The organism is Acidovorax sp. GW821-FHT10E03 (assembly GCF_059415205.1).
This window is the reverse complement of the sequence record NZ_JBWKMU010000014.1, coordinates 155,923-212,378: the sequence shown is the minus strand read 5'-3', so window position 1 is coordinate 212,378 and position 56,456 is coordinate 155,923. Positions and strand designations below refer to the sequence as shown.

Here is a 56,456-nt window from a genome sequence, read left to right as displayed (position 1 = left end):
CCAGGCACCGTGACCGGTCTTCTGACCGGCATCTTTGAATTCGTCGCTGAAGTGCCGGTGTTCAGGTGCCAGCGCGCCAAGCTCTGGAGAGCCCGTTTTTCGTCCTGATCAAGGCAAGGCCCCTTGGGTTGGCTGGCGCCAAGCGTGCCCCATCCGTCAAGGCCTGCCACGGTCAACGCGATGCCGGGATGTCATCGATTGCTATATTTACGATAGCTGCCAGCGCTTGATGAACAGGCGCAGAAGTTCAAAAACATGTTCGATTGCCGGCCTCCATCGGAGGCAGCACATCGACCAGCAGTAACCCCCCCTGGTTTCACACTGGAAGCACCCCAGCGAAACCACCGAAAACCAGAAGGGGATGAGGAAGGCAAGCCATGCGACAGCCTCGCAGGCAATTGTCCCCGACACGCTTTATGGAAACACGCACACGCCCAATGACTGACTTTTGGCCCGGTACATGGCGGTGTCTGCAGCGCGCAGGTAGTCGTCGACCGTCGCCAGCGTGGATGCGCTGCTGGCCAATCCGATACTCGCACCACTGATCACGGTGTGCCTGCCAATCACGTAAGGCACTTCCAGGGCGGCGGCAATCTGCTCCGCGCGTTGGCTGGCTTCAGCGGGATCAATGGACTCCAGCAGCACATTGAACTCGTCGCCACCCATGCGGGCGACCAGATCCCCCGTCCGCACGCAGGATTCGAGCCGCCGTGCCACCTGTTGCAATAGCTGGTCGCCCACGTGGTGCCCGTAGCTGTCATTGACGGCCTTGAAACTGTTGAGATCCAGCAGCAGCACGGCGAACATCGTGGCTCCATCGCGTGTCGGCATGCCACCACCGTTCGCCACCTCGTTTTGGTGCAGCGCGATGAGATGAGCGAGGCGATCGCGGAACAATGGCCGGCCGGGCAAGTTGGTCAGCGCATCGTAGGAACTGCCACGTTCGGCCAGATCGCTCAAGGAGCCCGCCATGCGCACCGCAACGCCGTCTTCGAACTCGGCGAGCCCGCGCCAATTGACCCACACCAGCCGCCCCGCCCCGTGGAACGCGCGGAAATCCACCGAAAAGTTCGGGCTGTTCCCCGATAGGTGCCTGCGGTAGGCCTCCTGCACGCGCCCGCGATCCTCGGGATCGATGAGCTGCTCAAGAAAGCGCCAGCCTCCGCTATGCACAATATCGGCGCTACCCAGCCCGACGATCTGGAGAAAACGCCCGGACACATGCAGGGCATCCGTTCGCAAGTCCCAATACCAGATGCCGTCATTGGATCCGCGCGTCGCCAGCGAATAGCGGTTTTCGGAGCGCAACAACTCGAGTTCGGTGTTCTTCTGCTGGGTGACGTCGATCATCAGGCCGATCATGCGGTTCGGCCGCCCCGGCTCGACCACTGCACGGCACAGATCGCGCACCCATACCACCTTGCCAGACTTGGCAATCAGCCGGTAGCTCATCTCGTAGGCATGGCTGTGCGTGGCGCTATAGGCGGCATCGTCGATCACCAAGGCCGCCTCCAGATCATCGGGATGCACATGCGCCCGCCAGAAGCCGGGGTCGGCCCGCCACTCCTCCACGGAGTAGCCGAACAACCGTTCGACCTGCGGGCTCAGAAAGGTATTGCCCACGCCGATTTCAGCTTCCCAAACCACGCCATCAATGGTTTCCAGCAAGCGCAGAAAGCGCTGGCGAATTTCCACCAGCACCTGCTCGGTGACCTCGGTGATCTCGATCAGGACACCCTGGCGGCTGACTACCCGATCCGCCGCATCCGTCTCCGGGTGGAGCTGCAGACGCACCCAGCGATAGTCCGCATCGGCAAAGCGCAAGCGGAACACCGGCATGCCCGAGCGCATGGTGCCGATGTCGTCGGGATGCACGAATTCAAGCAAAGACCTGCCAAGCGCCGCCGCCACCGAATGGCCGGTGAGCTTGTGCCACGCCGGATTCAGATAAGTGATCTCCCACAGCGCATCGGTTTGCACCACCGCCTCGGGTAACAGTTGCAGCAGCTTTGCGGACGGCGTGGGAGTGGTGGGCATGCAGGGCTGTTGCAAAAAGGGGGGCAAATACATCCAACGGATAGCAAAATCAACCACGTAAGATCAAGTATGGCACGGGTTTATGGCACTTGCGGCCCCGTTGTTTCGGTGGTTTGGTGCAGCGATAGGGTGCAAGCCAGCAACGCCCTCCCCCTGCGGGCGCTCGTGCACATCACGACGGCATCGCCCGTCAGAACGCCACGTTCACGCCCACCGTCAGATTGCGCCTTACCAACGGCACGGCAGTCTTGACAAAGGATGTAGGTGCGTAGGCCAGCCAACCCGTCCGGTTGTCGGCCTTGAGGGTGCGACTGCCACGGCGCACCGCTGCTGAACTGGCTGTGGGCGGTCGGACACCTTGTACAGCAGCGGCTTGTGCAGCGCTCAGGCCCTGCAGCGTCATCTGCTGGACCATCTTCAGGCGACGGGCAAACGTAGGTCGGGCGCGCTTATGGGTGTTCATTCGGTTGGGTGTCCTGAGTCGATTGGGTGTTTGGCGACTTCCAGTCTCTCAAACCCAATCCGGATGAACACCGGATACAACCTATTGAATCCTCACATCTAGCCAGGGCGGCCATGTGGTTCTTCAAACCGAGGCAGCTGCCGCAGTTCTTCGACCCGCATTCCCTGTTTGCTCATCACGCGCGGCACCAAGAACGCTCTCCACCGCTGCTCAAATGCGTCCACCTGCTGCTGGTAGCGCGTGTGGCTGTCCACATCTGTGCCGGCGAGCCGTTCGCCATATAGCGCCAGCGCCAGGCCGGGTGACAGCCATGACCATGCCGACACCTGTTGGGCTTGCCGTACACGGCTTTGGCGGAACTGTTCCACCAAGGGCTGCAGCGTTTCGTCCTGGTCCAGCACGCGCACTACAAAGCTGGCGGGCCATGCAGCGGGCTGTTGCGCGGGGATGTGCGGGTGTTCGTCGTACCAGGCTTCGGCCAGCGCCTGCTCGTTGTCCTCGGCCTGGTGCTGTGCGTCGCGCAGGGCCACCACGGCTGACAGGCGCGATGGCAGGGGCGCGGCTTTTTGCGCCAGCAACACCAGACCCGCGGGCACGGCAAACGTCAACGCCAGCCACAGCCCCAGCGCAGCCAGTATGCTGGTGGCGCCGCTGATGGGCAGGCACGACAAGATGCCGCCCAGTGCCACCCACAACGCGCAGAACGCGCCCAGCGCGGCAGCCCACTGCAAGGCGACCGCAGCGGTGGCACCAGGGTCCAGCAGCAGCGCCGGCATGGTGGCTGCCACCGCAACCATCCACAGCGCCAGCAGCCTCCAGCCCAGAGCGGCGAGCAGGATGGGGCCGATGCCGTAGTGCGACTGCACCCGCAGCAGGCCCAGCCGGCCCTGCTCACGCTCTTCCTGCAGCAGCCCGGCGCACAGCACCAGGGCCACCAGCGGCAGCAGCAGCGCCACCATGGCTGGCAGGCCGGGCAAACCGGTGTCCGTGAGCAAAGGGTTGCGCAGCGGACCCGGGTCGCGCGAATCGACATGCCGGGTGTCGAGCGACGCCTTGGTGCGCGACGGCAAGACCTGCAGCCGCTGCACGCCCAGCGCCAGGCCTGCCTCTACCGGCATGCGGGTGACGCCCAGATCGCTGCGGCCCAGCTGGTAGGTGGCGGTGGCACTGGCCGCGCTGGGTGCGGGGCTGGCCTGCAGGCGCAGTTGCTGGGCGTGCAGTTTGTCGGCGAATGCGGTTTCGTCCTGCGCTGCGGCTTGGCGCCAGGCTCGGGCGTCCAGGCCCGCCACGGTGGCAGAGGCCAACAGCACCAGCAAAAGCGCAGCCAGCGCCCACCACGCCACGGGTTGGCGGTACAAGCGCAGGCCCTCGGCCTGCCAATGGATGAGGCGTGGATATGGCATGCGACGGGTTGTGGTTGTAGTGGTGACAAGGGCCGTCAAGGGTTCAGCCTCCTGGCGCCCAGGCAGAGTGCCGTCAGGGCCGCCAGCAGCCAGGCCGCCAGGGCAGCCCAGTCAGCGGCGCTGTGGCGCAGCGCAAAGCCGATGCCGGGTGGTGTGTAAGTCCACTCCGGAATCGCCTGCCACAGCGCGTTGCCTGCGTAGCGGCTCTCGAACGAAGTGACCCCCTGGGTAGCTTGCAGGTCCCATTCGTCCACCAGGGTGGTGAAGCGCTCGCGGTATTGCTCGGCGGCTTCTTCAAAGTGCTGCTGGTGGGCCAGGTCGGTGCCCGCCAGTGCGCTGGTCACGGCCCGCATCGGGGCGTAGGGCGATACGGCGGTCAGCCATCGCAGCAGGTATTGCTGCTGTGCCTGCGTGTCCCACAACTGGCCGAAATGGAGTGCGTACACCTTGGTGGCATACGCATCCCTGAACAGGCGGCGCTTGGCATTGGCGCCAAAGGGCAGGTCTTCCAGGCGCGCCACGCCGTTGTCGGCCAGCAGTTGTGCGTCAAACGCCTTCATGCGCTGGGCGGCGCTGCCCTCCCCCGGCAGGCCCTGGTCAATGTCGCGCTGGATACCGGCCCAGAACGCCTCGCCCGTGGGCAGTGGCGCCAGCGCCTCGACCGTGGACGCCGCCAGGCGCGGCACGATGAACACCCAGCCCACCCACAGCGCCAGCAACACCAGCAGCGCGCCGCGCGAAGTGCGACACCTGGACGACACCCCGACCGTGACGGCCGCCCAGGTGGCGTAGTACGCACCGAGCGCCGCCAACAGCATTGCGGCCTCAGCCGCACCCTGCCGTGCAGCCAGCAGCCAGCCTGCAACCAGCGCAGCGGGTGCCAGCACCAGGGCCACGCTGGCACACAGCCCCAGCCACTTGCCCAGTACCAGCGGCACGCCGCGCATTCCACACGCATGCAGCATGCGCAGGGTGCCCTGCTCCCGTTCTTGCGTGACAGAGCCATGGCCCAGCACGGCGAGCAGCAATGGCACCAGCGCCAGCAGCACAAACGCCGGGGTGAAGTCGCCCAGGCCCATGGACGGGGCGGCGTCAGCGGCGGGTGCGTGCAGCGCCATGTTGCGCTTGTGCGGCTCCAGCCACAGCGCCTGACCGGTGCGCGCATGGATGCCAGGGTCTACGCTGGCCAGTGGCAGTTGAGGCTTGAACGCATACAGCCCGAAGTGCGCTGCACGGTGGGGGTTGCGGTCGCCCTGGTGATCCCACTGCGCACGCGCGGCGGCCTCGACCTGATGGCGCTCCTGTTCTGCCACCTGGCGCTGGTGCACGGCCGACACCAGCACGGCCGCCAACAGCAGTACCAGCACCAGCCCGAGTCCCGACAAGCGCCCGTCGCGCAGCAACGCGCGCATCTCCTTGGCGGCGATGGATGCGATCATGGTGCGGTGTCCTCCACCACGCCGCGCGCATGCTGCAGGTAGATGCGCTCCAGCTCGTTGTGGGCGATGTCGTGCGCGGCAAACTCCGCCACCAGGCGCCCTTCGCGAAGGATGCCGATGCGGTCAGCCACCTGAATGGCATTGAACAGGTCGTGTGTGGCCATCAGCACGGCCATACCGCCCTGTTTGGCCTGGAGCACGCTTTGCGCAAACTCGTTGGCAGCAGCAGGGTCCAGCCCGGAGGTGGGCTCGTCCAGCAGCATGGCACGGGCACGGCGCGCTTTGGCAATCGCCAGGCCTACCTTTTGCCGCATGCCCTTGGAATACCCGCCAACCCGGCGGCCCTGTGCATCGGGTGCCAGGCCCGACGCTGTGAGCAGGTCGTGCGCTTGCGCGCTGTCGAGTGCAATGTCTGACAGCTTGCAGAAGTAGCGCAGGTTCTCCACCCCCGACAGGTAGGGGTACAGCGCCACGTTCTCGGGCAGATACGCCAGGTGAGCGCGTGCCTGCTGCGGCTGCAGCGAGGCGTCCACCCCGTTGACCAGTGCCTGGCCCGACGCGGCGGGAACAAAACCCAGCAGCGCGTTCAGCGTGGTGGTTTTGCCCGCGCCGTTGCCGCCCAGCAGCGCATACACGCTGCCCGCCGTGACCGCTAGGTTGAGCGCCTGCAGCGAGACCTGGTCGCCCCGTCGGATGGTGAGGGCGCGGGTCTCAAGAATGGCCGCGGCTTCCATCAGAAGAAGTAGCGCAGTGTGGCGCCAAACGTGCTGCGGGGAAGGGGCGACATCATCAGCCCTGCGGCACTGCCGTAGGCGATTTCGGTGCCGTAGCGGTGGGGCTGGAAGGTGGCGTACAGCGACAGCTGCGTCTGCTTCCAGTCGTACGTGGCGCGCAGGTCATAGCGCGTGTACAGAGGCATGGTGCGCTCTTGCGTGGCGGGCGTGCCCACGTAGTACGGCATGTCCGCGATCAGGTAGGCATCTGCATTGAGTGTGAGCTGGCCTTCGCCCAGCCGCAGCTTGTGCTGGGCCCCGGCCTTGAGTTGCGTGGCAGGCACCGTGAGCTTTGCACCGGTATTGGGTGCCGGGTTGTCCACCTTGGCCTCCAGGATCTTGCCGATGCTGGCGTACACGCTGGTGGCGCTGCTGGCGCGCCAGCGGGCTTCCAGCTCCAGCCCTTTGCGCGTGGTCTCGCCCACCGATTTGAAAGAGCCATCGGCCTGACCCACGATTTCGTCGGAATTCTGAATGGCATACCCCACGCCCGACACTGTCCAGCCGCTGGCAGGCGATGCGGTGAAGCCCAAGTCGAACGAACGCACCTTGCTAGGCGCGATCTGGCTGATGACACCGCCTGTCGCACCCAGCGGGCCGGTGGCGCCGCTGCTGCTGATCTGCTCGGCCGAAGGCGACCGCATGCCTTCGGCCACGTTGGCAAACAACTCCACCTGCGGTGTGAGCGACCACGACGCGCCCAGCTTGGGCGTGAACACGCCCTTGTCGTAGCCGGTGCTGGCCGCGGGCAGCTTGAGGTTGGCGATGTCGTAGTCAAACCGGTCGTAGCGCGCACCGGCGCTCAGTTTGAGGGTATCGGTCACGCGCCACTGGCCCTGCGCAAACAGCCCGTAGGTCAGCAGGTCCAGGTCTTGCGCATTGACGTAGCTGGCCGATGGTGCGCGGTTGACGTAGATCTGGCGGTAGGCGTCGCCACGGTCCTTGCGCAGCTCGGCGCCGAAGGCAATGGCGGCGTTGCCAAACGTGGTGTTGTGCAGCACGCGCGCGCCAAAGATGTCCCGGTCGTCCACGCCCACCGTATGGTGGGTGGCGTTGGCCGTGATGCCGCGTTTGCGATTAAGGCTTTCCGCATAGGCCGTGGCATACCATCCCGCCTCACCTTCGGCCGGGGCGCGGTTGAACACCAGGCTGGTACGCCGCGCATTCCCGAAGCCGGCGTTGTTTGATTGGGTGGAGCGTGGGTCCAGCCCAGCTTCCAGCGCGGGCAGCAGCAGATACCCAGGCGCATCAAAGTCGGCCACGTAGCGCATCACGCGCAGGCTGTATCGGGCGCCTTGGTGCTGGGTAGACAGCTTCCAGAACAACGTGTCGCGGTCGGTGCGGGACGCATAGCGGTAGCCATCGTTGTGGTACACATCGGCCATCCACAGCGAGTCGATGGTGGAAAAGCTGGTGGGAATGGTGCTGGACAGCACCAGGGTACTGCGGCGCAGGCCATGGCGCTCGGCGCTGATACTGACGCTAGACGGCGTGGCACTGCCGCCGTTGCGGGTGCGGATGTCAACAGCGCCTGCGCGGTTCTGGTCGCCATACAAGGCAGAGATAGGACCTTTGATGACGTCCACGCCGTCGATCAGGTCGGCGTGGAGCCATTCCAGAAACACCGGGCCGTGCCCTGCCCCACCCTGGCTGGACGGAATGTTCTGCGGCACACCGTCAACATACACGGCGGTATCGGCGCCGTGCGTGCCCTGGGTGGCAAACCCGCGCATGCGAAATCCGTTGCCGGTTTCGCCCTGGTCGATGTTGTTGGCCAGCACGCCGGGCACGCGGCGAAAGATGTTGGAAATATCGCGGCCAACATTGGTGTTGGCAATGTCGTCCTGGTTGAGTTGCTGCACCGTTGCGGGGAGTGCGCCTGGCTGGAGCGTGACGGCAGCGCGTTCGCCGGGCGTGCGCGTGGCGGGGGCGGTCGTGCCCAGCACGTCCACTGCCGCAAGAGCGCGTGCGGGCTGGGTGATTGCTTCTGATGCGGAAGCTGCGGCAGGTTCCTGTGATGTCTGTGCATGGGCCCACGGCACCAGTGCCGCCGCCAGTGCGGCAGCAGTGAGCTTGGCAACGGGCTTGCGGTTGAGCGCAGCACGGCTGCGCGATGGAGAAGGGGAAAAACGGGTTGGGTTCATGGCGGGTTTCGTCAACGGACGATTTGGGGTACGGGCACGAGTACGAGCGCGCGCACGCGCTGCCCAACCGCTGAGGGATCGGCGGCAGTCAGAGTGCGCTTGGAAGTACGTGAGCGAGTGAGTGAATGGGGCTGGGCAGGCCGCGCAATGCGGCCAGCTTTTAGAAAGCCACCTTCACCCCTACCGTCACGTTGCGCCCCATCAGCGGCGCTGCGTTTTTGATGAAGCTGGTGTGTGCATACGCCAGGCGGTCCGTCAGGTTGTTCGCCTTCAGATACACCTGCCACGGCGTGCCGCTGCTGAACTGGCCGTTGTAGCTCACCCCGAGGTTCAGCATGCCGTAGCCCGGCGTCGTGGTTTCGAACTCCGCCACGCGGTTCTGGCGGGCCACCTGCACCCATTCGACCAGGCCTTCCCAGGCGTTCCAGTGGGCGTCCAGGCGGATGCCCGCGCGCGTGGCGGGGATGCGGGGCAGCAGGCCGCCGCCGTCGTTGAGCCGGGCGCGCACGGTGTCGCCGAACAGGGTGATACCCAGGTTGCGGTTCAGGCGCTGGCGCACCTGGCCTTCGATGCCGGTGAAGGTGGCGTCGGCCTGGCTGTACTGCAGCAGTTGCAGCCCGTCCATCGCATCGAGCGTGCGGCCGTAGATGTAGTTGTTGATGCGGTTGCGGAAGATGCTCACGCCAAAGGTGGTGTCGCCGCTGGTCTTCCTCAGGCTCACATCGATGTTCTGCGAGATCTCGGAGCGCAGGTCGGCGTTGCCGCGCTCATACGTGCTGGTGGCCATGTGCAGGCCCTGGGCGTACAGTTCTTCGGCCGACGGCGCGCGGCTGGCGCGGGTGAACGAGGTGCCTACCTGGTAGCCGGGCGTGAATTTCCACACCGCGCCCAGCGATGCCGACGTGCCGTTGTGGCTGCGCTCGATGCCGCTGGCCTGGGCCTCGGCGGTCTGGCGGTCGTGGCGCAGGGCGGCTTCGAAGCGCCAGTCTCCCACGCGGTATTCCTCCAGCGCGAAGAAACCCAGCTTGCGGGTGACCGTGGGCTGCACATAGGCCTCTTCGCCCTCGGCGCTGAACTTGCGCTGCGAGGTCTGCAGGCCGACCACGCCCTTGAACCCGGCCAATGGCTCGTGCTGCAGTTCGATGCGGGTGTCGTAGGCCTTGTTCTTGAAGGTGGTGCTGATGGCGCCGTCCTCGACCTCGTCGTGCACATAGTCGGTGACGCCGGCGCGCAGGCGCAGGGCCGAGAAGCCGGCGAAGGGGTTGCGCAGCTCGCCCCGGATGTCGAAGCGCTCGCTGCGCAGGTCCACCACGGGCACGTCGCCATGCTCTTCGGCGCCGTGGTCGTGGCCGTCTTCCCCTTCACCCGCGTGGGCGCCGCAGTGCAGGTGGTCGCCATGGGTGTGGCAGCCCTCGAAGCTGTGGTTGTGGCCCGGCAGGCCGTACTTGGCGCTCTGGCGCGTGTAGGCGGCGCCCAGGTAGCCCTGCTCACCCACCCACGACAGGCCGACGCTGCCGGTGTTCGTGCGGTTGAAGCTGCCCAGCACCTTGCGGGCGGGCTCGCCCTCGGGGGCCCAGCCCTTGCCCACGCGGTAGTCGCCCGCGTCGCGCGCCACGCCTTCCACGTGCACGGCCAGGTTGCCCGCGCCGCCGGTCAGCGAGAAGGCCCCCGCCCCTTCGCCCGCGCCGGTGTTGGCGCGCAGCTCGGCGCTGCCTTCGTAGCCCTTTTGCGGGATGGCGGTGGGGATCTTGCCGTCCAGCACGTTGACCACGCCGCCGACGGCGCCGTTGCCGTAGACCAGGGCCGAGGGGCCGCGCAGCACCTCGATCTGCGTGGCGAGCAAGGGCTCGGAGACCACGGCGTGGTCGGGGCTGATGGTGGAGGCGTCGTGCAGCTCGGCGCCGTCGCTCAGCACCTTGACGCGCGGGCCGTCCATGCCGCGGATGATGGGGCGGCTGGCACCGGCGCCGAAGTGGCTGCTGGTGATGCCGGGTTCGCTGTTGAGCGTCTCGCCCAGCGTGGCCTCGCGGCGGCGCACGAGCTCGTCGCCCTCCAGCACGGTGACGGGCGTGGTCATGTCGCTGGCGCCCAGTTGCAGGCCGCTGGCCGACACGGTGACGGACGGCAGGCTGGGCGCTGCCTCGGTGGCGGGCGCGGCCTGCGCGTGGGCGCTGCCCGCGCCCGACAGCGCCAGCATGGCGGCCAGGGCCACGGGGTGGAGGGCTGGACGGGCGCGCCGCGCTGGCGCGCAAGGGGCAAAGGAGGTGTGGATCATGGTGATGCTTGCAACAGGGGGCGCGCCGCGCCGGCCAGGCGTGCAGCGCGCGGCTTCACGCCACGGGGCGGGAAGCCATGAATAAAAAATGCCTCCAGCGCTTGATGGTCAAGCGCTGGCAGCTATGAAATCAGGAGTTCTGATGTAAACGAAGCACGGGGTGCGCCGTGGGGGAACCTGCTCCGGCGGCGTTCGCGGCCCTGCGGCAGAGGCGGGGGCGGCCGGCGCGTGGAAAAGGCCCGGGGCGTGGTGCTTCAGGCCCGGCCGGGCGGGCCGCGCGCCTGGAACAGCGCGACATGCGCAATGGCGACGCGCCCCGCGGGGTCGGTGGACGGTGCCTGCGCGGGCACCGCATGGGGCAGCGCCAGGGGGGCGCTGTGCAGGGCATCGCCCAGCGCGAGCTGGTCGAGCACGAGGCAATCGACGGGAGCGTGGTGGCCTAGGAGCAGCGGCAGCAGCAGGCCGTGGCCGTGCCCGTCGCCGCTCGCCGAAGCGGCGGCCCCTGGTGCAATGGACGCCGCGGATGCGGCGGAAGACAGCGCCTGCCCCGCATGCACCCGGTCCAGCGCGCCGCCGTGCACCACCTGGTGCAGGCGCCCGAGCGTGGGCACGGCCACCAGGGCCAGCAGCAGCCAGGCCAGCGCCAGCCGCACCACCTGCGACGGCAGGCGGTGGCTCCCCCGCCCTTGCCCGCGCGCACCCTGCCCCGCGCCGCGCAGGGCATGCGGCCGCGTGGCTGGTCGGGGGCGGAAGGTGGAGGTCACGGTAAAAAAAATAGGGGGCGGGGGCGGCGCGGACAGGCAAAGCGCCGGCAACCTGCGATTATTTCACCGGCACGGCCTCGACCACGCGGTAGTACAGGCCGTACTGGTCGTTGTGGAGCACGGTGAACCTGCCTTCGACCACCACGGGCTCCAGCGAATAGCGCACGGGCGTCTTGGCCTTGACCTCGACCATGCTCTCGGGCCCGCCGGGCAGGCAGAACGAGCAGGTCAGCGGCACCGAGGTGAGCAGGAAGTGCGTCTGCGTGGCCTTGGCGTCCAGCGGCATCATGAAGCCCTGGATGCGCTGCGTGGTCTTGTCCATGCCCTTTTGCGCGTCGTTGAACACGGGCAGGATGCCGTCCTTGGTCGTTTTCTTGGTCAGGTCGGTCAGCACCGACCAGGGGATCACGTCATTGCGCTGCGGCAGCGGCGCGATGGGACTGTTCGGGCTGTGGTAGCCCGCACCGGAGCCCGACGGCACACCCGCCACCGGCGCACCCCCAGCCCCCGCCGGCAAGGGCGAACTGAGCGCAGGCGCCGCGGAAGGCTGGCCCTGTGCCAGGGCGGTGCCGGAGATGCCGACACCCAACGCCAGCGCCAAAGGCAGAGCGACAGAGCGCCCGGGCACAAACCGAGGCAACAAACGATGGTGCATAAAAATCCCCTTCCGTGAACGCCCCGTGCGCACAGGGCCAACTGTTCCATGACCGCATCAACGCCGTCGAGGAACCACTTGACTCCACCCGACCTTATTTGCGGCTGCGCCCGACAAAACCGGCGCGCCCCCATGCCAGTGCCCCCGTGGGACCGGCTCCGCAGGGCCACCGGGGCGTCCCCCCTCAGGGGGGAAGGCGCGCAGCGCCTCAGGGGGGAGCTTTAGTGCATGTGGCGCATGCCGCAGTATTTGCCAATGCCCAGACCCTTGCACGCGGCCTGGAGTTCCTTCTGGCAGGTGTCGTGGCCCTTGCCGGCCTCCAGGCACTTGGCGGCGGCCTCGTGCGCGGCGGCCATGGCGCGGTGGCGCTCGGCATCGGCCTTGGTTTCCTTGTCGGAATGCGCGCCCTGGGCATGCGCCAGCGCGCCCGCCAGCAGCAGGGGCGCCAGGGCCAGGGCGGTGAAGAGCTTCTTCATGGTGAACCTTTCGAATCGGTGGGTCGGAAATGGAAATTCAGGGTTCGCTCAGCAGGTCCGCGACCTCGGTGCGGTAGGCCTGCATCGCTGGCAGCAACGCCGCCAGGGCCGCCACGCCGGCGGCCAGCAGCGGCACGCCGGCCTCCGCGGGCAGCCACACCAGGCCGCTGACGGGCAGCAGGCCTTGTGCCTGCAGTGCCCAGCCCAGCGCGTGGGCCAGGCCGTGGCCCAGCAGCAGGCCCAGGGCGCAGGCCATGGCGGCCAGCCACAGGGCCTCCCACAGCACCAGCCCGGCCACGCGGCCCGGCGGCGCGCCCAGCATGCGCAGCATGGCCAGGTCGGCGCGGCGTTCGCGCACCGCGTTCCACAGCGCGATGAACACGCTGAGGGCCGCCACGGCCAGCAGCACGCCGCCAAAGGCGCGCAGCACATCGGCGCCCACGCCCAGCAGGCGCAGCAGGCGCGTGACCTCGATGGCGGGCGCGGCCGCCTGCATGTCCGTGTCGGCATTGATCCGGCGCGGCAGCGTGACGGCGGCGAGCGGGGTGCGGTAGCGCACCAGGGCCACGGTGACCTCGCGGTCGTCCTTCAGCAGTTCCAGGTCCTCGTCATCGGTGGCCATGGCGCTCTCGTGCACCATCCAGACGGATTCGGTGCTGGTGAGGATGAGCCGGTCGAGCACGCAGCCGCAAGGCGCCAGCACGCCGCTCACGCGGTAGGGGTGGTCGCCGTGCGCGTGCCCGCCCCCGCCCAGCCCGTGGCTGCCCACAAAGGTGGCGCCCACCAGCGGCGCACCGCCATGGCCGGCCCTGACAATGCCGCGCGCCACGGTGGCGCCCAGCACCGCATCCATGGGCTGGCGCCACAGCGCGCCTTCGGCCAGCGCGGCCTCGTAGTGCGCCACGTAGTCGGGCGTGGTGCCCACGATGCGAAAGCCCTGGTAGCTGTCGCCCAGGCTGAGCGGGATGACCTGCGCCACCAGCGGGTTCTTCTGCAGCGCCTGCACCTCCTGCAGCGGAATGTTGCCCGTGGGCACGTCGATGTGGAACACCCCCGCCAGGATGAGCTGCAGCGGGCTGCCCTTGGCGCCCACCACGAGGTCGATGCCCGCGAGGTCGCGCTCGAACGCCTTGTCCAGCTGCGTGGCCACCAGCAGCACCAGCGTGATGGCCGCCAGGCCCAGCGTGAGCACCAGCAGGTTGAGCACGGCCGCCAGGGGGCGCGACCACAGGTAGCGCCAGGACAGGCGGGCCAGCTTGATTGCTACTGAATTCATAGCTTTTCGCGCTTGTCCTGCAAGCGCCCGGGGCCAATTTCGTTCAAGTCCAGCATCTGCGCGCTGGCCAGGGCCTGCACCACGCGCTGGTCGTGCGTGGCAATCACCAGGCTGGCATCGCAGGCGGCGGCGCTTTGCCGCAGCAAGTCCAGCGCATCGGCGGCGGCCTCGTCGTCCAGGCTGGCCGTGGGCTCGTCGGCCAGCAGCAGCTCGGGCGACAGCAGCACGGCCCGCGCCAGCGCGACGCGCTGCGCCTGCCCGCCCGAGAGCTGGTGCGGCCGGCGCGTGGCGAGTTCGGCCACGCCCACCTGCGCCAAGGCACGGGTGATGGCGGCATCGTCGCGCGGCAGCCCGGCGGCAAAGTAGACCAGCGCCAGGTTGTCGGCCACCGTGAGCGCGCTGGAGAGGTACAGCTTCTGCGGCAAAAAGCCGATGCTGCGCGCGCGCCAGGCGTCAATCTCGGCGCCCCGCTGCGTGCCCAGCTGGGTGCCCGCCACGAACAGATCGCCGCCGCTGGCACCCCGCAGGCCGGCGATGAGCGACAGCCAGGTGGACTTGCCGGTGCCCGAGCGCCCCCGCAGCAGCAGCGTGCCGCCCTGGCGCAGATCCACATCGGGGAAGCGCAGCGGCGCGTCGCCGCCGGGGTAGGCATAGGAAAGGCCCCGGGTGCGGATCATGCGGCGGCGCCCTCGGCAGGGTGCGCGCAGCCCGCGCAGCGGCCGCGCACCGCGATGTCCACCGCCAGGCTCTCATGCCCCGCCGTGGCCAGTGCCTGCAGCACCTGCCTGAGCGCGGTCCGCACCTTGGCCGAGCCCTGCGACAGGCGGAACTGGCGGTGGCAGTCATCGCATTCAAAGCGCGGCGCCGCGCCGTCGTCGCCCTGCGGCGCGAGCGCGTAGCGCGTGACGCGGGCGGCATCCACCTGCTTGTGCAGCAGGCCCGCGGCGGCAAACCGGTCGAGCATGCGGTAGACGGTGACCTTGTTGACGGGGGCGCCAGCGCCGGCCAGCGCGGCTTCCACCTCTGCCTCGGACAACGCAGCCTCGGGGCGCGCCGCGTACAGCGCCGCCAGTGCCCGCGTGGCACGGGTGGCGCGCATGCCGGCGGGCAAGGTCCAGGTGGCGGCGGGCAATGTGGCGGGGGAGCGGCGGGGTGTGGGCATGGCGGGTGCTGGGGGCGGCGGCGCCTGTAACGCAATCAGCTTGCATTATGCAGGCAGCCGGCACCCCGCGGCGGCAATCACCGCCCGTGGGCACGGGCCATCCCGCCCCTTCAGAGCCTTCTGGCCGCCGCGCCAGCACCGTCCCGGGGCGCGAGGCCTCAGGACCAGAGGCGGTAAAGCCAGTAGCTTTCGTCCTCGGCCTGCACGCGCCGGGCCAGCTCGGAGGGGCTTTGTCCCGTGACGCGCTGCGTCTCGCGGCACAGGTGGGCCTGGTCGGCATAGCCCGCGCCCAGCGCCACGTCGTGCCAGCGTGGCGCGTGCCCCGACTGTTCGCTCTCCAGCCGGGCCCGCGTGAGCGCGGTTTCCGCCCGCGACAGCCAGCCAAGGCGCCGCAGCGACTGGCCGGCCCAGGTCCGCACGTGGCGCTCCAGGCTGCGCAGGCTGCCCCCCAGGCCTCGGGCGGCAGCGTGGGCCTGCAATTCGCGCATCCAGCGCACGGCCGCGGCGGCGCCCGCCGCAGGGGCCTCGGCATGCGCAGGCTCCTGGCTGGCCACGAAGTCCTCCAGCAGCGCCATCCGCTGCGCATCGCTGGCGGCCGCGCGCACGCCGTCGCACAGCGCGAGCCAGGCGGGCGGCAGAACGTCCTGCACGGGCAGCAGTCCGTCCACCAGGGTGCTGATGTCCAGGCCCGTGAGCCGGTGGAATGCCTGCGGATGGAAGACCACGCCAAAGGTGCGCACCGGGCCGGGGTTGCGGGTCACCAGCGGCCGGGTCTGGGGCCCCAGCAGCAGCGTGGCCGGCAGCGCCCGCACCGCCTGCTGGCCGGGGCCAAGCTGTTCGGAGCTGCCCTCCAGGTACCAGGCGATGCCGCAGTACACCGAGGCCGGATAGCGGTTGAGCTGCGGGCCTTGCGCCGTGCCGTGCGCACGGCGCGTGGTGTCCTTGGTGATGTACGCGCGGATGCACCCCGCCAGCGGCGCAGGCGGCAGGACCACGGTGGCAAAAGGGAGCTGGAACCGGATTCGCACAGGCACGCATCGTAAACAGGTCCGCCCCGGATCCCAACGCTGGACCAACAGACGCCAGGCCTGCGGCACGCCGCGCCTGGCGAAAACGTTCAAGACGGCACCGCCGGTGCGCGCCAGAATCACCCGCACCATGACACCCACGACCCGCTCCGCCGCACCTGTCCCCTCCACCCCGCAGCAGCCGCTGCTGGCATCGGCCCGGCCCAGCCATACCGCCCTGCTGTGCGGCATCGCGCGCGCCCGGCACCAGTTGATCGAGGGCGGCGAGATCTTCGCCGACCCGCTGGCGCTGGACATCCTGGGCCCCGCCGGGGCCGCGCAGGTGCGGCAGGCGCTTGAGGGCGATGGCCCGCAAGGCCTTGCGAGGGACGCGGGGAGCTTTTCGCAGGCCATGCGCGGCGCGCTGGCGGTGCGCAGCCGCATTGCCGAGGACACGCTGCGCGAGGCCGTGGCCGCCGGGGCCACCCAGTACGTGGTGCTGGGCGCGGGCCTGGACACCTTTGCCTTGCGCGGTGAATGGCCGCGCGGCCTGGCGTGCGTGTTCGAGGTGGACCACCCGTCCACCCAGGCATGGAAGCGGGGCCTGGCCGCTTCGGCGGGCTTGTGCATGCCCCCGGGGGCTGCCTATGTGCCGGTGGACTTCGAGCGCCAGGATTTCATGGAGCAGCTGGTGGCCCAGGGCCTGGACGCGGGCCAGCGCACGGTGTTCTCCTGGCTGGGCGTGACGATGTACCTCGCCCCCTCGGCCGTGCAGGCCACGCTCGCGCGCATCGGTGCCGGGGCGGCGCCGGGGAGCGTGCTGGTGTTTGACTACGTGCGCCGCCCGGGGGCGCTGCAATGGGGCCGCAAGCTGGCGCTGGGCCTGATGGCGCGGCGTTTCGGCCGCATGGGCGAGCCCTGGCGGTGTTTCCTGCGCGATGCCGAGCTGCGGGCCCTGCTGGCGGGCCATGGCTTCGAGCCCCCCGAGTTCATTACGCCCGCCATGATCCGCAGCACGCTGCTGGCCCACCGGCCCAGCACGCCGCGCCAGCGGGTGCTGGGCGGGCTGCTGGGTGGCGTCGTGCGGGTGCGTGTGGGTGCGCGGGCCCCCGCGGCGGCCCGGTGACCACCGCCGCGGCCTGCGTCACGGCCGCGCCGTCACGCCGGCTTGAGATAGCGGGCGAAGGTCTTGCGGAACTTGTCCACCTTGGGGCCCACCACGAAGGCGCAGTAGCCCTGGTTCGGGTTGTTCGCGAAGTAGTCCTGGTGGTAGGCCTCGGCCGCGCTGTAGTTGGCCAGCGGCTTCACCTCGGTGGTGATGGGCGCGCCGAACAGCTTGTCCTGCGACATCTGGCGGATCATGTCGTGGGCGATGTCGCCGTGCTCGGGGGTTTCGTAATAGATACCGCTGCGGTACTGCGTGCCCACGTCGTTGCCCTGGCGGTTGAGGGTGGTCGGGTCATGGGTGTGGAAGAAGATCTCCAGGATCTCCTGCAGGCTGATCTCGTCGGCATCGAACGTCAGGCGCACCACCTCGGCATGCCCGGTGTCGCCCCGGCAGATCTGCTCGTAGCTGGGGTTCAGCGTGTGGCCGTTGGTATAGCCGCTCTCCACGTCGGTGATGCCCCGCACGCGGTCGAAGACGGCCTCGGTGCACCAGAAGCAGCCGCCGCCCAGAGTGATGGTTTGCAAGGTCATGGTGGTCCTTTGGTTGTGCTTTGCGATTATGAATTGACGCTCCGGCAGGTGCTTGCTACATTACTAACCGGTCAGTCATTAACAGAATTTCCCTTGTCCCCCACGCCCAACCCCTCTTCCGCCCCCCCGGGCACCAAGCGCGAGCGCCGCAAGGAAGCCCGTCCTGGCGAGCTGCTGGAAGCGGCGCTGGACCTTTTTGTCGAGAAGGGCTTCGCCGCGACCCGTGTGGATGAGGTGGCGGCGCGTGCCGGGGTTTCCAAGGGCACGCTGTTCCTGTATTTCCCCAGCAAGGAAGAACTCTTCAAGGCCGTGGTGCGGCACAACATCGCCGGCCGCTTCGAGGAGTGGACGCAGGAGCTGGAGACCTTCGAAGGCACCACCGCCGAGCTGCTGCGCTATTGCTACGAGGTGTGGTGGGAGCGCATCGGCTCCACCAAGGCCTCGGGCATCACCAAGCTGATGTTCAGCGAAGCCCAGAACTTCCCCGAGATCATGCAGTTCTACCAGCAGGAAGTGATCCAGCCGGGCCAGGGGCTGATCCGCCGCATCATCCAGCGCGGCATCGAGCGCGGCGAGTTCCGGCCGATGGCGCTCGACTACATCGTGCACGTGGTGCTGGCCCCCATGATCTTCCTGATGATGTGGAAACACTCGCTGGCGGTCTGCATCCCCGACGGCCTGGGCCTGCAGCCCGAGCTGTTCATCCAGGCGCAGATCGACAACGTGCTGCATGGGCTGCTCGTGCGGCCCGATGCCCCCCCGTGCGCCCCTCCCTCCTCCTCCCCTTCTTCTTCTCCGCCCGTGCGCGGCGCCTGACCATGAAACGCTGGATTCCCTGGGTGGCGGCAGCCATCGTCGTTGTGTTGCTGGGCGGCGGCGCGTGGCGCGCCATGGCGGCCCGCCAGGCGCAGCAGAAGGCGCTGAGCGAGGCCAGCGCCCAGAAGGCGCAGGCGCCGCTGCAGCTGGCCGCGGACGAGATCGTCACCGTGCGGCGCCAGAGCCTCACGCTGGAAGTGCCGGTGTCGGGTTCGCTGCGGGCGGTCGAGTCGGCCATGGTCAAGGCCCGCGTGGGCGGGGAACTGCAGGGCCTCATCCTGCGCGAGGGCGACAGCGTCAGGGCCGGCCAGGAAATCGCCCGCATCGACCCCACCGAAGCCCGCGCACGGCTGCGCCAGGCGCAGCAGCAGGCCGATGCCGCCAAGTCCCAGGTGGACATCAACCAGCGGCAATACGCCAACAACCGCGCGCTGGTGGACCAGGGTTTCATTTCGCCCACGGCGCTGGTCACCTCGCAGGCCAGCCTGGAGGCGGCGCAGTCGAGCCACCAGGCCGCCGTCTCGGCCGCCGACGTGGCGCGCAAGGCGCTCGACGACACCGTGCTCAAGAGCCCGATCACCGGGCTGGTGGCCCAGCGCCTGGCCCAGCCCGGCGAGCGCGTGGCCGTGGACGCCCGCATCATCGAGGTGGTGGACCTCTCCCGCCTGGAGCTGGAGGCGCTGCTGAGCCCCGCCGATTCGCTGGCCGTGCGCGTGGGCCAGAAGGCCCTGCTCACCATGGAAGGCTCGGCCGTGCCCGTGCCCGCCACCGTGGCGCGCATCAACCCCAGCGCACAGGCCGGCAGCCGCACGGTGCCCGTCTACCTGCGGGTGGAGCAGGCCCGGGGCGAAACGCCGCTGCGCCAGGGCCTGTTCGTGCAGGGCACGCTCGACACCGGCCGCACCGAGGTGCTGGCCGTGCCGCTGGATGCCGTGCGCACCGACAAGCCCGCGCCCTACCTGCAGACGCTCAAGGACGGCCGCGTGGCCTACGTGGAGGTCAAGACCGGTGCGCGGTCGGTGCTGAGCGGCCAGACCTGGGTCGCCATCGAGGGCGTGGCCGAAGGCACGCCCGTGATCGCCGGCCGCATTGGACAGCTGCGCGAGGGCACCGCCGTGGCGGCTGCCGCGCCCGCCGCCCCGGCCTCCGTGCCCCGCACCGCCCCCTGACCGCGCCGCACCGCCATGTGGTTCACCAAAGTCAGCCTCAAGAACCCCGTGTTCGCCACCATGGTGATGCTCGCCATCGTGGTGCTGGGCCTGTTCTCGTACCAGCGCCTGAAGGTCGATCAATTCCCCAACATCGACTTCCCGGTGGTGGTGGTCACCGTGGACTATCCCGGTGCGTCGCCGGAAATCGTCGAAAGCGAAGTCACCAAGAAGATCGAGGAAGGCGTCAACTCGATCGCCGGCATCAACGCCCTCACCTCGCGCAGCTATGAGGGCACGGCCGTCGTCATCATCGAGTTCCAGCTGCACATCGACGGCCGCAAGGCCGCCGAGGACGTGCGCGAGAAGGTGGCCACCGTGCGCCCCCTGCTGCGCACCGAGGTCAAGGAGCCGCGCGTGCTGCGCTTCGATCCCGCCAGCCGGGCCGTGTGGTCGCTGGCCGTGCTGCCGGACGACACGGCGGGCGCCACGGCCCGCAGTGCCGTGGAGCTGACCACCTGGGCCGAGCAGACGCTGAAGAAGCGCCTGGAGAACGTGCGCGGCGTGGGCGCCGTGAACCTGGTGGGCGCCACCAAGCGCGAGATCAACATCTACCTGAACCCGCAGGCGCTCGAAGCCTTCGGCGTGACGCCCGACCAGGTGGCCAGCGCCGTGCGCAACGAGAACCAGGACCTGCCCGTGGGCTCCATCCGGTCCCTCGCGCAGGAGCGCGTGGTGCAGATCGACGCACGCATGCAGCGCCCCGAGGACTTCGGCAGGATCATCGTCGCCCGCAAGAACGGTGCGCCCGTCCGCCTGGACCAGGTGGCCCGCGTGAACGACGGCGCGCAGGAAGTCGAAAGCCTGGCCCTGTACAACGGCCAGCGCACGCTGCTGCTGTCGGTGCAGAAGTCGCAGGGCGAGAACACCATCGAGGTAGTGGACGGCCTGACCGCCGCCGTGGCCGAACTCAAGAGCCAGTTGCCGCCCGGCGTGCGGCTGGAGACCATCGGCGACAGCGCCCGCCCCATCCGCGTGGCGGTGAACAACGTGCGCCAGACGCTGATCGAGGGCGCCATCCTCACGGTGCTCATCGTCTTCCTGTTCCTGAACTCCTGGCGCTCCACGGTGATCACGGGCCTCACCTTGCCCATCGCGCTGATCGGCACGTTCCTGTTCATGAACATGTTCGGCTTCACCATCAACATGATCACGCTGATGGCGCTGAGCCTGTGCGTGGGCCTGCTGATCGACGATGCCATCGTGGTGCGCGAGAACATCGTGCGCCACGTGCAGATGGGCAAGGGCGCTTACGACGCGGCGATGGACGGCACGCAGGAGATCGGCCTGGCGGTGCTGGCCACCACGCTGTCCATCGTGGCGGTGTTCATGCCCATCGGCTTCATGGGCGGCATCATCGGCAAGTTCTTTCACGAGTTCGGCATCACCATCGTCGCGGCGGTGATGATCTCGATGTTCGTGAGCTTCACGCTCGACCCCATGCTGTCGAGCATCTGGCACGACCCGAGCATCCACGCCCACGGGCAGCGCACCGAGCCGGTCACGTTCTACGACAAGACCATCGGCCGCGTCACGGGCTGGTTCGACCGGGCCACCGATGCGCTGGCCGAAGGCTACCAGCGCATCCTGCGCTGGTCGCTGGTGCACAAGCTGGCCACCATGGGCATTGCGCTGGCCATCTTCGTGCTGAGCATCTTCATGGTGCCGCTGCTGGGCACCGAGTTCGTGCCCAAGGCCGACTTCTCCGAAACCACCGTCAATTTCTACACGCCGGTGGGCTCCTCGCTGGAAGCGACCGAGGCCAAGGCCCGGCAGGTGGAAGGCATCCTGCGCGAGATGCCGGAAGTGCGTTACACCCTGGCCACCATCAACACCGGCAGCGCGCAAGGCAAGATCTACGCCAATCTGTACGTGCGCCTGGTGGACCGCAAGGACCGCAGCCGCAGCGTGGACCAGATGTCGGACGTGCTGCGCGAGCGCCTGAAGCAGGTGCCCGGCATCACGGTGACCCACGTAGGCCTGCTCGATGCCGTGGGCGGCCAGAAGCAGGTGGAGTTCTCGCTGCAGGGCCCCGACCTGCAGGAGCTGGAGCGCCTGACCAGGATCGTCACGGACAAGATCCGCGACATCCCGGGCCTGGTGGACCTGGACACCAGCGCCAAGCCCGACAAGCCGGTGATCGCCCTCGATGTGCGCCGCGAGGCCGCCTCCGACCTCGGCCTGGCCGTGGCCCCCATGGCCGCCTCGCTGCGCACGCTGGTGGCGGGCACCACCGTGGGCAACTGGCGCGCGCCGGACGACCAGACGTATGACGTGAATGTGCGCCTGGCCCCCGAGGCCCGCACCGCCCCCGCAGACCTGGAGCGCCTGCCCTTCGCGCTGACGGCCGCCGACGGAACCACGCGCATCGTGCGCCTGAACCAGGTGGCCCGCGTGACCGAATCCACCGGCGCCAACCAGATCAACCGGCGCGACCTGACCCGCGAGGTGGCCGTGAACGCCAACGTGGCCCAGCGCTCGGCCGGCGAGGTGTCCAACGACATCAAGAAGGCGCTCGAGAGCGTGAGCTTCCCGCCCGGCTACCGCTACCAGTTCGGCGGCTCCACCAAGAACATGGCCGAGTCCTTCGGCTATGCCATCTCGGCCCTGGCCATGGCCATCATCTTCATCTACATGATCCTGGCGAGCCAGTTCAAGAGCTTTTTGCAGCCGCTGGCGCTCATGACCTCGCTGCCGCTCACGCTCATCGGCGTGGTGCTGGCGCTCCTGATGTTCCGCTCCACGCTGTCGATGTTCTCCATCATCGGCGTGGTGATGCTGATGGGCCTCGTGACCAAGAACGCCATCCTGCTGGTGGACTTCGCGATCCGCGCCCGCGAGGAACACGTGAACGACGAAGGCCGCACCGTGCCCGGCCTGCCCCGCGCCGACGCCCTGCTGCTGGCCGCGCGCGTGCGGCTGCGCCCCATCCTCATGACCACGCTGGCCATGATCTTCGGCATGGTGCCGCTCGCGTTCGCGCTGTCCGAGGGTTCCGAGCAGCGCGCGCCCATGGGCCAGGCGGTGATCGGGGGGGTGATCACCTCCTCGCTGCTCACGCTGGTGGTGGTGCCGGTGGTGTATTGCTACATGGACGATCTGGCGCAATGGGCCCTTCGCCGCATGGGCCGCGGCCGCCCCCTGGCCGGGGCCTCTAAAATCGAGGGTTTGTCCTGACCCACGCCTCCCCTGGAGAAATCCCATGAACATGCCTCTGAACACGTCCGCCAATACCAGCGACCCCGTCGCCCAGGCCCGCTACAACATGATCGAGCAGCAGATCCGCCCCTGGAACGTGCTGGACGCCGACGTGCTGGACCTGCTGGCGATCGTTCGCCGCGAAGATTTCGTGCCTCCGGCCTACCGCAACATGGCGTTCATGGACATTGAAGTGCCCCTGCTCGGCAACGACGCCGAAGAGGCCGTGCGCCTGGGCCACAGCATGCTGCAGCCGCGCGTCGAGGCGCGCATCCTGCAGGACCTGCAAATCAAGCCCACCGACCGCGTGCTGGAGATCGGCGCGGGCTCCGGCTACATGGCCGCCCTGCTCGCCCACCGCGCCGAGCGCGTGGTGTCCCTCGAGATCAACCCCGAGCTGGCCGAGATGGCCCGCGAGAACCTGCGCGACGCGGGCATCCAGAACGCCGACGTGCGCCAGGGCGACGGCGCCCGCGATGCCATCCCCGATGGCCCGTTCGACGTGATCGTGCTCAGCGGCTCGGTCGCCGAAGTCCCCACGGCCCTGCTGTCGCACCTGCGCGATGGCGGCCGCCTGGGCGCCATCGTCGGCGGCGAACCCGTCATGCGCTTCACCGTGACCCGCCGCGCCGGCGACCGTTTCGAGACGGTGTCGCCCTGGGACACCATCGCGCCGCGCCTCGTGAACTTCCCCGAGCCGTCCGGCTTCACGTTCTGACCCCGGCTCCCCGAGCCTTGCATCCTGAGTCCCCTTCGGAGTCCTGCATGATCGATCACGTCCGTCCCGCCCAGCTGTCCGCTTGGTTCGCCGCCGCCCCCGAAGGCGGCCAGCCCCTGGTGCTGGACGTGCGCGAGCCCTGGGAGCTGCAGACCGCCAGCGTGCGTGCGGACGGCTTCGAGCTGGCCGCCATCCCCATGGGCGAGCTGTCCGGGCGCCTGGCCGAGCTGAACCCCGCCCGCCCCATCGCCTGCCTGTGCCACCACGGCGCCCGCAGCCTGCGCGTGGCGGCCTTCCTGCAGCACCACGGTTTTGAGCAGGTGGCCAACATCACCGGCGGCATCGACGCCTGGTCGCAGGAAAGCGACCCCGCCGTGCCCCGCTATTGACGACGGCGGCGGCCGGACCGCCCGCAGCCACCGCGCCTGTTTTGCCCCATTTTCGACACGCAGACTCTTTTCCGAAGGACCTCCATGACACCGCTACGGCCCCTCTCCCTGTCCCTTCTGTCCCTGGCGCTCGGCGCGGCACTGTGTGCCCCGGCGCAAGCCCAGAGCCTGCTGGAACTGGTGGAATCGGCCCGCACCTATGACACGGCGTGGCAATCGGCCCGCGCCCAGCTCGATGCGGCGGCCCGCCGCGCCGACCAGGCCCGCGCGGGCCTGCTGCCCAGCGCCGGGCTCACGGCCGGGCTCAGCCGCGCCAATGTGGAGCTGAGCCGCCCGCCGGTGGAAAACACCGGCACCACGCAGACGCTGGGCATGCAGGCCTCGCAGCCGCTGTACCGCCCCGCCAACCGCATCACCCTCGAACAGGGCCAGCGTGGCGTGGATGTCGCCCAGGCGCAGCTGGATGCGGCCACGCAGGACCTGCTGGTGCGTGTGAGCCAGGCTTACTTTGACGTGCTCGCGGCGCAGGACACCCTGGCCTTCGTGCAGGCGCAGAAAGCCGCCGTGTCCGAACAGCTGGCGTCGGCCAAGCGCAACTTCGAGGTGGGCACCACCACCGTCACCGACTCGCGCGAAGCCCAGGCCCGCTACGACCTGGTGGTGGCGCAGGAAATCGCCGCCGAAAACGACCTGCGGGTGAAGCGCCTGGCGCTGGACCAGCTCGTGGGCATCACAGGCACCACCCCCAAGCCCCTGGCGCTGCCCGTGCCGCTGCCCTCCGTGCAGCCCGACAACGTGACCACCTGGGTGGATACCGCGCGCGACCAGCAGCCCGGCGTGCGCCAGGCCGCGATCGCGCTGGACATCGCCCGCCTGGAAACCAGGAAGGCCGAAACCGGCCATCTGCCCACGGTGGACCTGCAGGCGGGATACAACATCACGCGCAACCCGAACGGCACCATCACGTCGCCCGGCGTGAACAACCGCACCAACAGCGCCAGCGTGGGCGTGGCGTTCAACCTGCCGCTGTTCGCCGGCTTCTCGGTGCAAAACCGCATCAGGGAAACCCTGGCCCTGGAAGAAAAGGCCACGGCCGACCTGGAAACCACCCGCCGCAACGTGGCCCAGGCCACGCGCGCTGCCTTCTTTGGCGTGCAGTCCGGCCAGGGCCAGGTGCAGGCCCTGGAAGCGGCCGAGGCCTCCAGCCAGAGTGCGCTGGACGCGAACAAGCTGGGCTACCAGGTGGGGGTGCGCATCAACATCGACGTGCTGAACGCCCAGAGCCAGCTCTTCCAGACCAAGCGCGACCTGGCCCAGGCACGCTACAACGTGCTGCTGGGCACGCTCAAGCTGCGCCAGGCGGCGGGCACGCTGACGCAGCAGGACGTCGAGGCGATCAACGCCCTGCTCGTCAAGTAGAGGGAGACAGGGAAGCCCCGGCGGGCTGCACGATCGCGCGCACCGCCCGGGCCGTTGCCAGCGCCGCCCCACGGTGGTCGCTGGCGAAGCGGCCCGCACGTTCGCTGGCGGCCTGCTGGCGGCCGGCGTCCAGTGCCAGCGCCGCAGCGCACGCGATGCCGGCGGCCATGTCGGGCACGCGCTGCGCGGCGCCCGCCGCGCAGGCCCGCTCGGCCGCCTCCGCAAAATTGAAGGTGTGCGGCCCCAGCACCACCGGGCACCCGCCAGCAGCGGCCTCGATGAGGTTCTGGCCGCCCAGCGGCGCAAAGCTGCCCCCCAGCAAGGCCACGTCGGCCAGGCCGTAGTACAGCGCCATCTCGCCCAGCGAATCGCCCAGCCACACATCGGCCGCCTCGGGCCCGGCCGCCCAGGTGCTGCGGCGCGACACGCCGAGCCCGGCGCGCTGGAGCAGCTGGTGCACCTCGTCAAAACGCTGCGGGTGGCGCGGCACGATGAGCCACTGCACGTTACCTGCTTCGCTATTGATAGCTGCTGGCGCTTTGCCAGCAAGCGCTGGAGGTTGTTTTTGCTTGAAATTTTCCAGCCACATCGCCTCCTCGCCCTCGCGGCTGCTGGCCAGCAGGACCACGGGGCGTCCCGCGCGCGCGCGCCAGGCGCGGCCCTGGGCGGTCTGGGCGGCGTCGGGCACCACATCGAACTTGAGGTTGCCAAACACGCCGCGCACCGGGGCGCCGATGGCCCGCAGGCGGGCCGCGTCGTCCTCGGTCTGGGCCCAGACGGCGGCCAGGCCGCCATAGGCCGGGCGCGCCAGCGGCGCCAGCCGCTGGGCCTTGCGCAGCGACGTGGCGTTGAAGCGCGCATTGGCCAGCACCAGGGGCACGCCGCGCCGCTGGCAGCCGGCCACCAGGTTGGGCCAGACCTCCGTCTCCATGAGGATGCCGATGGCCGGGCGGAACTTGCGCAGGAAACGTGCGACCGCGCCCGGCGTATCCCACGGTTGCCACACCTGCACGTCACCGGGGTGCAGCAGCCGCTCGCCCTCGGCCCGCCCCGTGGCCGTGCCGTGGGTGAGCAGCAGGCGCATGCCCGGCAGCTGTTCGCGCAGCTGCCCGAGCAGGATGCCGGCGGCGCGGGTTTCGCCCAGGGATACGGCATGGATCCAGACAAAGCGGCCGAGCGGGTCGGAGCTGCTGTGCGGCATGAGGCTGTCCATGGGCGCCGGGTAGCGGCCAAACCGCTCGCCCACCGCATGCCCATAGCCGGGCTCGGCCACCGCGCGGCGGCGCAGCTTGCGGCGCAGCAGCGGCTGCGCGCACCAGGTCACCAGCGAATACAGGGCCCGCGCGGCGTTCATACCGGAAGGGGCAGGTCCAGCACGCCGCCGCTCCAGCCGCTGTCGCCGCGCGCGGCCCAGACCAGGCAAGGCCGGTCGTGCGTGGCCGCGGCCACGCACCCGCCCCCGGGCTCCCAGACCGCGCTGCGGCCGGCGCTGGCGTAGCCGCCCGAGGCCCCGCTGTAGTTGGCCAGGAGCACGGCCATGCCGTGGTCCCGCGCATAGCCGCGCAGCAGGTCCGACTCGGGCCCGTAGCCTTTTTCGGAAATCAGCGCGCTGGCGGCATAGAGCACCGCGCCCGCCCCGTGCGCGGCGCGCGCATGCTCGGGGTGGGTGATGTCGGCGCAGATGGCCAGCCCCGTGGGTTCGCCGGCGAGCAGGTGCACCTGCGCGTCGTCCATTCCCGCGCTGGCGAATGACGCTTCGCTGGCATGCAGATGGCGCTTGCGGTACAGCGCCGCGCTGCCATCGGCGCCCAGCACCCATGCGCCGATGGAGGGCAGCAGCGCGCCCGGCGCCACGGGGGCCGCGGGCGCGCCCACCACCAGCGCCATGCCGTGGTCGCGCGCCGCCTGCCGCAGCGGCGCCAGCACGCCATGGTCGGCATCCAGCACCTGGGCGGCCAGCACCGCCGGCTCGTAGCCCGTGAGCGACAGCTCCGGAAACACCAGCACCTGCACCCCGTGGTGCGCCGCCACCCGCGCGAAGGCCAGGTGCGTCTGCACGTTGCGCGCCACGTCCCCGGGCACGGACGGCGACTGCGCGGCAGCGATGCGCAGGGGGGTGGACAGGTGCGAATTCACGGTCGGCGGATGGGCGAAAGGGTCAGGGAAAGTTCGGCGGGGCGAATGCGCCGTGCGGGCATCATCGCGCCCGGCTCAGTGGCTCGCGGCCCCCACGTGCGCACCAGGCTTCACGCGGTGCAGCAGGGCCAGCATGGCCGATTCGATGCGCGCCAGCGCCTCGCTCGTGTGGCCTTCGAAGCGCAGCACCAGCACGGGCGTGGTGTTGCTGGCACGGATCAGGCCAAAGCCGTCCGGCCAGTCCACGCGCAGCCCGTCGATGGTGCTGACCGTGGCGGGCGCCGCGAAGGTGCCGGCGGCCAGGGCCTGCAATTCGGCCGTCAGGCGGTGCGGCTCACCCTCGGCGCAGGCCACGTTCAGCTCGGGGGTGGAGAAACTCGTGGGCAGTGCGTTGAGCACGGCGCTCGGGTCGCTGCTCCTGCTCAGGATCTCCAGCAGGCGGCAGCCCGCATAGGTGCCGTCGTCGAAGCCGTACCAGCGCTCCTTGAAGAAGATGTGGCCGCTCATCTCACCGCCCAGCGGGGAGTTGGTCTCCTTCATGCGGGCCTTGATGAGCGAATGACCGGTCTTGAACATCACCGGCACGCCGCCGGCGGCCGCAATGGCGGGCGCCAGGCGCTGGGTGCACTTCACGTCGAAGATGATCTCGCCGCCGGGCACGCGCGAGAGCACGTCCTGCGCGAAAAGCATCATCTGGCGGTCGGGGAAGATGTTGGTGCCGTCCCTGGTCACTATCCCTAAGCGGTCGCCATCGCCGTCGAAGGCCAGGCCCAGTTCTGCATCGCTGGCCTTCAGGGCGTCGATCAGGTCGCGCAGGTTCTCCGGCTTGCTCGGGTCGGGGTGGTGGTTGGGGAAGTTGCCGTCCACCTCGGAAAAGAGCTCGATCACCTCGCAGCCCAGCGCGCGGAAGATGGCCGGCGCCGACGCACCGGCGATGCCGTTGCCGCAGTCCACCACCACCTTGAGCGGACGGGCCAGCTTGATGTCGCCCACGATGCGCGCGGTGTAGGCCGGCAGCACGTCCACATGCCGCACCGAACCGCCGGGCAGCAGCTGCCAGCTTTCCTGCTCCATGGTGCGGCGCAGGCCCTGGATCTCCTCGCCGTAGATGGCGCGGCCATTGAGCACCATCTTGAAGCCGTTGTAGTCCTTGGGGTTGTGGCTGCCCGTGACCTGAATGCCGCTTTGGCACAGTGTGCTGGCCGCGAAGTACAGCAGCGGCGTGGTCACCAGGCCCACGTCGATCACCTCGATGCCCGCCTCGACCAGCCCCTGGATCAGCGCGGCCGACATGGCCGGGCCCGACAGGCGCCCGTCGCGCCCCACGGCCACCGTGGTCTGCCCTTCGGCGCGGGCGGCGGTGCCAAAGGCCCGGCCCAGGCCCAGGGCCACTTCTTCATTCAGGGTGGACGGCACGATGCCGCGGATGTCGTAGGCTTTGAAAATGGCGGGCGTGGGCTGCACGTAGGGGCCTTTCACGAAGAGGGTTGAAACGTCCGCAGCATTGTAGGCGGCCCCTTCCGCCTCCTTGCGCACGCCGCCCGGGGGCGCCGAGGCACATGTCCGAAAACGGCCAGTGCGCGCGCCGCCGGGGCCTATCATTCCGCCATGACCTCGCCCCACCTGCCTTCCTCCACGGACACCGACATGGCCTCGGACGAGGGCCGCTATCTTGCCGTGCTGGCCCGGGACGCGCGCTTTGACGGACGCTTCTTCACCGGCGTGACCTCCACCGGCATCTATTGCCGCCCGGTGTGCGCCGTGCGCACGCCGCGCCGCGAGAACTGCCGCTTCTTCAGCCTTGCCGCCCAGGCCGAGAGCGCGGGCTTCAGGCCCTGCCTGCGCTGCCGGCCGGAGCTGGCGCCGCAGGCGCTGGTGTGGTCGGTGCAGGATGCCAGCGGCATCCTGGTGCAGCAGGCCGTGCGGCTGCTGGATGCGCCCGACCTCTGGCCGGCCCGGCCCACGCGGGGCGACAGCGGCGCCACCGTCGCCCGGCTGGCCGAACGCCTGGGCGTGAGCGACCGCCACCTGCGCCGCATCTTCGAGGCCGCGCTGGGCGTGTCGCCCCTGCAGTACCTGCAGACCCGGCGGCTGCTCACGGCCAAGCAGCTGCTCACCGACACCCCGATGCCGGTCACGCAGGTGGCGCTGGCCAGCGGCTTCGCGAGCGTGCGGCGCTTCAATGCGGCGTTCGCGGGGCACTACGGGCTCAATCCCACCCAGCTGCGGCGCAGCGGCGCGGGCCCCCTCAAGGCGGACGCGTCCGGCACCGGCAGCACCTTGCGCCTGGCCTGGCGCCCGCCCTTCGACGTGGCGGCGCTGCTCGCGTTCTTCGAGCGGCGGCAGTTCCACGGCGTCGAATGGGTGCTGCCCCACGAGGCCACGCTGCGCCGCACCGTGCGCCTGCCGTCCGCCTGCACCGGCATGGCGCAGGAGACCACCGGCTGGTTCAGCGCGCGCTTCGACGTGGTCCGCCACCAGGTGCTGCTGCAGACCAGCGACAGCCTGTACCCGGTGCTGCCGCTCGTGATCCGCCGCGTGCGCGCCATGCTGGACCTGGACGCCGACCCGGCGGCCATCAACGCCGTGCTGCACCCGCACTTCCCGGACGGCGACGGCCTGCGCGTGCCCGGTGCGTTCGACGGCTTCGAGCTGGCCGTGCGCGCCGTGCTGGGCCAGCAGATCACCGTGGCGGCCGCGCGCACGCTGGGGCAGCGGCTGGTGGAGCGGCTGGGCGAGCCCATCGCCACGCCCTGGCCCGGGCTGAACCGGCTGTTTCCCACGGCCGCCACGCTCGCCGTGGCCGACGGCGACACCCTGGGCCAGCTGGGCATCGTGCGCCAGCGCCAGGCCGCCATCGTGGCGCTGGCCCGCGCCGTGGACAGCGGGGGCCTGGCCCTGCATGCCGGCGCCGATGTGGCCGCGACCACGGCCGCCCTGTGCGCCCTGCCCGGCATTGGCGACTGGACGGCGCAGTACATCGCCATGCGCGTGCTGCGCTGGCCCGATGCCTTCCCTGCCGCCGACGTGGCGCTGCACAAGGCGCTGGGTGTCCAGGGTCAGAAGAACCCGGCGCGCGCCGCCAGCGCGGCGTCCGAGGCGTGGCGCCCGTGGCGCAGCTATGCGGTGCTGCGCGCCTGGGCGGCGGGCACGGCGGAGCCCGCCATCCCGGCGCCTGAAACACTATCAAAACAATAGCTTTTCGCGCTGATCCAGCAAGCGCTGGCGGCTTGTTTTATTCAAAATCACCGAGATTCCCCATGCAATACCACCCCCACACCGTGCAGGCGCGGGCCAGCACCGCCCTTGGGCCGGTGCGCCTGGCCGCATCGCCCGCCGGCCTCTGCGGCGTCTGGTTCGAAGGCCAGCGCCACGAACCCGCCAGCTTTCTCCACGGCGGGCACGCCTGGGCCGAGGCGGCCGGCCATCCCGTGCTGCAGGCCGCCGCCAGCCAGCTGCAGCAGTACCTGCGGGGCGATCGGCAGGACTTCGATCTGCCGCTGGATCTCTCGGGCGGCACGCCGTTCCAGCAGGCGGTGTGGCGCGCCCTGCTGGCCATCGGCCGCGGCGGCACCACCAGCTATGGGCGCCTGAGCCAGCAACTGGGCCGGCCGCTGGCCGTGCGCGCCGTGGGCGCGGCCGTGGGGCGCAACCCGCTGAGCGTGGTGGTGCCCTGCCACCGCGTCCTGGGCGCGGACGGCAGCCTGACAGGCTACGCGGGCGGGCTGGACCGCAAGACGGCCCTGCTGACCATGGAGAATGCGCTCTTCGCGCCCCCGCGGCCGCCCGTGCCGGCGGGCGCCCTGCCCCCAGAGAAAGGCCATGAATGAACAGCCCGAACAGCCCGGGAACCCAACCCGTCACCACCTGGATCGGCGAATTCATCCTGCTGGCGGCGCTCTGGGGCGCCTCGTTTCTTTTCATGCGGCTGGGGGCGTCCGAGTTCGGCCCGCTGCCCACCGCCGGGCTGCGCGTGGCGCTGGCCACGGTGTTCCTGTGGCCCATCATGCTGCGCCAGGGCCATGGGCCCGCGCTGCGCAGGCACTGGCGGCCCATCATGTTCGCCGGGGTCATCAATTCGGCGATTCCGTTCGCGCTGTTTTCCTGGGCGGTGCTGCACCTCGCCACGGGCCTGACCTCGATCCTGAATGCCACCGTGCCCCTGTTCGGCGCGCTGGTGGCCTGGCTCTGGCTGGGCGACCGCATCAACCGCCTGCGCTGGGCGGGCCTGGCCCTGGGCTTCGTGGGCGTGGCGCTGCTCGCGTGGCGCGCGCCGGCCGGCACGGGTTTCAAGAGCGACAGCGCCGAATGGGCGATCGCGGCGTGCCTGCTGGCATCGTCCTTCTACGGCCTGTCGGCCAGCTTTGCGCGCCGTTTCCTCACGGGCATACCGCCCCTGGCCACCGCCACGGGCAGCCAGCTGGGCGCGGCGCTGGGCCTGGCCGTGCCCACCCTGTGGCTGTGGCCGGCGCAGATGCCGGGCCCCCGCGCCTGGGGCTGCATCGTCGCCATCGCGGTGCTGTGCACGGGCATCGCCTACATCCTGTACTTTCGCCTCATCGCCAGCGCGGGGCCCAGCCGGGCACTGGCCGTGACCTTCATCGCGCCCGTGTTCGCGGTGCTGTATGGCGCGATCTTCCTGGGCGAGCGCATCACGCCGTGGATGCTGGGCTGCGCGCTCGTCATCGTGTGCGGCACGATGCTGTCAACGGGGCTTATCAGGACACTGCGGCCGGGCCGGACGGCGCCGGAACAGCCATAAACTCGGGGAATGGTTTTTTCCCCGGGCCGCTGCGATCTGAGTCTTGCGTTGGACGGCGCGGGGCACCGCGCCGCCGCACACCACCCGGGCCGACCGGCGCGGGCAGCGGTTTGCGCTGAAGCCGTCCCGGCCCCCTGGCCCTGCCTTTGCAGCGCGCTCCGCCATGGGTAACAACACGCTCCTGGCCGGCACGGTGCTGATGACGCTGCTCCTGGTGCTGGAGTGGCTCCCGCCCCAGGAGGCGCTGCGGCCATCCCGGCGCACGCTCTGGCTGCTGGGCATGGCGGGCGGCGCGGTGTCGGCGGTGTCGTTCACCGCGCTGCACTGGAATGCGCCCGAGCTGAGGCTGGTGGCCTATCCCACCGTGGCCGCCTTTATGGGACTTTATTTCGGCGGCCTGCCGGCCGCCATCACCGCCCTGGTGGCGCTGCTGGCCGTGGTCGCGACGGCCCCCTCCGCCACCCCGCCCGCCGTGCTGGTGCTGGGCGCCACGTGGCTGCTGGCATGGCTGTGGCGGCGCATGGCCCGGCGCCTGCCCCTGCGCCCGGCGGCATGGATCGCGCTGGTGGGCCTGGCCATCACCCTGCCCCTGGTGGTATCGGCCTGCCTCTGGCTCGCGAACCTCGCGCCGCCGGCCGGGGCCCCGTGGCCGACGAGCCTTCCCTGGCACCATGGCGCGGGCGTTCTGATGCTGGGCGTGGGCCGCCTGCTTCTGGCCAGCAAGGCCCGCGCGGAGCTGGCGCGCACCAGCACCCAGCAAGCCCTGGTGCAGCGCGAACAGCAGCTGCAGCTGGCCATGGACTCCCTGGGCGGAGGCCGGTGGGAATGGGACGTGGTCCAGCGCCAGTTCCGCTGCCACGGCCGGTTCTACGAGGCGTTTGGCATCAGCTGCGACGACGCGGACGCCCAGGGCCTGTGGGAGCGCTGGTATGCGCTGCGCCACCCCGCCGACGCCCAGCGCAACGCCGCCCGGCTGGCGCGGGCCATGGACGGGCTGGACGAGACGTACGAAGCGGAATTCCGCGTGATGGACACGCGCGGCCAGTGGCGCTGGCTGATGTCGCGCGGCGCCGTGGCCCGCCGCGATGCGGGCGGGCGCCCGCTCAGCCTGATCGGCATGGACGTGGACATCACGGCCCACCGCGAGGTGGAGGACGCTCTGCGCTCCTCGGAGGCCAAGTACACCACCTTCTACCAGACGCTCCCCGATCCTGCGGGCATCTCGCGCATCTCCGATGGGCGCTACATCGACGTGAACCCTGCCTTTTGCGAGGTGCTGGGCCGCCCGCGCGACGAGGTGATCGGGCGCACGTCCTCCGAGCTGAAGATCTGGGCCTCCGAGCAGGAGCGCGCACGGCTGGTGGACACCTTCCGCCGCGAGGGCAAGGTCGACCGCCTGCCCCTGGTGGCCCAGCGCGACGGAATCCGCATACCGGGGCTGATGTCGGCACGCTCCGTGCTTGTGGATGGCGAAAACTGTTTTGTCTTCGTTTTCCACGACATGACCGAAGCCCACCGCGCCAGCGACGAACTGCGCGCCCTCAACAGCCTGCTGCAGCAAGCGGGCCGCCTGGCCCGTCTGGGCGCCTGGGAGGACGAGCGCGGCAAGGGCCTGGTCTACTGGTCGGACGTGTGCTTCGACATCCATGGCCTGGCGCCCGGCTCCCCGCTGCCGCACGACTACATCGACCGCCACGTGGCCCCCGCCTACCGGGAACCCCTGCGCGACCGGTTCCGCCAGAGCATCCTCGAGCGCGCCGAGTGGAGCATGGAGATGGAGGTGCTGCACACCGACGGGCGGCTGGTCTGGGTGCGCGCGCGGGGCGAGCCCGTCATCGAGAACGGCCGGGTCACCCGCGTGCGCGGCGTGATGCAGGACATCGACGAGGCCAAGCGCGCCGAGCAGCGCCTGCGCCAGTCCGAGGAGCGCTTCTCGCGCATCTTTCACCTCATGCCCTACCCCATGGGCCTGTCGCGCCGCATGGACGGGCGCTACGTGGACATCAACCCCGCCTGGGTGGAGATGCTGGGCATCCCGCGCGAGGAGGCCATCGGCCGCACCGCCATCGAGCTGGGCATCTTCACCGCCGACGACCGCCAGCGCCTCATGGATGCGGTGGCGCGCTCCGGCCAGCTCAACAGCTACGAGGTGAAGCTGAACGTGCGCGGCGGCCCGCCGCGCACCGTGCTGCAGTCCATGCGGGCGACCGAATTCGACGGCGAACCCTGCTGGCTGTTCTCGGTGCACGACATCACCGACCGCAAGCGCGAGGAAGAGCAGGTGCGCGAACGCGAGGCGCTGCTCTCGCTCACCATCTCGGCCGCGTCGCTGGGCCTGTGGGACTGGAACCTGCAGACCGGCACCGTCACGGGGGACAGCCGCTGGCGCGCGATGCGCGGCCTGCCCGCATCGCACGGCCCTTTCGGCGCCACGCAGTGGACCCGCGGCATCGCCCCCGACGACATCGACCGCATCACCACCGAGGTCGCCCGCCACACCGCCCACCCCGGCACGCCGTTTGACGCCACCTGGCGCGTCAACCAGAGCGAGGCCGGCGACGATGCCGTCCGCTGGGTGCGCAACCTGGGCAAGATCGTCGGCCTTGACGCCATTGGCCGCCCCGAACGCATGCTGGGCGTGGCGATCGACGTGACGCCCCAGCGCGAACAGGAAGTGCTGCTGCAGCGGCTGGCGCTGTTCGATGCCCTCACCGGCCTGCCCAACCGCGTGCTGCTGGCGCGCAAGCTGCAGGAATGCATGGACCAGGCGCGTGCAAACGGCACGCAGCTGGGCGTGGCCTACCTGGACCTGGACGGCTTCAAGCCCGTGAACGACCGGCTGGGCCACGGCGCGGGCGACCGCCTCCTGGTGGTGGTGGCCGGCCGGCTTACGCGCGCGCTGCGCCCGCTCGACTGCGTGGCCCGCCTGGGGGGCGACGAGTTCGTGATCCTCATGCCCGGGCTGGACTCGGCCAACGGCTGCGAAGCCATGCTCCACCGCGTGATGGAAAGCATCTCGGCCCCCTACACGCTCGACGCCGAGCGCGTGGTGGTCACGGCCAGCATCGGCTACACGGTGTTCCCGCAGGACGACGCCGATGCCGATGCCCTGCTGCGCCATGCCGACCAGGCCATGTACGCCGCCAAGCAGGCCGGGCGCAACCGCTTCCACCAGTTCGATGCCGCCCAGGAGCGCGCCCTGCAGCTGCTGCGCGCGCAGGGGCGCCACCTGCGCGACGCGCTGGCCGATGCCCAGTTCACCCTGTACCTGCAGCCCAAGGTGGACATGAAAAGCGGCGCCGTGGTGGGCGCCGAAGCCCTCGCGCGCTGGCAGCACCCGCAGCGCGGCCTGGTGCCGCCCGGCGAATTCCTGCCGCTGCTGGAGGGGACCGAGCTGGAGATCGGGTTCGGCGAATGGGTGGTCGAGGCCGCGCTCTCCATCCTGGAAGAGCTGCAGGCGCGCGGCATGGCCCTGCCGCTGAGCGTCAACATCGCCGCCCAGCACCTGCAGCGCCCCGACTTCGCCGACTGGATGGCCCGGTGCATCGCGCGCCACCCCGGCGTGCCCGGGCACCTGGTGGAAATCGAGATCACCGAAAGCGCCGCGCTGTACGACCTGGCGGCCGTGGCGCACACCCTGACCGCGCTGCGTGGGCTGGGGGTGGTGGTGTCGCTGGACGACTTCGGCACCGGCTACTCGTCGCTGACCTACCTGCGCCGCCTGCCCATGGACACGCTCAAGATCGACCAGAGCTTCGTGCACGGCATGATGGGCGATCCGGGCGATCTGGCCATCGTGCAGGGCGTGATCGGCCTGGCGCGCTCGTTTGGCTACCGCGTGATCGCCGAAGGCGTGGAAACCATCGAGCAGGGACAGATGCTGCTGCAGCTGGGCTGCACCCAGGCGCAGGGCTATTGCATCGCGCGGCCCATGCCGCTGGCGGACTTCACCGGCTGGGCGGCCCAGTGGCAGCTGCCATCGGGCTGGCAGCGGCAGGCCCAGGGAAGTTTCAGGTAAAAACCGCGCAAGCGCTTTTCAGGCAAGCGCATGCAGCTATTATAAATATAGCAAACTACAGCAGGCACACTGCTGCCACGTGCACTCTGCCCCCCATCAACCCCGGCTGGACCCCGCCAGCCAGGCCTGCAGGCGCTCCACGCCCGCCTCCAGCCGCGCGGGGTCCCTGGAGGCAAAACACCAGCGCAGCCAGCCCTGGGCCTCGGGCGCGAACGCATTGCCCGGCGCCAGGCCCAGGCCGGCCTCGCTCACCAGCCGCTGGGCGACCGCCAGCGAATCGTCAAAGCCGTGCAGGCGGAAGAAGGCGTACATGCCGCCGAGCGGGCTGGCCACCTCCACCTGCGGCAGCGCGGCCAGGCGGGGCAGCAGCGTGTCGCGGCAGCGGCGCATGCGCGCCACCAGGGGCGGCGTGATCTCGCCCGCATGCTCCAGCGCCGCCAGGCCCGCGCGCTGGGTGAACACGCTGGCGCAGGAGGTGTTGAATTCGATCAGCTTGCCCACGGCGTCCACCAGCGCGGGCGGCAGCACGAGCCAGCCCAGGCGCCAGCCGGTCATCAGGAAGCTCTTGGAAAAGCTCTGCACCACGATGAGCCGGTCCTCGGGCGCGGCGATGTCCAGGAAACTCGGCGCGCAGCCGTGGGGGGTCGCCTCGTAGTACAGGCGTTCGTACACTTCGTCCGCCAGCACCCAGGTGCCGGTGCGCCGGCAATGGTCCAGGATGGCCTGCTGCTCCGCGCGCGTGAGCGTCCAGCCCGTGGGGTTGTTGGGTGCGTTGACGATGAGCAGTCGTGTGGCCGGCGTGATGGCGTCGAGCAGCACCTGCAGATCCAGCGTCCAGGCACCGCCCTCGGCGCGCAGCGGCACGCACCGCACACGGGCACCCAGCACGGCGGGCTGGGCCGTGAGGTTGGGCCACACGGGCGTGACGGCCACGACCTCGTCCCCCGCATCGAGCAGCGCCTGCATGGCCACCATCAGCGCGCTCACGCCCCCCGAGGTCACGGCGATCCGTTCCGCACCGATGGGGCCATGCAGCGCGCTGGCGTAGGCGGCTATCGCCTGGCGCAGCTCGGGCAGGCCGAGGTTGTGGGAGTAGAAGGTCTCGCCCCGCTGCAGGGACTCGATGGCCGCCTGGCGCACGGGCTCGGGCGTGACCTCGTCGCTTTCGCCGAACCAGAAGGCCAGGACGTCGGCCCGGCCCATGCCGGCGTTGGCGACTTCACGGATCTTGGAGGCTTCGAGGTTTTCTACGGCGAGGCGCATGGGGTGGTCCTTGGAAAGCGCAGGAGTGGCGATGGTCGAGCATAGCTCCAGCTGGAGCGGGGCGGCGCCTTGATGGGAGGCGGCTCGGGTGCAGGGGCGAAAGCCGGGATGTCGCCCCGGCCTCCGCCCTCAGCCCAGGCACACAGCCAGAACAGCACACAAACCCAGGCTCCGACAAGCTCAGCCCAAACAACCAGAAGCACCGTCGAGCCCGTTCACTCCCCCACCAGTTCCCGCACCTGCTGCAGCGCCGCCGGATCCTCCATCGTCGTCAGGTCCCCCGGATCCCTGCGCTCGGCCACCGCCTGCAACGCCCGCCGCAACAGCTTGCCGCTGCGCGTCTTGGGCAGCACGCTCACGAAGTACACGCGCGAGGGCCTCGCCACGGCACCCAGCTGGCTGTCCACCTGCTTCATGACCTCGCCCTCGAGCTTCAGGCGCGCGGCATCGGTGTCGAGTCCGCTCGCATCGCGGGCCACGGCAAAGGCCATGGCCACCTGGCCCTTGAGCGCATCCGCCACGCCCACCACGGCCACTTCGGCGATGTTGGGGTGCGCGGCAATGCTCTCCTCGATCTCGCGCGTGCCCAGGCGGTGGCCCGCGACGTTGATCACGTCGTCGGTACGGCCCAGGATGAAGTGGTAGCCATCGGCATCGCGGATGCCCCAGTCGAAGGTGCTGTAGATCAGCCGGCCAGGGATGCTCTTCCAGTAGGTGTTGACGAATCGCGCGTCGTCGCGCCACACGGTCTGCATGCAGCCGGGGGGCAGCGGGCCCTCGATGGCGACCACGCCCTTCTGGTTCTCGCCCGCCAGCTCCTGGCCCGTGGCTTCGTCGATGAGCTTCACGTCATAGCCGTACATCGCCTTGCCCGGGCTGCCGAAGCGCGTGGTTTGGGGTTCCACGCCATTGGCCAGCGTCAGGATGGGCCAGCCGGTTTCGGTCTGCCAGTAGTTGTCGATGATGGGCACCGAGAGCGCGTCGCTGATCCACTGGGCCGTGGGCTCATCGAGCGGCTCGCCGGCCAGCCACAGGGCCTTGAGGCTTTTCACGCTGTATCTGGCCAGGTAGGCAGGGTCCTGCTTCTTGAGCACCCGCACCGCCGTGGGCGCCGAGAACATGTGGGTGACCTGGTACTTCTCGACAATGCTCCACCACACGCCCGCGTCGGGGCGCGTGGGCAGGCCCTCATACATGATGGTGGTCATGCCCGCGATGAGCGGGCCGTAGATGATGTAGCTGTGCCCCACCACCCAGCCGATGTCGCTGGTCGCGAAATACACCTCCCCCGCCTTCGCGTCAAAGATGTGCTTCATGCTGGCCGCCAGCGCCACCGTGTAGCCACCGGTGTCGCGCTGCACGCCCTTCGGCTTGCCCGTGGTGCCGCTGGTGTAGAGCGTGTAGCTGGGGTGCGTGGACTCGACCCATTCGCAGGGGACCACGGTGGCCAGGTGTTTTTCGCGCAGCGGCGCCCAGTCGTGGTCGCGGCCGGGCTGCAGGTGCATCGGCGCCAGGCCCCGGTTGACCATGAGCACGGCGGCGGGCTTGTGCCTGGAGAGCGCGATGGCCTCGTCCAGCAGCGGCTTGTAGGGCACGACCTTGCCGCCGCGCGAGCCCGCATCGGCGCTGACCACGGCCACGGGTTCGGCGTCCTCGATGCGCGAGGCCAGCGAGCCCGAGGCAAAACCGCCAAACACCACCGAATGCAGCGCGCCAATGCGCACGCAGGCGAGCATGGCGAACGCCGCCTCGGCGATCATGGGCATGTAGATGAGCACGCGGTCGCCCTTCTTCACGCCCAGCGACAGCAGCACGGCCGCCATGCGCTGCACCTCGGCGTGCAGCTCGGCAAAGCTGTAGCTGCGCTCGGTGCCGGTTTCGGTGGAGATGGCCACCAGCGCGGGCTGGCTGGCGCGCGTGGCGAGGTGGCGGTCGACCGCGTTGTGGCACAGGTTGGTGGTGCCGCCCACGAACCACCGGGCAAACGGCGGGTTGCTGTAGTCGCACACCTGCTGGGGCGGGGTCTGCCAGTCGATCAGCAGGGCCTGCTCGGCCCAGAAGGCGTCGCGGTGATCAATGGACTGGCGGTAGAAATCGGCGTAGCGGCTCATCGTGGTGTCTCCTCGGCATCTCTTCCGGCCCGCCTGGATGGCAGGTTTTGAATTCATAATTATTCATGACGGGCTTGCGGCAAACTGACGCAACCGGCAGGGAACACCGCGCCACGCCCTGTGCACCCTCCCATCCAGGCCCCTCCCATCCGCTGTGCGCAGGGGTCAGGGCGCAGGAAGAACCCCTCGGCGGCAGGGACGGCGCGCCACCGAATGGCGGCGCGGAAACAACGGTGGGCCCCGGACCGTCATGGGTTGGGCGGATACTCGCGCGCTGCATGCATTCGCGCATGCAGCGCGCAACCCCCATCGAGACGTCCCGCCCAGAACTTTCATGCCATGACCTCCGCGCACCCTGCCCCGCCGCCGGACGAGACGGCCGCCACCAGCCCTGCCCCGGTTCCTTTCGCCGAGGCTTTCCGCTTCTGGCTCAAGCTGGGCTTCATCAGCTTTGGCGGGCCCGCCGGACAGATCGCGATCATGCACACCGAACTGGTGGAGCGGCGGCGCTGGATCAGCGAACAGCGCTTTCTGCACGCGCTCAACTACTGCATGCTGCTGCCCGGCCCCGAGGCCCAGCAGCTGGCGACCTACATCGGCTGGCTCATGCACCGCACCTGGGGCGGTATCGTGGCGGGTGCGCTGTTCGTGCTGCCCTCGCTGTTCATTCTGGTGGCGCTGTCGTGGGTGTACCTGCGTTTTGGCGATGTGCCGGCGGTGGCGGGCGTCTTCTATGGCATCAAGCCCGCCGTGACGGCGCTGGTGCTGCATGCCGCACACCGCATCGGCACCCGCGCGCTCAGGAACCGGTGGATGTGGGGCATCGCGGCTGCGTCCTTCGTGGCGATTTTTGCGTTCCACGCCCCCTTCCCCGCCATCGTCCTGGCGGCGGGCCTCATCGGCCACTTCGGTGCCCGGCGCTGGCCGGCGGTGTTCGCCCTGGGGGGCGGGCATGCGGGCGCGGCCAGGGGCTACGGCCCGGCCCTGATCGACGACGACACCCCGACGCCGGCGCACGCCCGCTTCTCGCGCGGCCACCTGGCCAGGGTGCTGGGGGCGGGCCTGGCCCTGTGGCTGGCGGCCATGGCGGTGCTGGTGGCCACGCAGGGCTGGGAAGGCACGCTCACCCAGATGGGCTGGTTCTTCACCAAGGCCGCGCTGCTGACGTTTGGCGGCGCCTACGCCGTGCTGCCCTATGTGTACCAGGGCGCGGTCGAGTACTACCAGTGGCTCAATGGCCCGCAGATGATCGATGGCCTGGCGCTGGGCGAGACCACTCCGGGTCCGCTCATCATGGTGGTGGCCTTCGTCGGTTTCGTGGGAGGCTGGCTGCAGCAGGTGTGGGGGCCCGATGCGCTGTTCGCGGGCGCGGCGGCTGCGGCCGTGGTGGTGACCTTCGTCACCTTCCTGCCATCGTTCATCTTCATCCTGGCCGGCGGCCCGATGGTGGAGGCCACCCATGGCAGGCTGGGCTTCACCGCGCCGCTGTCCGCCATCACCGCCGCCGTGGTGGGCGTGATCCTGAACCTGGCGCTGTTCTTTGCCTACCACCTGCTGTGGCCCCAGGGCTTTGGCGGCGCGTTCGATGCGATCTCTGCCGTGATTGCCCTGGGAGCGGGGGTGGCGTTGTTCCGCTTCAAGGCCGGCGTGCTGCCATTGCTCGGCGGCTGCGCGGCGGTCGGGCTCGCGGTGACACTTCTCAAGCCGTGGCAGTGACCTGAGCCCATGGGAGGCTGGCGCGCCCCCGGCTTCGGCGCCGCTGATTTGCTATGTTTTTTATAGCTTCCGGCGCGTGAAGGGAAAGTGCCAGCGCCCCAAAAGGCCTGATGCCGGGCTACTTGATCAGACCGAGCACATCCTTGAAGGCCGGGTGCTCGCAGCTGCCCAGCCATTCAAACGCCACCATCTCGGTCGTCACCAGTTCCGCCCCCGCGCCGGCCAGGCGGTCGAAGGCCGCGTCGCGGTTGCGCTCCGTGCGCGAGCCGCAGGCATCGGTCACGACCCAGACCTCGAATTCGTCGTCGATCAGGTCCAGCGCGGTCTGCAGCAGGCAGACGTGCGCCTCGCACCCGGCGATGACGATGGTGCCGCGCTCGGCGCCTTGTGCGGTGGCGGGTTTCTGCAGGTGCTTGGGCAGGCTGCGCGCGTTGCCGCCCTGGGGCTTCGCGGGCGGGCGCAGCCATTCGCCCAGGCCTTCCTCGGCCGCGCTGAAATGCATCTTGGCCAGGGTTTTCTGGCACAGGGCGCGCAGCGCGGCATCATTGGCGCCCAGGCGTGAGGGATTCTGCTCCGTGCCCCACACGGGCACCTCCAGCATGCGCGCGATCTCGGCCAGGCGGCGGGCATTGGCCAGCACGGCAGGGCCCTCGAAGATCGCGGGCATCAGGCGCTCCTGGTAGTCGACCAGGACGAGTTGGGATTCAGTGGCGTCAAGCAGCATGGTGTGGACCGCTCCGGGCGGCCGGATTCTCTGGAAGTGGGGCATTGTCGCAGCCCCGCCGGCGCGCCCGCCGATCAGGAGGGCTGCAGGCGCAGCAGCTGGCCCTGCGGGCTGTCGGTCAGCAGGTAGATCAGGCCGTCTGGCCCCTGGCGCACGTCGCGGATGCGTTCGCCCTGGCCCTGCAGCAGCTTTTCCTCGCGCAAGACCTTGCCCGGGGCGACTTCCAGCCGGTGCAGGGTGCCGAACTTGAGAGACCCCACGAACAGGCTGCCCTGCCACGCCGCGCCGTAGCGCGCGCTGGTGAGGAACGCCATGCCCGAGGGCGCAATCGACGGCACCCAGTAGTGCAGCGGCTGCTCCATGCCCGCCTTGGCCGTGCCTTCACCCATCTTGCCGCCCCCGTAGTTCTCGCCGTAGGTGATCACGGGCCAGCCGTAGTTGCGGCCGGGCCGGGGCAGGTTGATCTCATCGCCCCCCTGGGGGCCGTGCTCGTGCATCCACAGCTGGCCGTCAGGGCCCAGGGTGGCGCCCTGGGGATTGCGGTGGCCGTAGCTCCAGATCTCCGGCAAGGCGCCCGCGCGCTGGCGAAACGGGTTGTCGGCCGGCACCGCGCCGTCCGGGGTGATGCGCACGATCTTGCCGTGGTGGTTGTCGAGCCTTTGCGCATCGTCCTTGCGCTGGTAGCGCTCGCCCAGCGCCAGGAACAGGTTGCCGTCCGCCGCCTGCACGATGCGGCAGCCGAAATGCTGGGCGCTGTCCACCTTGGGCTGCTGGCTGAAGAGGACCTTGACCTCCTGCAGGCTGCGCGCATCCGCGGACAGCGTGGCCCGTGCCAGCGCCGTGCTGTTGCCGGACGCGCCACCCGGGGCGGGCTCCGAAAAGCAGAAGAAGATGCGGCGGTTGCGGGCGAAGTCGGCATCGGTCACCACGTCCAGCAAGCCGCCCTGCCCGCCCGCGGCGACGGCCGGCACGCCCGCCAGCGCGGGCCCCACCTGCCCGCCCGCGCTGACCACCCGCATCCGGCCCCGCCGCTCGGTGACGAGAAACTGCCCTTCGGGCAGGAAGGCCACGGCCCAGGGGTGTTCCAGCCCCCGTGCCACGGTTGCCACGGACACGCCCGGCGGCGTGCCCTGGGCGGAAACACCGCCATGGTGGGCGCCCGCCACGGCCCAAAGCGCCGCCAGGCACGCCCGCGCGGCCCGCGAAAGGGGCATTTTCCGTGTCCATTCCATCTCGTGGCGCTCCTGAAAAAGTTGAACACCAACCCCCAGAGCCGCCGCCCGGCCAGGCCTGGCACGGCGGCCCTCCACGGCGGTGCAGCCGAGGATTCCCTCCTGTAAATCCCTGTTCGGGATTTACTTGAACGAAATCAACAGCTTGCACAGGTGATTATTTTTGATAAGTAAGCATACCGTGGTACCCTTCGCCCCCATGTCCCGATGGCTTTGCACCCTCCTCCTGGTCTGCGCAACCTCTGCCCAGGCTGCGCCGCAAGCGGCAAACCCCGACGATATGGACCGGTTCATCACCGACAAAGGCCTGCTCACGCGGCTGGAGGACGTGAGCCACCGGGTGGCCGACAAGGCCCATACGGTGGCGGACCGCGCGTCCGGGCTCGTGGTGAACGCCATGGGATTCCTGGGCGTACCGTACAAGCGGGGCGGAAACAGCGCGGAAACCGGCTTCGACTGCAGCGGCTTCGTGCGGGCCATGTACGAGCAGACCGTGGGCCTGCTGCTACCCCGCCGGGCCGACCAGCAGGCTGCCGCCACCCAGGTCATTGACAAGAAGGAACTTCAGCCCGGGGATCTGGTGTTCTTCAACACCATGCGCCGCAACTTCAGCCATGTGGGCATCTACGTGGGGGACAACAAGTTCATCCACGCTCCCCGCAGCGGCGCCGAAATCCGCGTGGAAGACATGGGCGTGGCTTACTGGGCACGTCGCTTCAACGGCGCCCGCCGCGTCGCGGGCTCGGGCAGCGACGACCTCGCGCAAGCCAAATAGCAACCACGCCGCTCGCCCGGCCAGGATGTCCCCTCGCAGGCGCCCTGCCTGCGGCTAGCGTTTGATCTCGTACACCGTCTCGGTGCTGCGGATCGGTCCCCCCACCACATTCTCCGGGCCTATCGACGGGTCGCGCAGCATGGCCTTGGCCTTGGCCATGTCTGCCTGGTACGTGGCGCGTGCCTGGGATTCGCAGCTGCGGCGGTCCGCCGAGGGCATGGCCCGGCATTCCTCCAGGCTCACCTTCAACCCACCGCCGGCTTCGCGGATGGCGGTCTGGTAGCGCTGCTGGGGCGTGGTGTCCGGTACCGCGCCGCGGGACAGCGAGGCCTCGTCGCCACTTTGGGCCGCGGCGGTCGTGGGCCCCGCCAATGCCGCCCCCAGAGCGAGCACCGCCACAAACACCAGGGGGAAGGAACGGGTCTTGAAATTTGTTGTCATCGGTCTTCCTTTCAGTGGAGACGCTTCACTGTACGGCGCCGCCGGTCCCGCAGGCGGCAAGTACCCGCCGCGCCGTGGTGTCGGACGGGACCCACAGCCGGCCCCTTCATGACGCCGGACCTCGCTTTCCACCCTCACCCGTGTCGGGAACGCGCGCCCCGCAATGGGACGCGCACAGTGCGCGTTGTCCGACAAGCTGGCGGCGCGCGCGCTCCTTAGAGTGGGCAGATCGCGTCGCAGCATGCAGGGGAAACATCATGGGAACATTGCTAGGAACATTGCTGGTGGGTTTGATGGTCGGGCTTCTGGCCCGTGCCCTGAAACCCGGGGAGGACAAACTCGGATGGATATTGACCGCGCTGCTGGGGGTGGCGGGCTCGTTTCTCGCCACCTATCTGGGTTTGGCGATGGGCTGGTATGCACAAGGGGAAGCCGCTGGCTGGATCGCGTCGGTCGTGGGGGCCATGCTGCTTCTGGCCGCGTTCACCCTCGTCAAGGGAAAAACCTGAAACGGCCGCTGAAGAATCTCCTTGCGCGGCCTCGGGCGTTGCCCTTTGCCAACCACCACCGCATCAGGTACAACCCGCCCATGCCCACTTCCTTGCAAATGGCGGCCGGCAACGCGGCCCTCACCGCTGCCGTGCAGCGCAGCCGCAAATTGCTGCATCGGCGCGCATTGGTCGCGGCGGCCGCCAGTTCCCTGCCCGTGCCAGGGCTCGACTGGGCCGTGGACGCGGCGCTGCTGTCCCGCCTGCTTCCGCAGATCAACGCCGAGTTCGGCCTGTCCGCGCAGCAGATCGACCAGCTCGATCCGCACAAGCGCGAGCAGGTGCAGAAGGCCGTGGCCCTCGTGGGCTCCGTGCTGATCGGCAAGCTGGTGACGCGCGAGCTGGTCATCCGGGCCACTCAGACCGTGGGCGTGCGCCTGACCGCCAAGCAGGCGGCGAAGTACGTGCCGCTGGCGGGCCAGGCGGTGGCCGCGGGCATCGGCTATGCCACGCTGCGCTACCTGGGCGAGCAGCACCTGCGCGACTGCGTGCGCGTGGTGCGGGAGGTCGGCCTGCAGCTGCCCGCCCCCGCCCGCACCTAGCGTGGCCTGACCTCGCTTACTCCGCCGCGCAGACGAAGCTGCTGGCATCCTCCACGCTGCCCGTGCCCTTGTATTTGGCGAACTTCGGGTAGGCACACAAGGGCCGTGTGCGATTGGGCATGTCGCTGCTGGCAGGCAGTGCCTTGGCGGCAAGGGTCTCGGGTGCCACGCCCTTCTCCACCCAGTCCACCATGGCCTGGATCGAATCGAAATTGTCCGTGGCCGGGCCGCCCGAGCAGTGGTTCATGCCGGGCACCAGGAAGGTGCGCGCGAAACCCTGCGTGGCCGCGATACCTCCGTGGTGGGACGCCAGGCGCTCGTAGTAGTCCAGGGTGTCCAGCGCCGAGAAGATCGGGTCGGACATGCCATGGATGAACAGCATCTTGCCGCCGCGCTGCTTGAACGCGGCGAGCTTGTCGTCGCGGTACGTGTCGTAGATGGCCGAGTAGGCCTCCATGCGCGCGGGGTCGGTGTCGAAGTTGAACGTCAGCGGGTTGAACGTGAGGTCCGGCGGGGTGAGGAATTCGTTGACCAGAGCGTCCACCATCAGCGTGATGTAGCGCGCATCCGGCGTGGCGGTGGTGGAGCTGCCCAGCGTCCAGCTGCGCCAGCCCGGGGCGGCCAGGCCCGGGTCCCACGGCTGGCCCGCATACAGCGCCTGGCCGGCCGAGTTGCGCGGGCCCGCGAACACGCTCTTGAGCGCCCCGACCTGGGCGCTGCTCAGGCAGTCGGCCTGCTTGCCGCCGCGGCACTGGAGCACGGCGGGGTCGAACTGGCAGGCCTTGACGTTGTTCACCATGCCGTCGGCCACGCCATCGGCGGCATCGCACGACGCCTTCACGCCGTTGGCCACCAGCTGGAGGTCGGCATTGCTGAAGGCCTGCGACAGGATGCGCTTGCCCGCCGCGTCCTGCGGGGCGATGGCGTTGAACTGAATGGTGTTCCACATCGCCGCCACCGTGGCGCCGCTCGACACGCGCATGGCGGGCGCGCCGGCGGTGATGGCGTCGAAGTAGTCCGGGAACCGCTGCGAGAACATCATGCCCTGGCGCCCGCCGCCCGAGCAGCCCGAGAAGTACGAATGGTCGGGCCTGCGGCCATACAGGGTCGAGATCAGCGACTTGGCGGCCACGGCCGTCTTGTCGTAGGAGTTGTAGGCATGGTCGATGCGCGCCTGCGGGTCCGCCCCGAAGCTGGCCGACGTGCCGCTGTGCCCCGCGTCGGTGGAGACCACCGCGAAGCCCTGCCCCAGCGGCGACGGCGTGCCGCCCGAGATGCTGGAGCTGAGGGAGGTGTCGCGCAGGATGCCGTCATTGCCGCCACCACCGATGAACAGGAAACGCCCGTTCCATTGGTCCGGCAGGCTCAGCTGGAAGCCGATGGCGTAGTTCTTGCCATCGACGCCCACGCGGGGGTTGATGCTGCCCGTGACCACGCAGTGGCCGGGCAGGAAGGCGCCGGTGCTGGCGCCGCCCGGCCGCCTGGTGTCCGCCGCCACGTAGCTCGCCGTGAGCGTGGTGGCCGCGAGGCCCGCCTGGCTGGGCAGCGCAGCGCAGGCCGCCGCCGGGGTGGCGGGCTGGGCCGATGCATCGCCATTGCCGCCGCCGCAGGCCGCCATCAACAAGGGCATGGCAAGCGCGGCGGGGACGACCTGGCGGCGCAGCCGGGATGGGCGCGCGGCCGTGGAGGCGGGTGGCAGGGCCCGCGAGGCATGGGCAAAAGGCATGGCGTATGTCTCCTGAGGTGGTGGGTGGGGTGTTTGTGCTGTGTGGCGCCGGGGATGCAGGGCGCAGCGCTGACAGGGCGCGGCTGCGCCGTGGCGCCGGCCGCCCGCGTGCGCAGGTGCAGGAGTGCTGGAGGTGGCCTGGGTGGGGCCTGAGCGGCGTCAACCGCTCTGCCGCGCTGTCAGCCCATCAATCCGCCTTGAAGCCCGTGGCGGCCACGGCCTTGCCCCAGGTGACCGTGTCGGCGGCGATGGTGCGGGCAAAGTCCTGCTGGCTCGTGCCCGTCACGCGGAAACCCGCCTCCTCCATCTTGGCCCGGCCCTCGGGCGACTGCACGGCCTTGACGATGTCGGCGTTGAGCCTGGCGATGATCTCCGGCGGCGTCTTGGCGGGTGCCACGATGCCGAACCACGAGGAGAACTCCAGGTTGGCGTAGCCCTGCTCCTTGATGGTGGGCACGTCCGGCAGCGTGTTGGTGCGGGTGGCGCCGGTGGTGCCCAGCGCGGCCAGCTTGCCGGCCTTCACGTTGGGGGCGGCCAGGCCCACGCTGGCGAACACGCCCTGCACGTCGCCGCTGAACAGGCCGCCCAGCGCATCGGCCGTGTTCTTGTAGTGCACCGGCTCGGGCTTGAGCTTGACCGCATCGCCGAACATGAAGGCGCCAAAGTGGCCGGGCGTGCCCGCGCCGAAGGTGGCCAGGAACAGGCCCTTTTGCTGCTTGGTCCAGTCCACGAACTCCTTCACGTTGCGCGCCGGCACCTTTTGCGGGTTGACCAGCAGCACGAAGTCGGAGGTGACCACCTGGCTAACAGCCGTGAAGTCCTTGGCCGGGTCGTAGGGCAGCTTGTTGTAGCTGCTGGGTGCAATGCTGAGCTGGCCCGTTTCGCCCAGCATCAGCGTGTACCCGTCAGGCGCGGCGCGCGCGGCTTCGCTGGCGGCGATCAGCCCGCCCGCGCCGGGCTTGTTGTCCACGATCACGCCCGCGTTGCCCCAGCCTTCGGACAACTTTTGCGCCAGCAGGCGCGCCACGATGTCCGGCCCCGTGCCCGCCGGAAAGCCCACGATGATGCGCACGGGCTTGCTGGGGTACGTGGCTGCCCCCTGCGCCTGGGCGCCGGCCCAGGGCATCAGCCCTGCGAGCATGGCGGCGGCCAGAAGGGCGCGGCGTGGCGTGGCGATGAAAGAGGTGGGCTTGGCGGTGGTCTTCATGGATGTCTCCAGGGTTCTTGTACGTTGGGAAGATTCAAAAATTCAGAAATTGCCCGGGGTGCCGGGCGCTAGCGCAGCTCAAAAAAGCGCATGGCCACCGCATCCGGGTAGCGCGCGCCGGTGCCGACGAACATGCGCTCGGCGATCCAGGCCAGCGCCGGGGACGCGGTCTCGAAGCTCGGGCTGCAGCGGAAATAGACTTGCGCCGGGTCCACCGCCTCGCCGCGCACCAGGCGGGCGATCAGCTCGGCCGGGCCGGAGCGCACGGCCCGGTTTTGTACGTAGATGAGATCGCCACCATCGGTTTCGAGCACGTAGCGGGCGTCCAGCTCCGACAGCCGGTCGTTCACGATGAGCTGGAAGTCCGCACCGCCGGGCAGCACCCGTGCGCGCCAGCCGTCGCCAGAGGCGCTGCCGCCCAGGATGGGAATCAGCCGGCGCAGCCCGTGCACGGTGTGGCCCACCTCCTGGGGGGTGCCGACCTCCACGCGCAGGTCGGCAAAAAATCTGAATTGCGGGTCGGGCAAGGGGATGAGGTCAGGCATGGGACCTAGCGTAAGTCCCGTTGCCACCCAAGCCTGTCATCCCAGAGGATGACGGGATAACCCGGGCTTTCGGCAACGGAATCGGGGGCGTTTTCAGCGCACACTCCACGCTTTCGGCAACGAACACTCCAATTTCCGACTTTTCCCATGCGGCAGTGGCTCCCCCCTTCCCTGCAGAAAGCACCCGGCCGGCAGGTGCTGCAAAACCCCGCCAGCGAGACCCTGGCGAGCATGGTCCACCGCCTGGGCGGCAACGGCTTTGCCAAGGGGCTTCTGCAGGACCTGGAGCCCGTGCTGCCTGCAGCCTCGTGGTCGGTGTACCGGACGGGCCACCGCTGCAAGCCCACGCTGTTCATGTCGGCCAGCCGGGGCGTGCCCGACACCACGCAGGATTGCTGGTGGGCGTACCTCTCGGGCCCCTACCGCAGCGATAGCACCTGGGGCCGGGCTTTTGATGAAGCACCGTTTGCCCAGCCCGAGACGCGGCTGTGCCACGTCACGGCCACCGAGGTGGAGGGCGAACACCGTGCCCGGGTGTATGAGGCCCACGGCGTGGCCGAGCGCGTGTCGGTGGTCGAATACGAAAGCGATGGCTCGGTGTTCGCCGTCAACTTCTACCGCCACCAGCACCAGCGGGCGTTCAGCGACCGGCAGATCGGCGCGTTCGAGTCCGTGGCGCCCGTGCTGCTGGCCCTCACGCGCAAACACATTGTTCTGTCGCACCCGTTTCCACCCACAGCCACGGCTGCCTGGCGAACAGAGGACAGCCGCCCAGGCCCGGCAACGTTGACCGTGAATACATCGGGCGCCCCCGCACTCCTGCCAGCCGGCGCCGCACTCGCCCCGCTGGCCGCCGATGGGCTGCCGGTGCTGCGCATGCGCCTGGTGCGCCTGCAGGCCGAGCTGACCGACCGCGAACTGGACGTGTGTGCCCGGCTGCTGCAGGGCATGACGCACGAGGGCATCGCCAGCGACCTGGGCCTGAGCGTGCCCACCGTCAAGACCTACCGCAACCGCGCCTTCGCGCGCCTGGGCATCCACTTTCGCAACGAGCTGTTTGCGCGGGTGCTGGGCGGATAGAAAGGGCCTCCCCCGCTCTCAAAATCTCAGACGCCCGGCGACCATGGCGGTGGCCGCCGCCGGATGGTCTGCGCCTTCACGATGGCCGTGCTCGTCTGCGCCTTGTCGGCAATGCGGTCCAGCACGCCGTCGAGCTGCTCGATGGAACGCACATACACCCGGGCGACAAAGCAGTCGTCGCCGGTGACCTTGTCGCACTCGCAGAACTCCGGCGTCTCCTGGATCAACTTCTCCACCGCCGCCAGCTGGCCCGGCAGCGGCTTGATGCGCACGATGGCCTGCAGCTGATAGCCCAGCGCGCGCGGTTCGATGTCCACCGTGAACGCGCGGACCACCCCGCGCTCTTCCAGCCGCCGCAGCCGCTCGGACACGCTGGGTGACGACAGCCCCACGCGTTCGCCCAGCACCTTGAGCGAAGTCCGGGAGTCCTGGTGCAGCACGGTCATGATGGCCTGGTCGATGGAATCCATGGCAAGCAGCTCCTCAGAATCAATGGTTGCCTCAGATTATGAGGATTTATTGAGCAGATGCCTTTTTTCATCCATTCCACGCACGGGCCCGTTTTCCTATAGTCATTCCATCAACTCACGGATGGAATGACACCCATGGACAAGAAAACCCAAGGCACGCTGGAGATGGGCACCGCCATGGCGATCTCCGGCACGATCGGCTGGTTTGTCGTGGAATCCGGCCTGCCGGCACTGAACGTGGTGTTCTGGCGCTGCGCCTTCGGCGCGGCCACGCTGGCGGCCGTGTGCGCCGCCATGGGCCTGCTGCGCGGCGTGTTGACCTGGCGCACGGCAGCGTGGGCGGCCCTGGGGGGCGTGGCCATCGTCACCAACTGGCTCCTGCTGTTTGGGGCGTATTCGCATGCTTCCATTTCGATCGCCACGGCGGTCTACAACACCCAGCCCTTCATGCTGGTGGTGTTTGGCGCCCTGCTCTTTGGCGAGCGCATCACCCCGGCCAAGCTCGGCTGGCTGGCCCTGGCATTCGGCGGCATGCTGCTCATCGTGCAGGCCCGACCCGGCGCGAGCCAGGGCGGCACGCACTACGCGCTGGGCATCGTCATGGCACTGGGGGCCGCCTTCTTCTGGGCGGTGGCCTCGGTGGTCGCCAAGCGGCTCACCGGCACGCCGCCCCACCTCATCGCCCTGGTCCAGGTCTGCGTGGGCGTGCTCCTGCTGGCGCCGTTTGCCAACCTGGGCACGCCACCGCAGGATGCCCGCACCTGGCTGCTACTGGTCACGGTGGGCGTGGTGCACACGGGCCTCATGTACATCCTGCTGTACGGCGCCGTGCAGAAGCTGCCCACCTACCTGCAGGGCGCACTGTCCTTCATCTATCCGGTGGTGGCGATTGGCGTGGACTTCGCCGCGTTTGGCCACCGCCTGCAGCCGGCCCAGTGGCTGGGAGCTGTCGCCATCCTGCTCGCCGCGGCCGCGATGCACCTGCAGGGCAGCCGGCCCCGGGCGACCACCACACCGCAGGCGGCGGCACAAGGCGCCAAATAGCGCCGCATCCCGCCAGGCCCAGCCCATGGGCACGGCACAATCACCGGCCAGTGACACACCCCGGTGACCTCCCTTCTCCCGCCGAGCCGCCCGCGCCGCCGCGATCCGACCGCCAGGCGGTGATCGCCGCCTGGGTGGCCGCCCTGCGCCGCCAGGCCGATGCAGCGGCACTGAAGGCCCTGCCCCCGCTGACGGACGCCGAGGCCGCGCGCGTGATGGCGCTGATGCGGGGCGACGAGACCGGCACGGAGACCGCCACGCCGCCCGCCGGGCGCACCGCGCCACCGCCCGGCATCGCCACCGGGCACTTCCGCCCGCGCATCACGCTGATGACGCTGGGCCGGGGCGACGGCCTGCTGGGCCTCAAGCCCCAGGGCAAGATGGGGCCGCGCGGCGACAGCGTGACGCTGGCCCAGATCGACTGGACCTACCGCACCGACGACACACTCCCAGGCGCCATCGCCTGGCAGGCGCCTGCGCCCACGTCCATCCTCAACTCGCGCCCCGCCCCGCTGCAGGACCTGTACGACACCGGCGGCCCCGTGGTGCGCATGCAGCGCGACGTGGCGGCCGAGTCGGACGCCATGGACCTCGTGTGGGATCTGGGCCTGTTGCCCGTGGACGCACGCTCGCTGCAATGGCGAAACCGCGATGCCGCCGCCAGCCTGGGCCCGCTGTGGACGCTGGCGCAGGAGGCCTTCTTTGGCGACTTCTGGGCCGAGCAGATCCCCCAACTCCGCGCCAGAGGCTGGAGCGTGGTGGTGCAACCGGGCTTCGCGCACGAGAGCGTGCCCGTGTTGCGCTGGAAGCTGCACATCGCCCCTGACACCGGCGAGCTGCTGGGCAAGGAAGTGGACGGCCCGCTGGCCCCGCGCGAACGCCCCGTGCAGAAACTGCAGCTGCCTGAGCGCGAAGGCGCCTGGCTGCTCAGCCTGGGCATCGAGATCGACGGCGAAACGCTGGACCTGGCCCCCATGCTGGCCGACCTGCTGCGCCGCGACGCGCGCTGGCTCAATGCCCGGCAGATGGGCTCCATTGACGACATGGCCATCATTTCGCTGCGCGCCCCGGGCGGCAAACGCATCGACGCGCCCGCCGGCCCGCTCAAGGCCATCGTGGGGGCCATGGTCGACCTGCTGACCGACCCGACCCGCAACCAGCGCAAGGACGGCGACCCGCTGCACCTGGGTGCGTGGGAGGCCCGCCGCATCGAGGCCCTGCGCGCCGGGCTGGTGCTGGCCCACCGCGTGGGCACGGTCAATGGCTGGAACAACGACTGGCAACTGCAGGGCGACGTGGGCCTGGCCCAGCTCGCCAAGCGGTTGCGCACCATCGGCGCCCCGCAAGCGGTGGCTGCACCGCAAGGCCTGCAGGTGCAACTGCGTCCCTATCAACTGGAAGGCCTGGCCTGGCTGCAGTACCTGCGCGCCCAGGGCCTGGGCGGCATCCTGGCCGACGACATGGGCCTGGGCAAGACCGCGCAGGCGCTGGCCCACGTGCTGGCCGAGAAGGAGGCCGGGCGCCTCACCCGCCCCGCCCTGGTGGTGCTGCCCACCTCGCTGCTCTTCAACTGGCAGGCCGAGGCCGCCCGCATGGCACCCGGCCTGCGCGTGCTGGCGCTGCATGGCGCCAGCCGAGGCCAGCGCTATCTGCAGATGGCCGACCACGACCTGGTGCTGACCACCTACCCGCTACTCTGGCGCGACGTGGAGGCGCTGGCCGCCCAGCCGTTCCACCTGCTCATCCTGGACGAAGCACAGATGGTGAAAAACGCCGGCAGCCGCAGCGCCCGCGCCCTGCGCCAGCTGCAGGCCCCGCACCTGCTGTGCCTGACGGGCACGCCGCTCGAAAACCACCTGGGCGAGCTGTGGGCCCAGTTCGACTTCCTGATGCCCGGCTTTCTGGGCGATGTGCGCAGCTTCAACGCCCGCTGGCGCAAGCCCATCGAGGAAAACGGCGAAACCCTGCGCGCCCAGCTCCTGTCGCAGCGCGTGCGCCCGTTCATCCTGCGCCGCCGCAAGCAGGACGTGGCCACTGAGCTGCCGCCACGCACCGAGGTCATCCAGCGCGTGCAGTTGCAAGGCAGGCAGCGCGAGCTGTACGAGGCCGTGCGCACCACGGCCGACAAGCAGGTGCGCCGCGCGCTCGAGCGCCAGAGCTTCGACGGCGCGCAGATCACCATCCTCGACGCCCTGCTCAAGCTGCGCCAGGTCTGCTGCGACCCCAGATTGGTCAAAGGCACCACAAAAACGGCGCAGACGATGGAGCGCGCCAAGCTCGAACTACTGGCCGACATGCTGCCCGCCCTGGTCGACGAAGGGCGCCGCGTGCTGGTGTTCTCCCAATTCACCGAAATGCTCGCGCTGGCGGCCGAGCTGCTCGACACCCTGGCCCTGCCCTACCTCACCCTCACGGGCCAGACACCGCCCCGCCAGCGTGGCGCGGTGGTGCGGCGGTTCCAGGCACGGGACGAGGCCAGCGCCCCCATCCTGCTCGTCAGCCTCAAGGCCGGGGGCCTCGGCCTGAACCTCACCGCCGCCGACACCGTGATTCATCTCGACCCCTGGTGGAACCCCGCCGTGGAAGAGCAGGCCACCGCCCGCGCCCACCGCATCGGGCAGGACCAGCCGGTGTTTGTCTACAAGCTGGTGGTGGAAGGCAGCATCGAAGAACGCATGCTGGAACTGCAGGCCCGCAAGGCCGCGCTGGCCCAGGGCGTGCTGGGCCACGACGCCGAGGGCGCCGTCAAGTTCAGCGAGGCCGACCTGCACGCCCTGCTGGCGCCCCTTTCCGAACCAGCCAACAACCCGCTGGGCATTCCGGGCGAGGACGCGCTGCGCTGGGGCGGCACGGGCAAACGGCGCCCCCGGCCGCTGCAGCCGCCCGAGGCTTGAAGGTTTTTGGTCGTCAGCGCTTGCCCAGCAAGCGCCAGCAGCTATCAAATTGAAAGCAGTCCGGGCCCTGTGCCTGCCTGCCCCGAAAAGTGCAGAATTCAAAAGCAAGCAACGGAGTGCGCCCCGCCCACCCCGTCCCTAGAGTGCATGGCATCGCAACCCACCTTGTGAGCCATCCACCATGAATCCGAACTCCGCCCACCTCCACGCGAAAGCCCCGCCCCTGCATTCCACCCGCGTTGCCACCATGCCCCACCGCGCAACACCCTCCGCCAAGGCCGCACAGGCCGCTGCCGCCACCCAGGCCGACCCGCGCTGGGCGGCGGTGGTGGCGCGCAGCGCGGCGGCGGACGGCAGCTTCTGGTACTCGGTGCAGACCACGGGCGTGTACTGCCGCCCCAGTTGCGCGGCGCGCACGCCCCGGCCCGAGAACGTGCGGTTCCATGCCAGCTGCGACGAGGCTGAAGCAGCCGGATTTCGCCCCTGCCAGCGCTGCAAGCCCCGGCAGCCCTCGGCGCTGGCACACCATGCCGAGCTGGTCACGCAGGCCTGCCGCATCATCGAAGCCGAAGAAGCCACCACGCTCGATGCGCTGGCGGCCCGCGTGGGGCTGAGCAGTTCGCACCTGCACCGCGTCTTCAAGCAGGCCACCGGCCTCACGCCCAAGGCTTACGCCGCCGCCCGGCGGGAGCAGCGTGTGCGCAGTGCCCTCGAGCAACAACCCACGGCCTCCGTGACAGACGCCATCTACGGCGCGGGCTACCAGTCGAGCAGCCGGTTCTATGAGAAATCCGCCCAGGTGCTGGGCATGACCCCCACGCGCTACCGCGCGGGCGGCGCGGCGCAGCGCATCCGCTTTGCGGTGGGGCAGTGCTCGCTGGGCGCGATCCTGGTGGCGCACAGCGGCCAGGGCCTGTGCGCCATCCTGCTGGGCGACGACCCCGAAGCCCTGGTGCACGACCTGCAGGACCGTTTTGCCCAGGCCCAGCTGGTGGGCGGCGATGCGCAATTCGAATCGCTCGTGGCCCAGGTCGTGGCCTTTGTCGAAGCGCCCGGCCTGGGCCTGGACTTGCCGCTGGACGTGCGGGGCACGGCCTTCCAGCAGCGCGTGTGGCAGGCGCTGCGTGCCATTCCCCCGGGGCAGACCGCCAGCTATGCCGACATCGCCCGGCGCATCGGCGCGCCCACCGCCACCCGCGCCGTGGCGCAGGCCTGTGGCGCCAACACGCTGGCGGTGGCCATACCGTGCCACCGGGTGGTGCGCAGCGACGGCGGGCTCTCGGGCTACCGCTGGGGCGTGGAGCGCAAGCGGGCGCTGCTGGACCGCGAAGCCGGCGCCGCTGAACCAGCACACACGCGGGAGAAGGCCGCATGAGTGCCCTGCCCCAGGACACGCACCCCTGGCCTGCCCGCGTGGCGGCCCTCGACTGGGCCCAGGCCACCGACGACCTGCACACGCAGGGGCATGCGGTGTTGCCTCGGCTGCTGGGCGAGCACGAATGCACAGCACTCGCGGGGCTGTACCGCCACGCCGGCCCGCCCCTGTTCCGCAGCCGCGTGGTGATGCAGCGCCATGGTTTTGGCCTGGGCGAGTACCAGTACTTCAGCTACCCGCTGCCGGACGTGGTGGCCGGGCTGCGCGATGCGCTGTACCCCCATCTGTGCCCCATCGCCAACCACTGGAACGCCGCCATGGGCATCGATGCGCGCTACCCGCCGCGCCATGCCGACTTCATCGCGCGCTGCCACGCGGCGGGCCAGTTGCGCCCCACGCCGCTGCTGCTGCAGTACGCGAGCGGCGACTACAACTGCCTGCACCAGGACCTGTACGGCGAGCACGTGTTCCCGCTGCAGGTGGCCATCCTGCTGTCGGAGCCCGGCCGCGACTTCACCGGTGGCGAG

General features: G+C 69.6%; 47 protein-coding genes (1 of these 47 running past the window's edge). 20 read left to right on the top strand and 27 right to left on the bottom strand.

Annotated elements, in window-relative coordinates; translation table 11 throughout:
* Positions 1-414: 414 nt before the first annotated feature.
* The 14 genes from AC07OD_RS23655 to AC07OD_RS23590 all read right to left on the bottom strand — a co-directional run bounded on the left by AC07OD_RS23655 (position 415) and on the right by AC07OD_RS23590 (position 15,862).
* Positions 415-2,037, bottom strand: coding sequence for a PAS domain-containing protein (locus AC07OD_RS23655; protein ID WP_494598190.1), 1,623 nt, complete (start codon positions 2,035-2,037; stop codon positions 415-417).
* Positions 2,038-2,227: 190 nt separating this feature from the next.
* Complete coding sequence (locus AC07OD_RS23650) at positions 2,228-2,500, bottom strand: hypothetical protein (RefSeq protein ID WP_494598189.1); 273 nt, start codon at positions 2,498-2,500, stop codon at positions 2,228-2,230.
* Positions 2,501-2,598: 98 nt separating this feature from the next.
* A complete protein-coding gene (locus tag AC07OD_RS23645; protein ID WP_369642449.1) occupies positions 2,599-3,903 on the bottom strand; it encodes a DUF3526 domain-containing protein in 1,305 nt (434 codons plus the stop codon).
* Between the two features lie 35 nt (positions 3,904-3,938).
* A complete protein-coding gene (locus AC07OD_RS23640; protein ID WP_494598188.1) occupies positions 3,939-5,342 on the bottom strand; it encodes a DUF3526 domain-containing protein in 1,404 nt (467 codons plus the stop codon).
* On the bottom strand, positions 5,339-6,076 hold the full coding sequence (locus tag AC07OD_RS23635; RefSeq protein ID WP_218338594.1) for an ABC transporter ATP-binding protein: 738 nt from the start codon (positions 6,074-6,076) through the stop codon (positions 5,339-5,341). The genes AC07OD_RS23640 and AC07OD_RS23635 overlap by 4 nt, the downstream gene beginning before the upstream one ends.
* Positions 6,076-8,259 carry a TonB-dependent receptor gene (locus AC07OD_RS23630; protein WP_494598187.1) on the bottom strand — a complete coding sequence of 728 codons (2,184 nt, stop codon included), beginning with the start codon at positions 8,257-8,259 and terminating at the stop codon, positions 6,076-6,078. The genes AC07OD_RS23635 and AC07OD_RS23630 overlap by 1 nt, the downstream gene beginning before the upstream one ends.
* Before the next feature lie 160 nt (positions 8,260-8,419).
* Positions 8,420-10,534, bottom strand: coding sequence for a TonB-dependent receptor domain-containing protein (locus tag AC07OD_RS23625; protein ID WP_494598186.1), 2,115 nt, complete (start codon positions 10,532-10,534; stop codon positions 8,420-8,422).
* A 254-nt stretch (positions 10,535-10,788) separates the two neighbouring features.
* A complete protein-coding gene (locus tag AC07OD_RS23620; protein WP_494598185.1) occupies positions 10,789-11,298 on the bottom strand; it encodes a hypothetical protein in 510 nt (169 codons plus the stop codon).
* A gap of 58 nt (positions 11,299-11,356) precedes the next feature.
* On the bottom strand, positions 11,357-11,953 hold the full coding sequence (locus tag AC07OD_RS23615; protein WP_218338597.1) for a DUF3299 domain-containing protein: 597 nt from the start codon (positions 11,951-11,953) through the stop codon (positions 11,357-11,359).
* 221 nt (positions 11,954-12,174) lie between these two features.
* A complete protein-coding gene (locus tag AC07OD_RS23610; RefSeq protein WP_218295037.1) occupies positions 12,175-12,429 on the bottom strand; it encodes a hypothetical protein in 255 nt (84 codons plus the stop codon).
* 37 nt (positions 12,430-12,466) lie between these two features.
* Positions 12,467-13,705, bottom strand: a complete 1,239-nt coding sequence (locus AC07OD_RS23605; protein WP_494598184.1) for an ABC transporter permease — start codon at positions 13,703-13,705, stop codon at positions 12,467-12,469.
* Positions 13,702-14,382, bottom strand: coding sequence for an ABC transporter ATP-binding protein (locus tag AC07OD_RS23600; protein WP_218295039.1), 681 nt, complete (start codon positions 14,380-14,382; stop codon positions 13,702-13,704). Before AC07OD_RS23600 ends, AC07OD_RS23605 begins: the two co-directional genes overlap by 4 nt.
* Positions 14,379-14,804, bottom strand: a complete 426-nt coding sequence (locus tag AC07OD_RS23595) for a Fur family transcriptional regulator (protein WP_218295321.1) — start codon at positions 14,802-14,804, stop codon at positions 14,379-14,381. Before AC07OD_RS23595 ends, AC07OD_RS23600 begins: the two co-directional genes overlap by 4 nt.
* 221 nt (positions 14,805-15,025) lie before the next feature.
* The gene (locus tag AC07OD_RS23590) at positions 15,026-15,862 is read right to left on the bottom strand and encodes a DUF6597 domain-containing transcriptional factor (RefSeq protein ID WP_494598183.1); all 837 of its coding nucleotides are present in this window, start codon (positions 15,860-15,862) and stop codon (positions 15,026-15,028) included.
* Positions 15,863-16,025: 163 nt separating this feature from the next.
* Between AC07OD_RS23590 and AC07OD_RS23585 the strand changes: the two genes are divergently transcribed.
* Positions 16,026-17,000, top strand: a complete 975-nt coding sequence (locus AC07OD_RS23585; protein ID WP_494598182.1) for a class I SAM-dependent methyltransferase — start codon at positions 16,026-16,028, stop codon at positions 16,998-17,000.
* 32 nt (positions 17,001-17,032) lie between these two features.
* Here AC07OD_RS23585 and msrA read toward each other — a convergent pair whose 3' ends face one another.
* Positions 17,033-17,572, bottom strand: a complete 540-nt coding sequence (gene msrA, locus AC07OD_RS23580; RefSeq protein WP_494598181.1) for a peptide-methionine (S)-S-oxide reductase MsrA — start codon at positions 17,570-17,572, stop codon at positions 17,033-17,035.
* A 93-nt stretch (positions 17,573-17,665) separates the two neighbouring features.
* On the opposite strand from msrA, the gene AC07OD_RS23575 reads away from it, so the two are divergent.
* The 6 genes from AC07OD_RS23575 (at position 17,666) to AC07OD_RS23550 (ending at position 25,320) form a co-directional block, all read left to right on the top strand.
* Positions 17,666-18,388 (top strand): TetR/AcrR family transcriptional regulator, encoded by a 723-nt coding sequence (locus AC07OD_RS23575; protein ID WP_494598180.1) that lies wholly within the window; start codon positions 17,666-17,668, stop codon positions 18,386-18,388.
* 2 nt (positions 18,389-18,390) lie between these two features.
* Positions 18,391-19,557: an efflux RND transporter periplasmic adaptor subunit gene (locus AC07OD_RS23570; protein WP_494598179.1), complete on the top strand. Its 1,167-nt coding sequence runs from the start codon at positions 18,391-18,393 to the stop codon at positions 19,555-19,557.
* 15 nt (positions 19,558-19,572) lie between these two features.
* Entirely contained in the window at positions 19,573-22,773 is a 3,201-nt protein-coding gene (locus AC07OD_RS23565) for an efflux RND transporter permease subunit (protein WP_494598178.1), read from the top strand.
* Between the two features lie 25 nt (positions 22,774-22,798).
* A complete protein-coding gene (locus AC07OD_RS23560; protein WP_218295046.1) occupies positions 22,799-23,512 on the top strand; it encodes a protein-L-isoaspartate O-methyltransferase family protein in 714 nt (237 codons plus the stop codon).
* Positions 23,513-23,559: 47 nt separating this feature from the next.
* Positions 23,560-23,901 (top strand): rhodanese-like domain-containing protein, encoded by a 342-nt coding sequence (locus tag AC07OD_RS23555; RefSeq protein WP_218295047.1) that lies wholly within the window; start codon positions 23,560-23,562, stop codon positions 23,899-23,901.
* An 84-nt stretch (positions 23,902-23,985) separates the two neighbouring features.
* A complete protein-coding gene (locus AC07OD_RS23550) occupies positions 23,986-25,320 on the top strand; it encodes a TolC family outer membrane protein (protein ID WP_218338603.1) in 1,335 nt (444 codons plus the stop codon).
* Here AC07OD_RS23550 and AC07OD_RS23545 read toward each other — a convergent pair.
* The 3 genes from AC07OD_RS23545 to AC07OD_RS23535 form a co-directional block, all read right to left on the bottom strand.
* Positions 25,313-26,674 carry a 3-deoxy-D-manno-octulosonic acid transferase gene (locus AC07OD_RS23545; protein WP_494598177.1) on the bottom strand — a complete coding sequence of 454 codons (1,362 nt, stop codon included), beginning with the start codon at positions 26,672-26,674 and terminating at the stop codon, positions 25,313-25,315. The genes AC07OD_RS23550 and AC07OD_RS23545 overlap by 8 nt on opposite strands.
* The gene (locus tag AC07OD_RS23540) at positions 26,671-27,456 is read right to left on the bottom strand and encodes a carbon-nitrogen hydrolase family protein (RefSeq protein ID WP_218338605.1); all 786 of its coding nucleotides are present in this window, start codon (positions 27,454-27,456) and stop codon (positions 26,671-26,673) included. The genes AC07OD_RS23545 and AC07OD_RS23540 overlap by 4 nt, the downstream gene beginning before the upstream one ends.
* A 75-nt stretch (positions 27,457-27,531) precedes the next feature.
* Positions 27,532-28,920, bottom strand: a complete 1,389-nt coding sequence (locus tag AC07OD_RS23535; RefSeq protein ID WP_494598207.1) for a phosphomannomutase/phosphoglucomutase — start codon at positions 28,918-28,920, stop codon at positions 27,532-27,534.
* Positions 28,921-29,064: 144 nt separating this feature from the next.
* On the opposite strand from AC07OD_RS23535, the gene AC07OD_RS23530 reads away from it, so the two are divergent.
* The 4 genes from AC07OD_RS23530 (at position 29,065) to AC07OD_RS23515 (ending at position 36,236) form a co-directional block, all read left to right on the top strand.
* Positions 29,065-30,654, top strand: a complete 1,590-nt coding sequence (locus tag AC07OD_RS23530) for a DNA-3-methyladenine glycosylase 2 family protein (protein WP_218338606.1) — start codon at positions 29,065-29,067, stop codon at positions 30,652-30,654.
* 62 nt (positions 30,655-30,716) lie between these two features.
* The gene (locus tag AC07OD_RS23525; RefSeq protein WP_492245938.1) at positions 30,717-31,286 is read left to right on the top strand and encodes a methylated-DNA--[protein]-cysteine S-methyltransferase; all 570 of its coding nucleotides are present in this window, start codon (positions 30,717-30,719) and stop codon (positions 31,284-31,286) included.
* Positions 31,283-32,218 (top strand): DMT family transporter, encoded by a 936-nt coding sequence (locus AC07OD_RS23520; RefSeq protein ID WP_218295053.1) that lies wholly within the window; start codon positions 31,283-31,285, stop codon positions 32,216-32,218. Before AC07OD_RS23525 ends, AC07OD_RS23520 begins: the two co-directional genes overlap by 4 nt.
* A 163-nt stretch (positions 32,219-32,381) precedes the next feature.
* Complete coding sequence (locus AC07OD_RS23515; protein ID WP_494598176.1) at positions 32,382-36,236, top strand: EAL domain-containing protein; 3,855 nt, start codon at positions 32,382-32,384, stop codon at positions 36,234-36,236.
* Positions 36,237-36,332: 96 nt separating this feature from the next.
* Here AC07OD_RS23515 and AC07OD_RS23510 read toward each other — a convergent pair whose 3' ends face one another.
* Together AC07OD_RS23510 and AC07OD_RS23505 are read right to left on the bottom strand one after the other, a co-directional pair.
* A complete protein-coding gene (locus AC07OD_RS23510; protein WP_492245936.1) occupies positions 36,333-37,499 on the bottom strand; it encodes a pyridoxal phosphate-dependent aminotransferase in 1,167 nt (388 codons plus the stop codon).
* Between the two features lie 215 nt (positions 37,500-37,714).
* Positions 37,715-39,610 (bottom strand): propionate--CoA ligase, encoded by a 1,896-nt coding sequence (locus AC07OD_RS23505; protein WP_494598175.1) that lies wholly within the window; start codon positions 39,608-39,610, stop codon positions 37,715-37,717.
* 339 nt (positions 39,611-39,949) lie between these two features.
* Between AC07OD_RS23505 and chrA the strand changes: the two genes are divergently transcribed.
* Positions 39,950-41,326, top strand: a complete 1,377-nt coding sequence (chrA, locus tag AC07OD_RS23500; protein ID WP_494598174.1) for a chromate efflux transporter — start codon at positions 39,950-39,952, stop codon at positions 41,324-41,326.
* A gap of 118 nt (positions 41,327-41,444) precedes the next feature.
* Here chrA and AC07OD_RS23495 read toward each other — a convergent pair whose 3' ends face one another.
* Together AC07OD_RS23495 and AC07OD_RS23490 are read right to left on the bottom strand one after the other, a co-directional pair.
* Entirely contained in the window at positions 41,445-42,050 is a 606-nt protein-coding gene (locus tag AC07OD_RS23495; RefSeq protein WP_218295058.1) for an isochorismatase family protein, read from the bottom strand.
* Between the two features lie 74 nt (positions 42,051-42,124).
* A complete protein-coding gene (locus tag AC07OD_RS23490; RefSeq protein ID WP_494598173.1) occupies positions 42,125-43,264 on the bottom strand; it encodes a PQQ-dependent sugar dehydrogenase in 1,140 nt (379 codons plus the stop codon).
* Positions 43,265-43,481: 217 nt separating this feature from the next.
* On the opposite strand from AC07OD_RS23490, the gene AC07OD_RS23485 reads away from it, so the two are divergent.
* Positions 43,482-44,057: a C40 family peptidase gene (locus tag AC07OD_RS23485; RefSeq protein ID WP_218295060.1), complete on the top strand. Its 576-nt coding sequence runs from the start codon at positions 43,482-43,484 to the stop codon at positions 44,055-44,057.
* Between the two features lie 54 nt (positions 44,058-44,111).
* Here AC07OD_RS23485 and AC07OD_RS23480 read toward each other — a convergent pair whose 3' ends face one another.
* On the bottom strand, positions 44,112-44,498 hold the full coding sequence (locus tag AC07OD_RS23480; protein ID WP_494598172.1) for a hypothetical protein: 387 nt from the start codon (positions 44,496-44,498) through the stop codon (positions 44,112-44,114).
* A gap of 257 nt (positions 44,499-44,755) precedes the next feature.
* Between AC07OD_RS23480 and AC07OD_RS23475 the strand changes: the two genes are divergently transcribed.
* Complete coding sequence (locus tag AC07OD_RS23475; RefSeq protein WP_218295062.1) at positions 44,756-45,007, top strand: GlsB/YeaQ/YmgE family stress response membrane protein; 252 nt, start codon at positions 44,756-44,758, stop codon at positions 45,005-45,007.
* 80 nt (positions 45,008-45,087) lie between these two features.
* Positions 45,088-45,588 (top strand): hypothetical protein, encoded by a 501-nt coding sequence (locus AC07OD_RS23470; RefSeq protein ID WP_218295063.1) that lies wholly within the window; start codon positions 45,088-45,090, stop codon positions 45,586-45,588.
* Between the two features lie 16 nt (positions 45,589-45,604).
* Here the strand turns inward: AC07OD_RS23470 and AC07OD_RS23465 are convergent, their stop codons facing one another.
* The 3 genes from AC07OD_RS23465 to AC07OD_RS23455 all read right to left on the bottom strand — a co-directional run bounded on the left by AC07OD_RS23465 (position 45,605) and on the right by AC07OD_RS23455 (position 49,066).
* Positions 45,605-47,314, bottom strand: a complete 1,710-nt coding sequence (locus AC07OD_RS23465) for a tannase/feruloyl esterase family alpha/beta hydrolase (protein ID WP_494598171.1) — start codon at positions 47,312-47,314, stop codon at positions 45,605-45,607.
* 187 nt (positions 47,315-47,501) lie between these two features.
* Positions 47,502-48,521, bottom strand: coding sequence for a Bug family tripartite tricarboxylate transporter substrate binding protein (locus tag AC07OD_RS23460; RefSeq protein ID WP_494598170.1), 1,020 nt, complete (start codon positions 48,519-48,521; stop codon positions 47,502-47,504).
* A 68-nt stretch (positions 48,522-48,589) separates the two neighbouring features.
* Positions 48,590-49,066: a DUF3237 domain-containing protein gene (locus AC07OD_RS23455; protein WP_218295066.1), complete on the bottom strand. Its 477-nt coding sequence runs from the start codon at positions 49,064-49,066 to the stop codon at positions 48,590-48,592.
* Positions 49,067-49,213: 147 nt separating this feature from the next.
* Between AC07OD_RS23455 and AC07OD_RS23450 the strand changes: the two genes are divergently transcribed.
* Positions 49,214-50,146, top strand: a complete 933-nt coding sequence (locus AC07OD_RS23450; RefSeq protein WP_492805233.1) for a helix-turn-helix transcriptional regulator — start codon at positions 49,214-49,216, stop codon at positions 50,144-50,146.
* A 26-nt stretch (positions 50,147-50,172) separates the two neighbouring features.
* Here the strand turns inward: AC07OD_RS23450 and AC07OD_RS23445 are convergent, their stop codons facing one another.
* The gene (locus AC07OD_RS23445) at positions 50,173-50,616 is read right to left on the bottom strand and encodes an Lrp/AsnC family transcriptional regulator (protein WP_492805235.1); all 444 of its coding nucleotides are present in this window, start codon (positions 50,614-50,616) and stop codon (positions 50,173-50,175) included.
* A gap of 135 nt (positions 50,617-50,751) precedes the next feature.
* Between AC07OD_RS23445 and AC07OD_RS23440 the strand changes: the two genes are divergently transcribed.
* The 4 genes from AC07OD_RS23440 to AC07OD_RS23425 all read left to right on the top strand — a co-directional run.
* Positions 50,752-51,660, top strand: coding sequence for a DMT family transporter (locus tag AC07OD_RS23440; RefSeq protein ID WP_494598169.1), 909 nt, complete (start codon positions 50,752-50,754; stop codon positions 51,658-51,660).
* A gap of 50 nt (positions 51,661-51,710) precedes the next feature.
* Positions 51,711-54,554, top strand: coding sequence for a DEAD/DEAH box helicase (locus AC07OD_RS23435; protein ID WP_494598168.1), 2,844 nt, complete (start codon positions 51,711-51,713; stop codon positions 54,552-54,554).
* Between the two features lie 247 nt (positions 54,555-54,801).
* On the top strand, positions 54,802-55,929 hold the full coding sequence (gene ada / locus AC07OD_RS23430; protein WP_494598206.1) for a bifunctional DNA-binding transcriptional regulator/O6-methylguanine-DNA methyltransferase Ada: 1,128 nt from the start codon (positions 54,802-54,804) through the stop codon (positions 55,927-55,929).
* Positions 55,926-56,456, top strand: the 5' portion of a protein-coding gene (locus tag AC07OD_RS23425) for a 2OG-Fe(II) oxygenase (RefSeq protein ID WP_494598167.1). 207 nt of this gene lie beyond the right edge of the window; 531 of the gene's 738 nt are visible here — the first part of the coding sequence; it begins with the start codon at positions 55,926-55,928; its stop codon lies beyond the right edge, outside the window. Before ada ends, AC07OD_RS23425 begins: the two co-directional genes overlap by 4 nt.

What these genes read in the sequence shown, in the direction of transcription:
- AC07OD_RS23655 (WP_494598190.1), bottom strand. Translation starts at nt 2,037, where the DNA reads ATGCCCACCACTCCCACGCCGTCCGCAAAGCTGCTGCAACTGTTACCC.
- AC07OD_RS23650 (WP_494598189.1), bottom strand. Translation starts at nt 2,500, where the DNA reads ATGAACACCCATAAGCGCGCCCGACCTACGTTTGCCCGTCGCCTGAAG.
- AC07OD_RS23645 (WP_369642449.1), bottom strand. Translation starts at nt 3,903, where the DNA reads ATGCCATATCCACGCCTCATCCATTGGCAGGCCGAGGGCCTGCGCTTG.
- AC07OD_RS23640 (WP_494598188.1), bottom strand. Translation starts at nt 5,342, where the DNA reads ATGATCGCATCCATCGCCGCCAAGGAGATGCGCGCGTTGCTGCGCGAC.
- AC07OD_RS23635 (WP_218338594.1), bottom strand. Translation starts at nt 6,076, where the DNA reads ATGGAAGCCGCGGCCATTCTTGAGACCCGCGCCCTCACCATCCGACGG.
- AC07OD_RS23630 (WP_494598187.1), bottom strand. Translation starts at nt 8,259, where the DNA reads ATGAACCCAACCCGTTTTTCCCCTTCTCCATCGCGCAGCCGTGCTGCG.
- AC07OD_RS23625 (WP_494598186.1), bottom strand. Translation starts at nt 10,534, where the DNA reads ATGATCCACACCTCCTTTGCCCCTTGCGCGCCAGCGCGGCGCGCCCGT.
- AC07OD_RS23615 (WP_218338597.1), bottom strand. Translation starts at nt 11,953, where the DNA reads ATGCACCATCGTTTGTTGCCTCGGTTTGTGCCCGGGCGCTCTGTCGCT.
- AC07OD_RS23610 (WP_218295037.1), bottom strand. Translation starts at nt 12,429, where the DNA reads ATGAAGAAGCTCTTCACCGCCCTGGCCCTGGCGCCCCTGCTGCTGGCG.
- AC07OD_RS23605 (WP_494598184.1), bottom strand. Translation starts at nt 13,705, where the DNA reads ATGAATTCAGTAGCAATCAAGCTGGCCCGCCTGTCCTGGCGCTACCTG.
- AC07OD_RS23600 (WP_218295039.1), bottom strand. Translation starts at nt 14,382, where the DNA reads ATGATCCGCACCCGGGGCCTTTCCTATGCCTACCCCGGCGGCGACGCG.
- AC07OD_RS23595 (WP_218295321.1), bottom strand. Translation starts at nt 14,804, where the DNA reads ATGCGCGCCACCCGTGCCACGCGGGCACTGGCGGCGCTGTACGCGGCG.
- AC07OD_RS23585 (WP_494598182.1), top strand. Translation starts at nt 16,026, where the DNA reads ATGACACCCACGACCCGCTCCGCCGCACCTGTCCCCTCCACCCCGCAG.
- msrA (WP_494598181.1), bottom strand. Translation starts at nt 17,572, where the DNA reads ATGACCTTGCAAACCATCACTCTGGGCGGCGGCTGCTTCTGGTGCACC.
- AC07OD_RS23570 (WP_494598179.1), top strand. Translation starts at nt 18,391, where the DNA reads ATGAAACGCTGGATTCCCTGGGTGGCGGCAGCCATCGTCGTTGTGTTG.
- AC07OD_RS23565 (WP_494598178.1), top strand. Translation starts at nt 19,573, where the DNA reads ATGTGGTTCACCAAAGTCAGCCTCAAGAACCCCGTGTTCGCCACCATG.
- AC07OD_RS23560 (WP_218295046.1), top strand. Translation starts at nt 22,799, where the DNA reads ATGAACATGCCTCTGAACACGTCCGCCAATACCAGCGACCCCGTCGCC.
- AC07OD_RS23555 (WP_218295047.1), top strand. Translation starts at nt 23,560, where the DNA reads ATGATCGATCACGTCCGTCCCGCCCAGCTGTCCGCTTGGTTCGCCGCC.
- AC07OD_RS23550 (WP_218338603.1), top strand. Translation starts at nt 23,986, where the DNA reads ATGACACCGCTACGGCCCCTCTCCCTGTCCCTTCTGTCCCTGGCGCTC.
- AC07OD_RS23545 (WP_494598177.1), bottom strand. Translation starts at nt 26,674, where the DNA reads ATGAACGCCGCGCGGGCCCTGTATTCGCTGGTGACCTGGTGCGCGCAG.
- AC07OD_RS23530 (WP_218338606.1), top strand. Translation starts at nt 29,065, where the DNA reads ATGACCTCGCCCCACCTGCCTTCCTCCACGGACACCGACATGGCCTCG.
- AC07OD_RS23525 (WP_492245938.1), top strand. Translation starts at nt 30,717, where the DNA reads ATGCAATACCACCCCCACACCGTGCAGGCGCGGGCCAGCACCGCCCTT.
- AC07OD_RS23520 (WP_218295053.1), top strand. Translation starts at nt 31,283, where the DNA reads ATGAACAGCCCGAACAGCCCGGGAACCCAACCCGTCACCACCTGGATC.
- AC07OD_RS23515 (WP_494598176.1), top strand. Translation starts at nt 32,382, where the DNA reads ATGGGTAACAACACGCTCCTGGCCGGCACGGTGCTGATGACGCTGCTC.
- AC07OD_RS23510 (WP_492245936.1), bottom strand. Translation starts at nt 37,499, where the DNA reads ATGCGCCTCGCCGTAGAAAACCTCGAAGCCTCCAAGATCCGTGAAGTC.
- AC07OD_RS23505 (WP_494598175.1), bottom strand. Translation starts at nt 39,610, where the DNA reads ATGAGCCGCTACGCCGATTTCTACCGCCAGTCCATTGATCACCGCGAC.
- chrA (WP_494598174.1), top strand. Translation starts at nt 39,950, where the DNA reads ATGACCTCCGCGCACCCTGCCCCGCCGCCGGACGAGACGGCCGCCACC.
- AC07OD_RS23495 (WP_218295058.1), bottom strand. Translation starts at nt 42,050, where the DNA reads ATGCTGCTTGACGCCACTGAATCCCAACTCGTCCTGGTCGACTACCAG.
- AC07OD_RS23490 (WP_494598173.1), bottom strand. Translation starts at nt 43,264, where the DNA reads ATGCCCCTTTCGCGGGCCGCGCGGGCGTGCCTGGCGGCGCTTTGGGCC.
- AC07OD_RS23485 (WP_218295060.1), top strand. Translation starts at nt 43,482, where the DNA reads ATGTCCCGATGGCTTTGCACCCTCCTCCTGGTCTGCGCAACCTCTGCC.
- AC07OD_RS23480 (WP_494598172.1), bottom strand. Translation starts at nt 44,498, where the DNA reads ATGACAACAAATTTCAAGACCCGTTCCTTCCCCCTGGTGTTTGTGGCG.
- AC07OD_RS23475 (WP_218295062.1), top strand. Translation starts at nt 44,756, where the DNA reads ATGGGAACATTGCTAGGAACATTGCTGGTGGGTTTGATGGTCGGGCTT.
- AC07OD_RS23470 (WP_218295063.1), top strand. Translation starts at nt 45,088, where the DNA reads ATGCCCACTTCCTTGCAAATGGCGGCCGGCAACGCGGCCCTCACCGCT.
- AC07OD_RS23465 (WP_494598171.1), bottom strand. Translation starts at nt 47,314, where the DNA reads ATGCCTTTTGCCCATGCCTCGCGGGCCCTGCCACCCGCCTCCACGGCC.
- AC07OD_RS23460 (WP_494598170.1), bottom strand. Translation starts at nt 48,521, where the DNA reads ATGAAGACCACCGCCAAGCCCACCTCTTTCATCGCCACGCCACGCCGC.
- AC07OD_RS23455 (WP_218295066.1), bottom strand. Translation starts at nt 49,066, where the DNA reads ATGCCTGACCTCATCCCCTTGCCCGACCCGCAATTCAGATTTTTTGCC.
- AC07OD_RS23450 (WP_492805233.1), top strand. Translation starts at nt 49,214, where the DNA reads ATGCGGCAGTGGCTCCCCCCTTCCCTGCAGAAAGCACCCGGCCGGCAG.
- AC07OD_RS23445 (WP_492805235.1), bottom strand. Translation starts at nt 50,616, where the DNA reads ATGGATTCCATCGACCAGGCCATCATGACCGTGCTGCACCAGGACTCC.
- AC07OD_RS23440 (WP_494598169.1), top strand. Translation starts at nt 50,752, where the DNA reads ATGGACAAGAAAACCCAAGGCACGCTGGAGATGGGCACCGCCATGGCG.
- ada (WP_494598206.1), top strand. Translation starts at nt 54,802, where the DNA reads ATGCCCCACCGCGCAACACCCTCCGCCAAGGCCGCACAGGCCGCTGCC.